The following is a 57,223-nucleotide window of genomic DNA, read 5'->3' as shown; positions in this document are numbered from 1 at the left end:
CATGTGACGGTAGCTCGCGGGGATGCCGCGGTCGCCGAACAGCCAGGTGACCTGATGCGTCGACTCCGGCGACAGGCCCCAGAAGTCCCAGACGTTGTCCGCCTCCTGGGATCCGGTGTACGGGTCGCGCTTCTGGGTGTGGATGAAGTCGGGGAACTTGATGGCGTCCTTGATGAAGAACACCGGGGTGTTGTTGCCGACGAGGTCGTAATTGCCCTCCTCGGTGTAGAACTTCAGCGCGAAGCCCCGGGGGTCGCGCACCGCGTCCGCCGCACCCAGGTTGCCGGCCACCGTGGAGAACCGCAGGAACGTCTCGGTCTGCTTGCCGACCTCGGACAGGAACTTCGCCCGGGTGTACTTCGTCACGTCCGCGGTCACCGTGAACGTGCCGTAGGCGCCGGCGCCGCGGGCGTGCACCACGCGCTCCGGAACGCGCTCGCGGTTGAAGCGGGCGAGCTTCTCCAGCAGCAGCTGGTCCTGGAGCAGGACCGGCCCTCCGAGGCCCGCGGTCTCGCTGTTCTGGTTGTCCGCGACCGGGGCGCCCGCCTCCGTCGTCAGCGGGCCGGTCTCCTGAACCGTCACGTGCCTCTCCCTGGGTTGGTGCTGTGCCTTGGCTCTCGCCGGAAGCGATCCTACGATAGACAGAGTCCAAGTCAAGAAGGGGATCAAACTCGTACCAGGTCGGAACACGGACTGTCACTGTTAAGCTGTTCTCATCCCACTGATAGGTGAAATGGCATGAGTGACCTGCTGGAGCGACTGCGCGGACGCGGCTGGCGTATGACCGCGCAGCGGCGCGTCGTGGCCGAGGTCCTCGACGGCGACCACGTCCACCTGACCGCCGACGAGGTGCACGCCCGGGCGGCGGCACGGCTGCCCGAGATCTCCCGGGCGACCGTCTACAACACCCTGGGCGAGCTGGTCTCGCTCGGCGAGGTGATAGAGGTCGCCACCGACGGCCGCGCCAAGCGGTACGACCCCAACGCCCACCGCCCGCACCAGCACCTGGTGTGCTCCGGCTGCGGCACCATCAGGGACGTCCACCCGCACGGCGATCCGCTGGCGGACCTGCCGGACGCCGAGCGCTTCGGCTTCGCCGTCTCCAACGTCGAGGTGACCTACCGGGGCCTGTGCCCCGCCTGCGCCTGACGCTGCGCCGTCCGCCGCACGCGTTCCGCGGCCTTCCGCACCCCCGGCTCCGGCCGGGTGCGGCCCACCCAGACCGTCTCCGCGGGCACCTGCCCCGCGACCTTGGCGAGCGCCTCGAAGGCCTCCCGGGCCACCCCGGGATCCGCGTCCATGGCCAGCGGCCCCAACTGCCGTACCAGCCCCTCCTGCTGGACGAGCCGGCCCGCCGCCCGCACCGCGGCGCGGCGCACGGCCGGCGGCCACGGGGCCCGTGCCTCGCGTGCCAGCCTCAGCAGCAGCGGCACGTCGGAGGCGTCCCCGCACTCCCCCAGCCCCGTCGCCAGTCCGGCGACCAGCCGCGGCGGGCTCTGCGGGCCGCAGCGCAGCAGCTGCCTGCGGTAGGCCAGCGCCGGGGGCTCCCCTCTGCTGTACAGCCGCCAGCGGGCCTGTGCCCGGACGATCCGCGCCGGGTCGGCCAGCGGGGCGGTCAGCCGCGCCGCCGGCACGTCGTCGGGCAGCGCCGCGACCGCCAGCTCCCGCACGGCCGCGGAGCGGGCCCACAGCAGCCTGCCCGCCTGGTCCGGGTCCATCTCCAGCAGCCGCTCGGCGCACAGCCTGCGGCACACCTGGTCCGGGTCGCGCAGCGCCGTCCGCACCAGGTCCCCGCGTACGAACTCGCCGAGCTCCAGGGCCAGCTCCACTCCGAACCGCCGCGTCAGCGGGTCCACGTCGGCCGCCAGCGCGCGCACCGCCCGGCGGGCCTCGGGGGCCGCCAGGACCCCGCGGTACGCCTCCGGGGTCTCCGCCGCCCTGCTCCGCCCGCGCAGCCTCAGCAGCAGCCGTACGGCCGCCGCGGCCTCGTCCGGGGCGGTACGGCGCAGCAGGGCCGCCACGGCACGGTCACGGACCTGTTCCACCCAGTCCGCGGTCCGCAGGGCCAGGGCGGAGGCCACCAGAGGACCGCCGTGCACGGCCAGCCCTTCCACGGCGGCCTGACGCGTCCGGCCGTCCCGGTCCATCGCGGCCAGCAGCAGGCGCAGCGGCTCGCTCTCCCCGGGTGCCGGGGGCGCGCCCTCCCGTACGCGGGCGGCGCGGTCCAGCAGCAGCCACAGCCGGGGCGGCGCCGCGGCCAGCGCCCTCAGCGCGGCCGCGCGGTCATAGGCGGCGTCCTCGTCCTCCGTGGCGCTCCACAGCTCGGCGAGCAGCTCCTCCACGGCGGCGGCCGTGCACAGCCGACCCCACCGGGTCACATCCCTGAGTTCCGTCGGCCGCCGCTTACGCCGCCTGCGCAGCAACACCGCCTCCTCGCGCCGCCTGAGGACCTGCCTTCAGGATCGCGCGGCGGCGGCGGTCGGCCCAGGTTCCCCGGCGCCCTTTTGCCCGAACCATGCCAGGGCTGTACCCAACGCATACGAGAAGGGCCCGGAAGCCTTGGCTTCCGGGCCCTTCTCGTTTCAGTAGCGGGGACAGGATTTGAACCTGCGACCTCTGGGTTATGAGCCCAGCGAGCTACCGAGCTGCTCCACCCCGCGTCGTTGTGTCCCTAGATTAACCTCCCGGCCCTGAGCAGCGCAAATCGCTTTCACGCGGAGAGCTCGTGCTCCAGGGCGTCGGTGAGCCGGGCGGCCCGCTCGGCCACCTCCGCGGGGCCGCACTCCACCGCGCGGGAGCACCACGCCTTGGCGTCCGCGAGCTGCCCGTGCCGCGCGGCGAGCAGCGCCAGCCGCAGCGCGGCGCGGCCGTGCCCGGCATCGGCGGCGCGGGTCCACCACAGGGCCGCCTCCGGCTCCGCACCCTCCCGGGCGAGCAGCAGCCCGAGGTTGAAGGCGCCGTTGCGGCTGCCGCCCTCGGCGGCCTCCCGGTACCAGTGGGCGGCGTCGACGACGTCCCCGCGCTTGGCGGCACACATGCCGAGCCTCACCTGGGCGCGGCGGTGCCCCTGGCCGGCGGCGCGGGCGTACCACTCCTCCGCCTCGGCGGCGGCCTCCTGCGTGCCCTGGCCGTCCAGCAGCGCGCCGAGCCGGAAGGCGCCCTCGGGGCTGCCCCCGCCCGCGGCGCAGCGCAGATGGCGTTCCGCGCCGTGCGTGTCGCCCTCCTTCTGCAGGGCGATCGCGACCTGGAGCGCGGCCTCGCCGTGCCCGCTCGACGCGGCGCGGCCGTACCAGCGCCGCGCGGTGGCGTCGTCGCCGCGGCCGGCGTACAGGATGCCGAGGTTGAAGGCGGCGTCCACGCTGCCCGCCTCGGCGGCCTTGGAGAACCACGGCTCGGCGCCCGCCGCGTCGCCGCGCTGCAGCAGCAGCACGGCCAGGGCGTTGGCCGCCTCGCGGTGCCCGGTGTAGGCGGCCTTGCGATACCACTGCTCGGCCTGGGCCGTGCGGCCCTGGCCGGCGCAGAGCAGCCCGAGGTTGAAGGCGCCGTTGACGTCCCCCGCCTCGAGCGCGGCCCGGTACCACCGCTCGGCGGTCTGGCTCTCGCCCTCCTGGGCGTGCAGGGCGCCGAGCGCGTTGGCGGCGTTGCCGTCTCCGGCGTTGGCGGCGCGGCGCCACCAGGTGGCCGCTCCGTCGACGTCACCGGCGTCGCGCAGCAGGAAGCCCAGCGCGCAGGCGGCGCGCGGCTCCCCGTCGCGGGCGGCGGTGAGGTACCAGCGCTTGGCCTCCTCGTTCTCGCCGCGCTCCTCCAGGAGCGTGCCGAGGCGCAGGGCGGCACGACGGTGCCGGCGGGCGGCGGCCTGCCGGTACCACTGCTCCGCCTCGCGCTCCTCGCCGCGCTCGGCGCAGATGCCCGCGAGCCGGTAGGCCGCCTCGCGGTGGCCGTGCTCGGCCGCGGCGTGGAACCAGCGCTCGGCGCCGACGTCGCGGCGGTGGTCGAGGAGGTCGGCCAGCGCGTAGGCGCCCAGGGTGTGCCCGGATTCGGCGGCCTGGCGCAGCCAGTACTCGGCGCCGGGCTCGTCGCCGCGCTCGCGGAAGTGCCGGCCGAGCGCGTGCGCGGCCGCGGCGGAACCGGCGACCGCGGCGATCCGCCACCATCCGGCGGCCTCGTCGGCGTAGCCGCGCTGGTGCAGCAGCAGGCCCAGGTTGTTGGCCGCGGGGCGGTCCCCTCCGGCGGCGGCGCCGCGCAGATGGGGCTCGGCGCCCTCGAGGTCGCCGCGGCGCAGCAGCATGGTGCCCAGGACGCTCATGGCGGCGATGTCGCCGTGCTCGGCGGCCCGCCGGTGGCGCGCCTCGAGTTCGGCCTCCTCGCGGGCCTCCAGGGTCTCCTCGTCCGGGAGTTCGGACTCGATGAGACGCTCCTCGTCGAGACCGCCCACCCGCGGACCGGGCAGCAGGTCGGAGACGGCCGGTACGAGTGGGGTTCGGGCCGCGGGCACGGTCGTCCGCCCCGCGGACCCGGTATCCCGGATCTGACGAGCGTTCAGCAGCCTTGCACCATCCCCCATGAGGTCCATCGTCGCATCACCTGTACCCGCAGTACACCTGGTATGCGGCATTCCTGCAGAGCTCAGCCGATCCCAGTTGGTCACTTCTTAGGTCACTACAGCGTTTTGTCGACTTCCCGACAGGATGCCACGCGAAACCTCAGCCGGACCGATTCCCCCCTACAAGTGAAAGGGCCCGGAGTCTATTGACTCCGAGCCCTCTCGAACAGTAGCGGGGACAGGATTTGAACCTGCGACCTCTGGGTTATGAGCCCAGCGAGCTACCGAGCTGCTCCACCCCGCGTCGTTGTGGACCAACCGTATCACGACGCGGGGTGGGCCTGGTCAGCCCTTTTGCTCCGCCTGCTTCTCGGCCTCCTGGGCCCGCCTGAGCGCGTCGGAGAGATCCTTCTGCGCCTGGCCGTACGCACCCCAGTCGCCGTCCTTGAGCGCCTTCTGACCCGCGTCGTACGCCTTCTGGGCGTCCTCCAGGGCCTGGGCGACCGTCGGATTGCCGGCGGCCGGCGGTTCGGTGCCGCCGCCCGTCTGCGGTGGCGTCTCCGGTTTGCCGCCGTCGGTCCCGAAGACCGCGTCGAGGGCCTCGCCGAGCGTGTCCTCGAACTCGGTCTGGCCGCCGTAGCTCACCAGGACCTTCTTCAGCAGCGGGTAGTTCGTGTCGGCGCCCCGGAGGTAGACCGGCTCCACGTAGAGCAGACCGCCGTCGAGCGGGATGGTCAGCAGGTTGCCGTACTCGACGGTCGAGCCGCCGCCACCACTGAGCAGCTTGATCTTCTCCGCCACGTCCGGTTCGGAGTTGAACTTGCTCTGCACCTGCTGCGGGCCGGACACCGTGGTGTTCGACGGCAGTTTCAGCACCCTGATCGAGCCGTACTCCGGACTCTTCGCGTCGGCGTCGACCGCCATGAAGGCGCTGAGGTTCTCGCGCTTGTTCGGCGTGAAGGTCGTGGTGAGCGAGAACGCCTGGTCGTTCTGACCGGGCATCTTCAGGCTCAGGTAGTACGGCGGCACCGACTTCCCGGTCTTGGCGGCCGGGTCGTTGGGCACCTCCCACACCTCGCTGCCGCTGTAGAACGTCGACGCCTTGGTGACGTGGTAGCGCGTGAGCAGCTCACGCTGCACCTTGAAGAGGTCCTGCGGGTACCGCAGGTGCGCCATCAGCACGTCGTTGATGGCCGACTTCGGCTGGACCGTGTTCGGGAAGGCCTTCATCCAGGTCTTCAGAACCGGGTCCTTGGTGTCCCACTGGTAGAGCGTGACCTTGCCGCTGTACGCGTCGACGGTCGCCTTCACCGAGTTGCGGATGTAGTTGACCTGGTTCTGCTGGGCCAGCACCGCGCGCTGCCCGTCGGTCAGCGAGTCCGCGGTGGTGTCGCCGAGCGTGGTGCGCGACGAGTACGGGTAGCCGTTGCTCGTCGTATAGGCGTCGACGATCCACACGATCCGGCCGTCGACGACCGCCGGGTACGAGTCGCCGTCGATCGTCAGCCAGGGCGCGATGGCCTCGACCCGCTCCTTGGGCGTGCGGTTGTACAGGATCTGCGAGTCGTCGCCGACGGCGCCGGAGTAGAAGATCTGCGGCTCGCCGAAGGACACCGCGTACGCGAGCCGGGTCACCGGGTTCTTCAGGGCGACGCCGCTCTTGGCGGTGTAGGTGTAGGACTTCTCACCGTCGTCGTCGGTGTAGTCGATCTCCGGCGTGGTCTTGTCCCCGACGATCGACCACTGCTTGGTTTGCTCGCCGTAGTAGATCCGCTGCTGGTACGTCCCCAGGTCGCCGGTGGTCGGCAGGTCGTACTCGGTGAAGGCCGGCTCACCGCTGGTGGTCGTGGTGGTGCCCTTGGCCGCCACCATGCCGTAGCCGTGCGTGTACTTGAAGTGGTCGTTGATCCAGCTGTGCTGCGGGATGCCCTCCAGGTTCAGCTCCCGCAGGCCCACCACCGTGTCCTGCTCCTTGCCGTCGATCGTGTAGCGGTCGACGTCGAGCGTGGACGGGAAGGCGTAGTAGCCGCGCACCTTCTGCAGCTGCTGGTAGGTCGGCGAGACCACGTTCGGGTCGAGCAGGCGGATCGACGCGGCCGTGTCGGCGTCCGTGCGCAGCTTCTCCTTGGAGTCGCTGCTCGTGCCCGAGTAGTCGGCCACGTCGGTGTGGTCGATGCCGTACGCCTCGCGTGTGGCGTCGATGTTCTTCTGGATGTACGGCTGCTCCTTGGCGGCCTCGTTCGGCTGCACCTGGAACTTCTGGACGATCGCCGGGTACAGGCCGCCGATCAGGATCGCCGACAGCACCATCAGGCCGAAGCCGATCAGCGGCAGCGACCAGGTGCGCCGCCACAGGGTGGCGAAGAACAGCAGCGCGCAGATGATGGCGATGGCGAACAGGATCGTCTTGGCCGGCAGATAGGCGTTGGCGTCGACATAGCGCAGGCCCGTCCAGTCGCCGGAGCGCAGGTTGCCGGACTTCACCGCCAGCGAGTAGCGGTCGAGCCAGTACGCGACCGCCTTCAGGGTGACGAACAGGCCGAGCAGCACCGACAGGTGCCCGGTGGCCGCCGCCGTGGCCCGGCCGCCCGGCGAGGTCAGCCGCAGGCCGCCGTACAGGTAGTGCACCAGCGCCGCCGCCAGCAGCGACAGCACCACCGCGGCGAACCCGAAGCTCAGCAGGAAGCGGTACCAGGGCAGGTCGAAGGCGTAGAAGGAGATGTCGACGTGGAACTGCGCGTCCTTGGTGCCGAACGGCGTGGAGTTCGTCCACAGCAGCCATGTGCGCCACTGGCTGGAGGCGGAGGCACCGGCGATCAGCCCCACGAGCGCGCAGACGGTGAGCAGCACCCACTTCTTGTAGGGGGCGATGCCCATCCGGTACCGGTCGAGGCTCTGCTGCTCCATCGACATCGCGCTCAGCGGCGGCCGGAGCCGGTGCGCGAGGTAGATGTTGACGCCGACGGCCGCGGCCATCAACAGGCCGAAGACGAGGAACAGGCCGATCTTGGTCCACAGGGTGGTGGTGAAGACCGAGGAGTAGTCGACGGAGCGATACCAGAGCCAGTCGGTCCAGAAACCTGAGAACATGACGAAGGCCATGGCCAGCACGGCCAGTGCGCCCAGGGTCATGAGCAGTGTCCGGGCTCGCCGCGACGGGCGGCCTACTCTGATCCGCGGCCCGTGCGGACCCCCGCCGCGGTCCGGCATCTGGAATACCAAGGTGCGCACCTCGAAGTGTCGGTCTCCGTCGGACGCCCCACCGACGCCCACTGATGCAACTTACTCACGGTTTTGTCAGTTCCCCAAGGTTCCCGATTGGGGATGCGGGTCACAGAACAGGCAGGATATTGAGCATGTCCAACATCACGTCCGAGGGTGCGCCGCTCGCCGCGACCCCGCTCACCCGTGCCGTTCTGGAGATCGACGACTACGCGTCCGGCCTGGGCTGGGACCAGCCCGCCCGGCTGTTCGCCCTGGTCGACACGGCGGCACTGCGCTCCCAGGAGCCCCGGCTCGCCGACGAGCTGGGCCTCGGCGAGGAGGCCACCGGCGGCCTGACCCCGATCGAACAGGACGAGCTGCCGGCGGGCACCGCCCTGGACGAGTTGCTGGCGACCATCGCCTGGCCCGACGTCGTCAGCGGCTGCGCGCTCACCGTGGAGCGGCTGATGCTGCCGCCGTCCGCAGAGGAGTCCATCCCGGAGGGGCTGGACGACGCTGCGCTGGCCCGCTGGGTCGCCGGCCACCCCGAGCGCCAAGAGGTCCGCATGACCGTGGGCGTGCTGCGGGACGGGTCCCGGGAGTCGGCGGTGCGGCTGCGCGAGAAGGACTCGCCGACCGAGGTGCTGACCGGCTCCGGGCTGGTGCCGGGGCTCGCCGAGGCCCTGGCGGCGACCTTCGAGGACTGACGCCCGCGGCCCCCGGGGTGCCCCGGGGGCCGCAGGGCCGGGCGCGTTCGGGCTCAGCCCGTCGTGCAGCGGGGCAGGGCCGAGGTCTTGCCCTCGCGGATGTCCTTGAGCGCGTCCATGGCGTCGTCGATGGTCTTCACCTTGACCAGGGTGAGGCCGCTCGGGGTGTCCGCCGCGGCCTCCGCGCAGTTGTCCGCGGGGGTCAGGAAGTACTCGGCGCCCTTCTGCCGCGCACCGATGGTCTTCATGTCTATGCCGCCGATGGGCCCGACCTTGCCCTCGTCGTCGATCGTTCCGGTGCCCGCGACGAACTTGCCGCCCGTGAGGTCCTCCGGGGTGAGCTTGTCGACGATGCCCAGCGCGAACATCAGACCGGCGCTCGGGCCGCCGACGTCCGCCAGCTTGATGTCGATCTTGAACGGGAAGGTGTGCTCGACTCCGGCCTGGATGCCCACGACCGCCCTGGCCTCGCCGTCGTCGTCGGACTTCCTGGTGGTGACGGTCACATCCTGGGTGACGTCACCCTTGATCCCCTTGGGCACGACGGTGAAGGCCACCTTCTCCCCCGGCTGGTGCTTGGTGACCAGCTCGGCGACGTCGCCCGCCGCCTCGACCGACTTGCCGTCCACGGCCTTGATCACGTCGCCGGCGTGCAGCTTGCCCTGGGCGGGCGCGTCCTTGACGACCGCGGAGACGATCACCCTGGAGCCGACGGGTATGCCCAGTTCCTTGAGCGCCGCCACCTTCGCGCTGTCCTGGGACTGCGTGAACTCCTCGGCGTTCTCCTGGTCGGCCTGCTCGGCCGTCTGCCCCTTGGGGTAGAGCGTGTCGTGCTCGACGACCTTCTGGTCGTGCGCCAGCCACCCGGTGACCGCCTCGACCAGGTTCATCGAGTAGTCCGCGCTCGTCACCCGCACCGTGGTCATGTTCAGATGACCGCTGGTCGGATAGGTCTTGCGTCCGGAGATCTGCAGCACCGGCGCACCGTCGTGCGACCCGAGGGTGTTCACCGTGGGGCCCGGCGACATCTCCGCGTACGGCACACGCCACAGGAGCGCCGCGCACAGCAGCGCTATCAGGGTCAGGGTCGATGCGAGCAGCGTCGCGGTGCGGCGTGGCATGGAACGACAGTACGGTACGGAACCGGCAGCCGCCCCGTGGGTCCTCAGGCCGGGCCGCCCGATCCGGTGCGCTGCATCGCCTCGCGGAAACGCTCGTAATCGGCGAGCGACGCGCCGTCCCCGGTGGAGCGCGTACGCGCCGCCCAGCTTCCCCAGACGGCCGCGGCGACCGCGGCGACCAGCGGGATGAGCAACCATGCGAGCGCTGCCACTTCGGCCTCCTGGACGCGCATGCCGATCAAGAACTATGAGCAGACTAATCTTCTGCTGCTACAACGTTCCGAGCGGGTCATAGGTTACGCAACCGCAGGTGGGCCACCCAGTGGGGACTTCCGCGCCGATCAGTGCTCGCAGGCGCCGACCCACTCCTCGGTGCCGTCGGCGAAAGCCTGGTGCTTCCAGATGGGGACCTCGCGCTTGAGGTCGTCGATGAGACGCCGGCAGGCGGCGAACGCCTCCGCGCGATGCGGGCAGGAGACGGCGACGACGACGGCGAGATCGCCGACCCTGAGTTCACCCACCCGGTGGACGGCGGCCAGCGCCTTGACGGGGAAATCGGCGACGATCTTCTCCGCGACCCGGCGCAGCTCCGCCTCCGCGCCCGGGTGGGCCGAGTAGCCGAGCCCGGTCACCTCGGCGCCCGAGGGGCCGTCGTGGTCGCGGACCGAGCCGACGAACAGCGCGGTGCCCCCGGCCGAGTCGTGCCCCACGGCGCGGTAGACCTCGTCCACGGACAGTTCCGTGTCACGGATCGCGATGAGCCGGACGGGTTCCTCGTGCGTCTGTGCCATGCCGCTCATGCTGCCCCATCGCCCGCCATGCGGAAAGCCCCTTCCGGAGCGAGTTCGCCCGGCGACGCTCAGACACCGCGGCGCTTGCGCGCCCGCCGCACCATCGCCGCCGTGCCGACCAGGGCGACGGTCGCACCCGCCGCGCCCAGCGTGGCCGCGTCCTTGCGGCCCAGACGCCGCCCGACGACGGAGTTGCGGCCGGAGACCTCCTCCAGCAGCACGGCCAGGACCTCCTCGTTGGTCCACTTCGGCCGCCAGCCCGACTCGTGCAGCCGGCTGCCGCTCACCACCCACGGGTGCATCGTGTACGCCAGGTCGCCCGCCGGGGAGGGCGTGAGCCCCAGCCGGTGCAGCCGGGAGGCCGCGCCGAGCGCCACCGCCGGCGGCAGTTCCATGCGGCGGATGCCCGAGAGCTCCTCGACCTCCTCCTGCTCCAGCCAGCCGTCACAGCCCACGGCCATCTCGCCGTCGACCTTCTCCAGCGCCGCGTGCTCCAGCGCCGTCACCAGGTCCTCGACGTGGCAGAACTGCCAGCAGGGACGGCTGCCGCCGACGACCAGCAGCCGCGGCGACTCGAAGTAGCGGGTGAGCGCGGTGTCGGTGCCCCCCACCAGCACCGCCGGGCGCACGACCGTCACATGGAGGCCCGGGTGGGCGCGGGGGGCGCGCTTGCCGAGCCGCTCGATCTCCAGCAGGTCGCCCACGAAGGACGCCTCCGCGGTGGCGCGCAGCGGCGCGTCCTCGGCGAGCGGGACGTCGTTGTCCACATGGGCGCCGTAGACCATGGCGGAGGTGCACAGCACCACGCGCCGCACCCCCGCGGCGGCCGCCGCGGTGAGGACCGTCTGCGTGCCGCGCACATTGAAGGCGCTGCGCGCCTTGGGGTCGGACTCCAGGTCGAGGTCGAGCGCGAGGTGGACGACGACGTCCACGCCGCGCAGCCGCTCGGCGATCGCCGGGTCCCGTACGTCGAGCACCGCCCACTGGGCACCGGGGACGTCACCGCGGCGCTCGTCGATCGCCACGACCTTCTTGACCTGGTCGGATTCGGCCAGCCGCAGGGCCAGCAGCAGGCCGACACCGGAGGCGGCGCCGGTGACGGCGACCACCGGTCCGGCAGGGGTCCTGCCGCCGCTCCGCTCTGGGCGAACGGTCGGTTCTGGGGAACTCACCGGGTGTCTCCCACGGTTGTCTCTGGTACCAGGTGCGCGGTCCGCAACCACGGTCCGTACGCAGCCATCCTGCCTGACGGGTGTCTAGGCTGGAGGTACAGCCCACAACACACAGAGCCGAGGAAACCGTGAGCGACATCCCATTCGGATTCGGAGTCCCTCCCGAGGAGCCCGAGGAAGGGGACGACAGCAAGAAGCCGGGCGGTTCCGGCGGCGGCTCCCGGGGACCGGCCAATCCCTTCGGTTTCGGCGGCGCAAACCCCTTCGGCGGCGGCGCGGGCGGTGACAACCCCTTCGCCGCGATGTTCGGTTCGCTCAACCCCAACGACCTGGGCGCGGCCTTCCAGCAGCTCGGCCAGATGCTCTCGTACGAGGGCGGTCCCGTTAACTGGGACATGGCCAAGGACATCGCCCGGCAGACGGTGGCCCAGGGCACCCCGGAGGGCTCGAAGGACGTCAGCGTGGGCCCCGCCGACCGGGCGAAGGTCCAGGAGGCGCTGCGGCTCGCGGACCTGTGGCTCGACGGGGTGACGTCGATGCCCTCCGGTGCCGGCTCGGCGGTGGCGTGGAGCCGTGCCGAATGGGTCGAGGCGACCCTGCCGGTGTGGAAGGAGCTCGTCGACCCGGTCGCCGAGCGCGTCGGCACGGCGATGGGCGACGTGCTGCCCGAGGAGATGCAGGCCATGGCGGGCCCGCTGCTCGGGATGATGCGCTCCATGGGCGGCGCCATGTTCGGCACGCAGATCGGGCAGGCGCTGGGCACGCTGGCGGGTGAGGTCGTGGGCTCGACCGACATCGGCCTGCCGCTCGGCCCGGCGGGCAAGGCCGCGCTGCTCCCGGCCAACGTGGAGATCTTCGGCAAGGGCCTGAGCGTGCCCCAGGACGAGGTCCGCCTCTACCTGGCGCTGCGCGAGGCGGCGCACCAGCGGCTGTTCGCGCACGTTCCGTGGCTGCGGGCACACCTGTTCGGCGCCGTCGAGGGGTACGCCCGCGGGATCAAGGTGGACACCTCGAAGCTGGAGGACGCGGTAGGCCAGCTCGACCCGTCGAACCCCGAGGCGCTCCAGGAGGCGCTGCAGCACGGCATGTTCCAGCCGGAGGACACCCCGGCGCAGAAGGCGGCGCTCGCCCGTCTGGAGACGGCCCTGGCCCTCGTCGAGGGCTGGGTGGACGCGGTCGTGCACGCGGCCGCCGCCCCGCACCTGCCGTCCGCGGGCGCGCTGCGCGAGACCCTGCGCCGGCGCCGCGCGAGCGGCGGCCCCGCGGAGCAGACCTTCGCCACGCTGATCGGGCTGGAGCTGCGACCGCGCCGGCTGCGGGACGCCTCCCGGCTGTGGGCCTCGCTGACGGACGCGCGCGGCGTCGACGGGCGCGACGGGCTGTGGGCCCACCCCGACATGCTGCCGACCGCAGCCGACCTGGACGACCCCGACGGCTTCGTCCACCGCGAGCAGCTGGACTTCTCCGAACTGGAGAAGATCCTCGGCGAGGCCGCGGGCGGCCATGTGGAGGACGTCCGGCGGGACGAGGACAAGCGCGACGGCACCGACGAGAACAAGGGCGACGACGAGAAGTGACCCTGCACGACGACGCCGTGCGCGTCCTGAAGGAGTGGACCGCGCCCGACACCGGGCAGGAGCGGCTCCGCGAGACCTATCTCACCCACCTCGAGGCACACCCGGACGGCATGTGGAAGGCGTGCGGCGACGGCCACATCACCGGCAGCGCCCTGGTGGTGGACCCGGAGCGCGGGCGGGTCCTGCTGACCCTGCACAAGAAGCTCGGGATGTGGCTGCAGATGGGCGGTCACTGCGAGCCGGAGGACACCTCGCTGGCCGGGGCCGCGCTGCGCGAGGGGCTCGAGGAGTCGGGCATCGCCGGGCTCACCCTGCTGCGCCCCGAGCCGGTCAACCTCGACCGGCATCAGACGCCGTGCGCCTGGCACCTCGATGTGCAGTACGCGGCGATCGCGCCGCCGGGTGCCGTGGCGGAGATCAGCGAGGAGTCGCTGGATCTGAAGTGGTTCTCGTACGACGAGGTCGCCGACGTCGCGGACGGTTCCGTCCGGACGCTGCTGGCCCGCACCCGCGCGCTGCTCTGAGGCGGCGCGCGGGGCGGGACCCGCGGCGGGCGGTGCTCAGCGGTTGCTGAAGATGTTGCCCTGGTTCATTCCGTGCGCGCCCTGCTGGCCGAAGCCGTACTGGGCGGCGGCTCCCCCGCCCAGTTGCGCGTTCTGCGGCGGCATCAGCTCACTGGGCTGGACCAGGACGTAGCCCTGACCGAGGAAGTTGAGCTCCCAGCCCTCGCCGGTGTTTCCGCGCCGCCGCCAGACACCCGAGGAACTGGTCTGCGCCTGCATCTGCACGCGGAGCGAGGACGACCAGGCGACCACTGCGTCGGAGTCGGCGGAGACGTACTTGTCCGGGGTGACCGGCATGAGCAGCGGCTTGCCCGAGGTCATCAGCGCGACCTTGCCGCGCCCCGAGATGTTGAGGTTGTAGGCGCCGCTGCCGGAGATGCCGAACTGGCTGTCGACGGAGATGACCTCCCAGTGCAGCCCCGAGTCGAGCGCCAGCACATAGGCGCCGTCCACGGTCAGGCCCTCCTGGTCCACGTCCACGACGTGGATGTGCTGGGCGAGGTTGGCGAGGTAGACGGTGCCCTGTCCGGAACAGCGCATGAGGTCCAGGCCCTCACCGGTGCGGTGACGGGCGTTGCGCTGGGCGTGGCTCTGGTACTCCCCGTCGAACTCGATCAGGCCCTGGTAGGCGACCATGGCGCCCTTGCGGGCCAGGCAGTCGGTCCTGCCGTCGAGCTTGACCCGCAGCAGGTACGGGTTCTGGAGTGCGTACTGGTCCTCGGTCTGGACCTCGGTGTAGCCGAAAAGCGGGCTCTGCATGGTGTCGCTCCCCCTCAGCCCCGGACTCGGAGGCGGTCGGTGCTGTCCTCACTGGGCTGTACGACGACGAAGCCCTGGCCGGAGAAGCCGATCTGGAACGCTTCGCCGCTGCCGCGCCCGATGAGCGCGGAGGCCTTGAAGCTGCGCTTCGCCTTCGTCTTCAACCCGCTCGACCAGGCCACCAGCGCGTCCGGGTCGACATAGGTCTCGTCCTCGCCGCGGCCGCAGTCGACGACGACCGGGGTACCGCGCGAGGTGACGGCCACCCATCCGGTGCCCGAGATCCCGACGTTGAACAGACCCTGGCCGGCGAACTTGGCCAGGCCCTTCACCCGCTCGACGCCCCACTGGAGGTGGGCGTCGAAGGCGAGCAGATTGCTGCCGTTGACCGACAACGCCTCGTTGTTGAGGTATACGCAGACCACGTCGGCGCCGTAGTCGGCGAGGTAGAGCAGTCCGTCGCCGGAGCACTTCATGATCGGAGCGCCCTCGCCGGTGAGCCACTGCGAGGCCATCTGGCGCACGGCGGGCGGGTTGGGTTCGTACTGGACGAAGCCCTCGTAGGCGACCATCGAGCCGGTGCGCGCGAAGAGGTCCTGGCCGCTCTGCATGGCGACCTTCAGCATGCTGCTGCCGTGGTTCTCCATGCGGGCGGTGACCGGTGCCGGGGCGTACCCGGAGATCAGTGACTGGTCCATGACGGGCTCCCCTCAGACCTCGTACGGCTGGACGATGATGAAGTTGCCGGGTGCGCCCCGGAACTGAAGGTTCACGGTCTCCCCGCTGTGTCCCGGATAGGCGTTCCTGCGCAGCCGCACCTGGCTGGAGAGCACCACCTGCGAGGCCGCCGACCAGGCGACGATCGCGTTGCTGTCGGCGTAGGTGGTCGGCGTGACCGGCAGCACCACCGGGGTGCCGTGGGTCTTGACCACGACCGTGCCCGTGCCCTGGAACTGCATGGTGAACAGGGCGCCGCCCGGGATGCCGTGGCCCTCGATGCGGCGCACCTCGTGCTGGAGGGACTCGTCGAAGGCGAGCACGTTCTCGGCGGAGACGCAGATGGCGTCGCCCTGGAGCTCGATGGGGTGCAGATAGGAGGCTTCCTCGGCGAAGAAGACCTGGCCGCGGCCGGTGCAGCGCATCAGCTGCATCTCCTGGCCGGTCATGTTGCCGACGACGCGACCGGTGAACCCGGCACCCTTGTAGCCGAATTCGACCTTGCCCTGGTAGAGCACCATGCTGCCCTGACGGGCGAGCACCGGCTGGCCGCCGGCCTGGGAGAGGTCGGCGCGCATCAGCTTCGGATTCTGCTGGGTCCAGCGCTGGCCGGTCGGCAGCTCCCGGTACTTCTGCATGGCGGCCGCCAGACCCGCGCCGGGGGTCTGCGGGACCTGGCCGGCGTGCGGGGCCTGCGGCGGCCCGCCGAAGGCGGGCTGGCCCGGCATCCCCTGACCTGGCATCGGCTGACCCGGCATCGGCTGGCCGTACGGAGCCGGGGCCGGGGCGGGCTGGCCGTACGGGGCCTGGCCGTAGGGCGGCTGACCCGGCATCTGACCGGGGACCTGGCCGGGCGGCGCCTGCGGCGGCGGGACCTGGCCGAACGGCGGCTGGCCGGCGGGCGGCTGGGGCGGGGCCTGGGGCGGCGGCGTGGCCATCGGCGCCACCATGGTGGGGGCGGCGTGCACGGGTGCCGGTGCGGGTGCCGGGGGCGCCCCGAAGGCCGGCGCGGGCTGCGGCGGAGCGGACGGCGCGGAGGCGGCCGGGGGCGCGAACCCGGGAGCCGGGCCGGCAGGAGGGGCGAAGCCCGGTGCCGCCGCGGCCTGCTGCTGGGGCGCGGGCTGCTGCTCCTCGGCCACCTCGCCGCCGAAGTTCTTGAGCAGGGCGTCCAGTCCGCCGTCGAAGCCCTGGCCGACGGCGGCGAAGCGCCAGACGTCCTTCAGATAGAGGTCGGCGAGCATGACCGCGCGCTCGGTGGTGAACTCGGCGCCCGTGAAGGCGTAGCGGGCGACTTCCTCACCGCCGGCGACGATCCTGATGTAGCCCGGGGCGACCTGCGACATCTGCCCGGCGCCGTCGATGGTGGCGGTGAAGCTCAGCCGGTGGATCTGCGCGGGAATCCGGTCCAGGGTCACCCGGAAGGACTCGGTGTCACCGGCCTGCGCCCCCAGCTGCTGGATCGCCTCCTCGGGCGACTTGGGCTGGTTGTAGAAGATGAAGTAGCGGTCGTCGGAGAGCTGTTCCCCGGCGTCGAGCCCGAAGCAGCTGATGTCGAAGCCGAGACCGGGGCCGCTGATCTGCACGCCGATGTACAGATCCGTTCCCGCGGTCAGGTCACTGATCTTGGCCTTGTGGCCACGCTGGAATTCCCTGGCCATTGCTAAGGACCGTCCCCCCATCCGTACGTACGCACTGGTTGCGTTGCGCCAGGCTAACCGCTGGCCGGGACAGCGGCTATTCCCCGGCTATTCCTCGCGTGCCGTGGGCGGATGCGGCAGCCGGGCCGCCGCGACCACGCCCTCCAGGTAGCCGCGCGCGCGTTCGGTGCGGGGATAGGACTCCAGCAGCTTCCAGAACCCCGGGCCGTGCCCGGGCACCAGCAGGTGGGCGAGTTCGTGGAGCAGCACGTAGTCGACGACGTACTCGGGCATGCCCTGGAGCCGGTGGGACAGGCGGATGCTGCCCTCGGCCGGCGTGCACGAACCCCACCGGGAATTCTGGTTGGTCACCCAGCGCACCGTCCGCGGGGCGGCGCGACCGCCGAGGTACTGCGCCGACAGCTGCGCGGCGCGGGCCGCCAGCTCCTCGTCTCCGAGTTGGCGGCGGCTCTCCTGGGCGGCGAGCTTGTCGAGCATCACCGTCACCCAGCGCTTCTCCTCGGCGGCGGACATCCGGGCCGGGATCAGGACCACGGTGACGTCGCCCTCGCGGTACGCCGAGACCGTCCGGCGTCGTCGGGCGCTTCGGCGCACTTCGACCGCGCTGGTCCGATGGGCGCGCGGAGGCTGGCCGGAAAGGCTGTGGGCTGGGTCGGCGGACACGCCCCGACGTTACCCGCACCGGGTCCGGGAAGTCCCGCCCCAGGTACCGCTCACCGAAAAAGGCGGGCCGGCGGATCGCGGACATCGGTCATATCGAATGATCATTTGCTGCGCCTGTGGATAACTTTCGCGGCGGTTCCGCGGATTCCGGGCATGCTGGAACGGCACGGAATCGGAACGATCTCTTGATCGGGAACTCAGCCCACGGGGGTGGCGATGCGTCCCATGCTCAAGCCGGCGATGCGCCGCAGTTGGCGCAGCCGGGAAAGCCTGCAATTCGGTGTCGACCCCACGCACGCGGTGGTCCTGGACCCGGTCGACGGCGCGGCCGCCGCCTTCCTCGACCTCCTCGACGGCACGCGGGGGCTCGGGCCGCTCGCCCGCGAGGCGGAGTCGCTGGGGCTGCGGCCCCCTCAGGCCCGGCGGCTGCTCGGGCTGCTGGCCGAGGGCGGTGTGCTGGACGACGCGACGGCGCACGCCGAGCTGTCCGAGTCGATACGGCACCACTCGGCCGCGCTGGACCGGCTCCGTCCCGACCTGGCGGCACTGTCCGTGGTGCACACCGACCCCGGCGGGGCGGCGGACCGGATGAGCGGCCGGCGGGCCGCTCGCGTGCGGGTGACCGGCGCGGGGCGGGTCGGCGCGACGGTCGCGGCGGTCCTCTCCGCGGCGGGCGTCGGCCGGGTCGACGTGCGCGACGGCGGCCGGGTCGAGCCCTGGGACACCGCGCCTGGCGGGATCCCCGCGGAGCACATCGGCGAACGCCGGGACGCGGCGGCCCGCGGGCTGGTGCGGCGGGCGGCGCCCGATCCGCGGGCGGCGGCGGTGGGCCGCCGCGGGCCGTCCGCCGTGCCGGAGCCCGCGCTCTCCCTGGTGGTGATCGCGCCGCGCGACGGCCTGGCCGCCTACGCCCCCGAGGCGCAGGAGGCCGAGCCGTTGATGGCCGCCGGGATTCCCCATCTCTACGCGGGGGTGCTGGAGGGAAGGGGAGTGGTGGGTCCCCTGGTGGTGCCGGGGAGCACGGGATGCGCGGGATGCCTGGGGCTGCGGATGTCGGACGCCGACGCGGCCTGGCCCCGGGTGCTGGCACAGCTGCGGTCCGGCCGGGGCGGTGTCCCGGCCTGCGATGTCGCGCTGGCGACCACGGTGGCCGGGCTCGCCGCGGCGCACGCCCTGGCCTTCCTCGACGGCGGCCGGCCGCCCAGCTGCGGGGGACGTGTGGAGGTGGGACTGGCCCGGCTGACGACGGAGGTGCGGCCGGTGCCGGGTGACAGCAGATGCGCGTGCGGCGCGTCCTCCGCTGACGGCGGGCCGGCGGATGACATGCCGGCGGACGCCGCCGGAGCTTTGTGACACGGCCGGTGCCATGGTCCGGGAGGGGCGGGGGACAATGACGACGTGACCGATCGGAAAGAGGGGGCGCATGTCTGATCTTCCGCGCAAAGCGGTGACCCGTACCGCCAAGTTGGCGGCGCTCCCGCTGGGGTTCGCCGGACGGGCGACGCTGGGGCTGGGAAAGCGGCTCGGCGGCCGCCCCGCGGAAGTGGTCGCCAACGAGCTGCAGGAGCGGACGGCCGAACAGCTCTTCAAGGTCCTCGGCGAGCTGAAGGGCGGTGCCATGAAGTTCGGGCAGGCCCTGTCGGTCTTCGAGGCGGCCCTGCCCGAGGAGGTCGCGGGCCCCTACCGTGCCGCCCTGACCAAGCTGCAGGACGCCGCGCCCCCGATGCCGGCCCGCACCGTGCACGCCGTGCTGGCGGAGCGACTCGGCGAGGACTGGCGCGGGTACTTCACGGAGTTCGAGGACCAGCCCGCGGCGGCCGCCTCGATCGGGCAGGTGCACCGGGCCGTGTGGCACGACGGCCGCGAGGTCGCGGTGAAGGTGCAGTACCCCGGCGCCGGGGACGCCCTGCTGTCGGACCTCAACCAACTCGGGCGGGTGGCGAGGCTGTTCGGGCCGCTCATTCCCGGCATGGACATCAAGCCGCTGATCGCGGAGCTGCGCGACCGGGTCTCGGAGGAGCTGGACTACGAGCTGGAGGCGCAGGCCCAGCACGCCCACGCGGTGGAGTTCGCCGACGACCCTGACGTGGTGGTGCCGGATGTGGTGCACCGCACGGATCAGGTGCTGGTGACCGAGTGGATGGACGGGATCCCCCTGGCGGAGGTGATCTCCCGCGGCACCGCGGAGATGCGGGACCGCGCCGGTCAGTTGCTGGCGCGCTTCCTCTTCGCCGGTCCGGCCCGGACCGGGCTGCTCCACGCCGATCCGCACCCGGGCAATTTCCGGTTGCTGGTCGACGACGGCCCGGCACAGGGCTGGCGGCTGGGCGTGCTGGACTTCGGCACGGTGGACCGGCTGCCGGGCGGCCTGCCCCTGCCGATAGGGACGGCGCTGCGCATGGCGCTGGCCGACGACGCGGAGTCGGTGCACTCCATGCTCTGCCAGGAGGGCTTCGTCAAGCCGACGATCGCACTCGACCCGGACGCCGTGCTGGACTACCTGCGGCCGATCATCGAGCCCGCGGCCGTAGAGGAGTTCACCTTCGCCCGCGGCTGGATGCGCGCGCAGGCGGCGCGGGTCGCCGACCCGCGCTCGCCCGCCCACCAATTGGGCAAGCAGCTGAACCTGCCGCCCTCGTATCTGCTCATCCACCGGGTGACGCTCAGCACCATCGGGGTGCTGTGCCAGCTGGCGGCCACCGTCCGGCTGCGGGACGAGCTGCTCGAGTGGCTGCCGGGCTTCTCCGGGGACGGGCTGTCCCCGCTGCCGGAGACCGAGGACGCCTCGGCGTAGCGGACTGGTCCCCTACCACCAGGAGGAGTCCAGCCGGCCCTCGATACTGCGGATGTTGGTGCGGGCGCAGTCGTCGCAGAAGTACACGCGGCTGCCGTTCTCGACGGAGCAGGTCCAGGTGAGGGGGAGTCCCTCGGCGACGGCCCCGCACCGGGCGCACGTCGTCGTCGTGGGAGCAGTCCCGACCCGTTCGAATTGAGTCTTCTGGTCCACTTCGTGACGATATCGCGGGGCCGGTCGATTTCGACCGGCCCCGCGGTTGTGTGTCGTTGCCCAAGTGCGAGCGCTACTGCATCACGGCCATCGCCAGCGCCCTGCGGGCACGGAGCGAGGCACGTTCGGCACGGCGCTGCAGACGCCGGGCCCTGAGCACACGGAGGGCGGTCCGTTCGTGCTCGGCCTCGTAGAGGCGCTCTTGCATATGGGCACGGGCCAGGGCTTCTGGCATGAGTTGCATTTCGAGGTTCCTGTTCTGGCGCTCAGCGGGAGCGTCGGAAGGCGGGGCGGGGCGTTCGGTGACGGACGGGCTCATCGGGGCCTGCTTCTTGGGGTCGTGCGTGAGGGGACGGTCGATCGTTCCGACGGCTGGGCGCTTCATGCCACAACCGCGTTCTTGCGCGGACGGCCACGGGGACGCTTGCGCGGCACCACGACACCCTGGACGAACAGCTCGCCACCCCAGACACCCCAGGGCTCACGGCGGTCCTTCGCGCCGGCGAGGCAGGCCTCGCGCACCGGGCAGGTCTGGCACAGCGACTTGGCGTACTCGACGTCGGCCGGGGACTCCGCGAAGAAGACCTCCGGGTCGTAGGTCCGGCACGGAACGGGGACGCCGAGGCGGTCGATCTCGTCGTCGAGCTCGGTGAGGGGCAGCAAGGGGACCTCCGGGTGAGGGTCAGGCGGGCGTACGGGGGCGGGTACGGACGGTGCGTGCGAGGTGAGATGCACGATCGCTTCGTTCCTCATCTGTTTGTCGGGGGGTGGGGAAAACAGAAGGGCCGCGGATCCCGGTCTGGGATTCCGCGGCCCTGAAGGCGCCGGCCTGATCATCGATCAGACTGGATCACTCCAGGGTTCGAGCCCGCGGAAGGCCCACTTCGGGTGCTGCTGCTTCTGGATTCCGGCACCATTGGTCGCCGCAAAGGCATAGGCCTGAGCCTCAGCCATTACTGCCACCGCCGGCGCCTGCGTCGGTCGTTCGCCGCCACGCTCCCGAATGGAGAGAACGGTGGTGGGCAGAACGCCGGCCAGGCGGCTGGACAGACCGGTGCCACGGAGCGAGGCACCAAGGGAGCAGGCGGCGACGACCGGACGATCGGTCATTTTCGTCATGAAGCTGATCATTGGTCTCGCCTCCTCTCGGCGTCTCGTCGGGCTGATCTGACAGGTGGTGCTGGGTCAGTACATCACGGATTGCACCGCTCCGGGAAGGTCCTTCACAGAGCCGCGCCGTTCGCGCTCCCGCAGGCTATGGGGACTTCCCGGGAGCGCGCAAACTATTTTCCAAGCTCTTCTTCAACAGCTTCGTCGCCGGTTTCACCGCCGGGCTCGCGGCCCGTGCACAGGGCGAGAACATCAGCGCCGAACTTGTCCAGTTTGCGGGCTCCGACCCCGGAGATGACGGACAATTCACCCTCCGTGGTGGGCCTGACCTCGGCGATCGCCAGCAGGGTCTTGTCCGTGAAGACGCAGTAGGCCGGCTGGCCCAGCGCCTTCGCCTGCTCCACCCGCCACTCGCGCAGCCGCTCGTACAGCGCCTCGTCCATGTCGGAGGGGCAGTCCTCACAGCGCATCAGCTTGATCTCGCCCGCGTCGGAGAGGGTGCGGCCGCACACGCGGCACTGCACCGGCCCGCGCCGCTTCCTGCCGCCCGAGCCGCGCTCCACGCCCCCCGTGGCGGCCGAACGGCCACCCGCCCTGCCCCGGGCCGCCGAACCCGGCCGCAGCCCGTCCAGGAAGCGCGAGGGCCGCCGGCCGCCGCGTCCGCCCGGCGAGCGGGACAGCGCCCACGACAGGGCGAGGTGGAACCGGGCGCGGGTGACACCCACGTAGAGGAGCCGCCGCTCCTCCTCCACCTGTTCGTCGGTCTTGGCGTAGGTGATCGGCATCGTGCCCTCGGTCAGGCCGACCAGGAACACCGCGTCCCACTCCAGACCCTTGGCGGCGTGCAGCGAGGCCAGGGTGACGCCCTCGACGGTCGGGGCGTGCTGGGCGCTCGCGCGCTCGTCGAGCTCGGCGACGAAGTCGGCGAGCGTGGCCTCCGTCCGGGCCCGGGAGAAGTCCTCCGCCAGCCGGACCAGCGCCGCCAGCGACTCCCAGCGGTCCCGCGCCGCGCCCGATCCCGCCGGGGGCTCCGGGGACCAGCCCCGGGTGCTGAGCACCGCCCGTACGTGCGAGGGCAGGTCCGCGTCGTCGAGGCCCGGATCCGAGGTGCCACCCGCCCGCGCGGCGCCGCGCAGCAGCATGCCGGCCTCGCGGATCTCCGGACGCTCGAAGAAGCGCTCGGCGCCGCGCAGCTGGTAGGGCACCCCGGCGTCGGCGAAGGCCTGTTCGTAGACCTCGGACTGGGCGTTCACCCGGTAGAGCACGGCGATCTCGCTGGGCCGCACGCCGTCGTCGATCAGCTCGCGGATCCGGCGGGCGGTGCCCTCGGCCTCCGCGGGCTCGTCCGCGTACTCCGTGTAGACCGGCTCGGGACCGGCCTCGCGCTGCGAGACCAGCTCCAGGCGGTGCTGGGCGGCCTGGCCCCGGGCCTGGGACAGCAGCCCGTTGGCCAGGTGCACCACCTGGGGGGTGGAGCGGTAGTCGCGGACCAGCTTCACCACCGTGGCCTCCGGATGCCGGCTGCGGAACCCGAGCAGGAACTCCGGGGTGGCGCCGGTGAAGGAGTAGATGGTCTGCGAGGCGTCGCCGACGACGCAGACGCTGTCCCGGCCGCCCAGCCACAGATCCAGCAGGCGCTGCTGCAGTGGGCTGACGTCCTGGTACTCGTCGACGACGAAATGCTGGTACTGGGAGCGGACGGCGTCGGCGACGTCCGGCCGGTCCTCCAGGACGCCGACGGTGAGCAGCAGCACGTCCTCGAAGTCGATGACCCCGCGGTCGCGCTTGAGCTGCTCGTAGGTGGTGTAGATCCGGGCGATCTCGGCCGGGTCGCGCGGGATGTCCCGGGCGGCCTTGGCGGCGGCGGCCGGATAGTCCTCCGGGGCGGTCTGGGTGACCTTGGCCCACTCGATCTCGCCGGTGACATCGCGCAGCTCGTTGCGGTCCAGCCGGATACGGGAGCGCGCCCCGGCCTCGGCGACGAGCTGGATCTTGCGCTCGGCCAGCCGCGGCATCTCGCCCCCGACGGCCCGCGGCCAGAAGTACTGCAGCTGCCGCAGCGCCGCGGAGTGGAAGGTGCGCGCCTGCACACCGCCCGCGCCGAGCTGCCGCAGCCGCCCGCGCATCTCCCCGGCCGCACGGGCGGTGAAGGTGACCGCCAGCACACTGGCCGGCTGGAGGATCCCGGCCCGCACCCCGTACGCGATCCGGTGGGTGATCGCGCGCGTCTTGCCCGTGCCGGCGCCCGCCAGCACGCACACCGGCCCGTGCAGGGCGGTGGCGACCGCGCGCTGCTCGGGGTCGAGCCCGGCGAGCACGGCGTCCGCCGAGTCCGGGACGGCGGGGAACTCCGGGAAGAGCGGGGTGTGGGTTGGTGCAGTCACCCCGCCATGCTGCCAGGTCCCGGGAGACGGCCGGGAAAGTTATCCACAGCTGAGGTGCGATGGTCGGATCGCGAACGATTGCAAGGAATGCCGAAGCCAGGGGTTAGCGTTCTCGGCATCGACGTCATCCCCAGCCTTGAAGGAGCGAACACCGATGTCCGGCACTGTGACGATGTACAGCACCACGTGGTGCGGATACTGCCGCCGCCTGAAGGGTCAGCTCGACCGTGAGGGCATCGCGTACACGGAGATCAACATCGAGCACGACCCGGCGTCGGCGAAGTTCGTCGAGAGCGTCAACGGCGGCAACCAGCTCGTCCCGACGCTCCTCGTGGCGCCGAAGAGCGGCGCGGAGGCGATCCCGCTGAGCAACCCGAGCCTGGCCCAGGTCAAGCAGGCCCTGGCGAGCTGACGGCGACCGGCCCGGCCGCGCGGCACCCCCGCGGCCGGGCCGGGCACCGTTCGGGGCGGCCGCGCTCAGCGCCGCGTCGGCAGCGGCATCCCGTACCAGCGCTCGATCAGCCGCGCCGCGATGGAGATCCCGTACGGCGGCAGCACCTCACCCGTCTCCATCGCCTTGCGGTACTCCTCGCGGGAGAACCAGCGCGCCTCGTGCAGTTCCTCGCCGTCCACGGTGATCTCCGAGGACGTGGCGCGCGCCATGAAGCCCAGCATCAGACTGGACGGGAACGGCCAGGGCTGGCTGGCGACGTACGACACCTCGCCGACCGTCACGCCCGCCTCCTCGGCGACCTCGCGCACCACCGCCTGCTCCAGGGACTCCCCCGGCTCCACGAAGCCCGCGAGCGTCGAGAAGCGCCCCTCGGGCCAGTGCACCTGGCGGCCCAGCAGCGCGCGGTCCTCGGTGTCCGTGACCAGCATGATCACCGCCGGGTCGGTGCGCGGGTAGTGCTCCGCTCCGCAGGCCGGGCAGCGGCGGATGTGGCCGGCGGCCGCCACCACCGTGCGCTCGCCGCAGCGTGAGCAGAAGCGGTGCATGCGCTGCCAGTTCTCCAGCGCGACCGCGTGCACCATGAGACCCGCGTCACGGTCCGACAGCAGGGCCCCCACCTCGCGGAGCCCCGCCGGGCGGGCCACGTCGTCCAGACGGCCGGGCAGCGAGTCCTTCTGCAGCGCGAAGTAGCGCACCCCCGCCTCGTCCACACCGAGGAAGTAGCGGTGCACCTCGCTCTCCGGCGCCTCGAAGCTCGGCATCATGACCAGCTCGGTGCCGCCGTCGGGGGTGTCCTCGACCAGGACCTGCCCCCCGGAGACCACGAACACCCGCGTCGTCGGGTGGCTCCAGGCAGCCGCGAGCCACGCCTCGTCGAGCCGGTGCTCGGCGGCGCGCTCCACACCCGACGGGCGGGCGAGGGGCGGCGGGAGGGAGGCCGCGCCGGAGGTGGTGCCGGTGCTGGTGCCGGTGTCGGACATATCGGGTGTATCGGACAAGATTGCTGTCAACTCCCCGTAGCGCGCGGATGGGTGCGGATGCTTACAGAGTCGTGAACTCGCTCCAGAGGTACGCGGACGTCTCCACGCCCTTGAGCAGAAGGTCCAGTTCCACCTTCTCGTTCACCGAGTGCCAACCGTCGGACGGCACGGAAATTCCCAGGAACAGGACGGGGACATCGAGCACGTCCTGCAGATCGGCCGCCGGGCCGGAACCGCCCTCGCGGGTGAACAGGACCTCCTTGCCGAAGGCCCGCTCCATCGCCCGGGTCACCGAGCGCAGCGCCGGGTGGTCCAGCGGCGTCAGGCACGGGCGGGTGGCCCCCCAGAAGGTGATCTCGTGCCGGATGCCGGCCGGGACGCGCGCGGCGACCCAGTCGGCGACCAGCCGCTGCACGCGGTCGGTGTCCTGTCCGGCCACCAGCCGGAAGGAGAGCTTCAGCTGGGCGGAGGAGGGCACGATCGTCTTGCCGCCGGGGCCCTGGTAGCCGCCGCCGATGCCGTTCACCTCGGCGGTCGGGCGGGCCCAGACCCGCTCGAGGGTGGAGTAGCCGGCCTCGCCGCCGGTCGCGTACGACTTGGCCGTACGCAGCCAGCGCTCCTCGTCGAAGGGCAGCCGGGCGAACAGCTCGCGCTCGCGCTCGTCCAGCTCGACCACGCCGTCGTAGAAGCCGGGGATCGCCACGCGGCCGTCCGCGTCGTGCAGCGCCGCGGCGAGCCGGGCCGCCTCGGTCGCCGGGTTGGGGACCGCGCCGCCGAAGGAGCCGGAGTGGATGTCCTGGTCGGGGCCGTGCAGGTCGATCTGGCAGTCGGCCAGGCCGCGCATGCCGGTGCACACGGTCGGGGTGTGCTCGTCCCACATGCCGGTGTCGGAGACGATCACGGTGTCGCAGGCCAGCCGATCGGCGTGGGCGCGGACGAGGTCGGTGAAGTGCGGGGAGCCGGACTCCTCCTCGCCCTCGATCAGCAGCTTCAGGTTCACGGCCGGAGCGGTGCGGCCGGTGGCCGCCAGATGCGCGCGGACGCCGAGTGTGTGGAAGAACACCTGCCCCTTGTCGTCGGCGGCGCCCCGCCCGTACATCCGGCCGTCGCGGATCTCTGGCTCGAAGGGCTCGCCGTCCCAGCCGTCCTCGCGGGCGGCGGGCTGCACGTCGTGATGGCCGTAGACCAGCACCGTCGGCGCGTCCGCGGCACCGGACGGCCACTCGGCGAAGACCGCGGGGGCGCCGGGCGTCTCCCACACCTCGGCCACCGGGAAACCGGTCTCCTTCAGCTTCGCCGCGAGCCACTCGGCACTGCGCCGTACGTCCGCGGCGCGCTCCGGATCGGCGGAGACCGAGGGGATGCGCAGCCACTCGGCGAGATCGCCGAGGAAGGTGTCGCGGTGGGTCTCGATGTACGTGCGGACGACGCTGTCCGGGGTGGTGCTCATGGCCTTGAGCCTATCGGGCGGCGGAGGGCGGCCCGGCGTCGGCGTCGTGGCCCGGGCCGGGCTCGGGCTCCGGCGCCGGTTCCGTCGGGGGCTCGGGTTCGCCCAGCAGCAGGCGCTCCAGCGCGGCCCGGTCCGGCAGGGGCCCGGGGCGGACCAGCTCCCCGCTCCGCACATGCAGGAAGGCCGCTGTGACCTGTGACAACGGCACGCCGCGCTGCTCGGCCCAGGCGAGCCGGTAGACGGCCAGCTGCAGCGCGTCGGCGGTGCCGGCCCGGCCGGTCTTCCAGTCGATGATCTCGTAGCCGTCGCCCTCCCGGTACACGGCGTCGATCCGGCCGCGGATGACCCGGCCGGCGATGCCGATCTGGAACGGCGCCTCGACGCGGAACGGGGTGCGCTCGGCGTAGGGGGTCCGCAGGAAGGCCTCCTTGAGCGCGGCGAGGTCGCGCTCGTCGGCGATCTCGTCGTCGCCCTCGATCCCGGGCAGCTCCTCGGGGGCGATCAGCGGCAGCTCCTCGAAGCGGGACTCGACCCAGGCGTGGAAACGCGTGCCGCGCCGGGCCGCGGGCCGCGGCGGGCGGGGCATCGGGCGGGCCAGCTCGCGGGCGAAGGCCTCGGGGGCCGCGACCAGGCGCAGCAGCGCGGAGGCGCTGAGCGTGGTGGGCAGCGGGACGTCGCGAACGGTCGCGCGGGAGCGGCGCAGCTCCTCGGTGAGGGCGTCGAGATCCCGGTCCCAGGACGCCACGGCACGGGCCTCCTCGGGAAGCAGCGCCTCCCCGCCGCCGTACCCGTGCCCGGGCGTGGGCGTGGGCGTGGGATGGGCGACGGGATCGGGGTCGGGGTCGGGCGCGGATCCCGTCGCGCGCCCGGCGGGCGGCGGGCCGGGCTGCCCGGGGATGACGGGCCGCTCGGCGGACCACTCCTCCCAGTCGCCGGCGTCCTCCTCGCCGTAGGGGCCGTCGTACGGGTCGCCGTCCGGGCCGTACGCGTCGTACGGCGGCGGCTCCTCCTCGTCCTCGTCTCCGGGAGGCGGCGGCCAGTCGGGGTCGGGGGCGGCGGCCACCGGATACACGGCCGGCGCCCGCAGGTGGGCCAGCACGCTGCGGGCCGCCTCGCGGCGGCGGGCCAGGGCGGCCGGATCCAGGGGCAGCGGCCACGGGGTCTCGGCGGTACGGATCAAAGCCGGGTTGCCGGCGTCGGGCTCGGGGGCCGCGGCCCAGTGCTCGACCTCGCCGTGACCCGCCTCGCAGTGCTCGCGCAGGGCCTCCAGGAAGGCGGACGGGCCGAAGGGGCGCTTCTGGCTGGGGCCCCACCAGTGGCCGGAGCCGAGCAGCAGGGAGCGCGGCCGGGTGAACGTCACATAGCCCAGCCGCAGCTCCTCGACGCGGTTGTGCTCGGCCATGGCCGTCTTGAACTCGGCCAGGCCGGCCCGGGACCACTCCTCGACGTCGGGAAGGGTCGCGGCGTCCCCGCGCAGGGTGTGCGGCAGCACCTTGGCGTTGAAGTGCCACAGCTCGCGGCCCCGCTCGCTCGGGAAGCCCTTGCGCACCAGCCCGGGGACGGCCACGACGTCCCACTCCAGCCCCTTGGACTTGTGCGCGGTGAGCACCTTCACCGTGTTCTCGCCGCCGGGCAGCGAGCTGTCCAGGCCCTTCTCGTACTGCACGGCGGTCCGCAGGAAGCCGAGGAAGGCCAGCAGCGTGGCCTCGCCGTCCAGGGACGCGAAGCCGGCCGCGGTGTCCAGGAAGGCGTGCAGGGTCTCCCGGCGGCGGGCCGCCAGCGCGTGCGGGGACGCGGAGAGCTCGACCTCCAGGCCGGTGACCGCGAGCACCCGGTGCAGGACGTCCATGAGCGGGTCGGCCAGTGCCCGGCGCAGCTCCCGTATCTCGGTGGCCAGGCGCGCGAAGCGGACCCGCGCCTCGGGCGAGAAGGGCAGGCCGTCCTCGGGCTCGCCGTCGACGAAGGTCTCCAGGGCGTCGGCGAGCGAGATCACCTCGGCCGGGTCGACGCCCTCCACCGCGGCCGCCAGCCGGTCCGCGGTGTCGCCCCGGCCCGGCACCAGCAGCCGGGCCCGCCGCCCCAGCAGCGCCAGGTCGCGCGCGCCGATCCGCCAGCGCGGCCCGGTGAGCAGCCGGACGAGGGCGGAGTTGGCCGTCGGGTCCTGCAGCACCTCGCAGACGGCGACCAGGTCGGCGACCTCGGGCAGGTGCAGCAGCCCGGACAGGCCGACCACCTCGACGGGGACGTCGCGGGCGACCAGCGCCGCGTGGATGTCGGCGAAGTGCCCGGCGGCCCGGCACAGCACCGCGATCTCCCCGGGGGCGGTGCCGGTGCGAACCAGGTGCGCGATGGAGTCGGCGATCCAGGCGATCTCCTCCTCCTGGGTGGGCAGCAGCGCGCAGCGCACGATGCCGTCCCGTTCGGCCCCCGGAGCCGGCCGCAGGGCCTCGACGCCCTCGTGACGCTCGCGCAGCTCGACGGCGAGGCCGTTGGCGAGGTCGAGCAGCCGGCCGCCGCTGCGCCGGTTCTCCGACAGGGACTGGCGGCGGGCGGGCGTCCCGTCGGCGTGCGCGAAGTGGAGCGGGAAGTCGTCGAGGTTGGCCACCGAGGCGCCGCGCCAGCCGTAGATGGCCTGGCAGGGGTCGCCGACCGCGGTCACCGGATGGCCCGTGCCGTCGCCGAACAGCGCGGAGAGCAGCAGGCCCTGGGCGACGGAGGTGTCCTGGTACTCGTCGAGCAGCACCACGGCGTACTGCTCGCGCAGGATGCGGCCGACCTCGGGGCGGGTGCGGGCCAGCGTGGCCGACAGGGCGATCTGGTCGCCGAAGTCGAGCAGGTCGCGCTGCTTCTTCTCGGCGCGGTACGCGGCGGCGAGCCCGGTCAGGTCGATACGGGCGCGTGCCGTCTCGGGGAGCCTGCGCAGGTCCGCGTTGGTGAGCCGGACGCCGTCCAGCTCGGTGAGCCACTCGCGGTCGTGGGCGAGCAGCCGCTCCGGCGGCACCAGATGCTCCGCCAGCTCGCCCTCCAGCGCCAGCAGATCGCTCACCAGGCCCGGGATGCCCTTGGTGAGCGCCGGGAAGGGACCGGGCGCGGCCCGCAGCACGCGCGCCGCCAGCTGGTAGCGCGTCGCGTCGGCGAGCAGCCGTGCCGTCGGCTCCAGCCCTATGCGCAGCCCGTGCTCCTTGAGCAGCTGCCCGGCGAAGGCGTGGTACGTGGAGATCTGCGGTTCGCCCGGCGCGTGGTCGGGGTCGGCCGGGTCGGGGTCGGTCACCCCGGCCCGGACGAGGGCCTTGCGCACCCGCTCCGACAGCTCTCCGGCCGCCTTGTTGGTGAACGTCAGCCCCAGCACCTGCTCGGGCGCGACCTGCCCGGTGCCGACCAGCCACACCACGCGGGCCGCCATGACGGTCGTCTTCCCCGACCCGGCGCCGGCCACGATCACCTGCGGGGCGAGCGGCGCGGTGATGCACGCCAGCTGCTCCGGGGTGAACGGGATGCCCAGCAGCTCCTTGAGCTGCTCGGGACCGGTGATGGGGGATGACACAAAGGGGAGGCTATCGGGCACCGCCGACACCGGCCGCGCCCGCCCGGTCCGCCTGCTGTCACCCGTACGGGCGCATTCCGCCCTACCGATGTAGAACATCGCGTTCTACGCTGAAAGCATGGAGCGCATCCCGGTACGCGAGCTGAACCAGAACACCAGTGCCGTGCTCGCGCGCGTCCAGCGCGGCGAAACCCTGGAGGTGACCGTGAGCGGCACCCCCGTGGCCCGGATCGTGCCCGTCTCGGGCAGTCAGTCCGTACTGGACCGGATGGTCGCCGAGGGACGCGCCACCCCGCCCGCGTCCTCAGGGCCGGTCCCGGTACCGCCTGTGCTCGGCGACCCGGAGGTCGACACGGCGGCCGCACTCGCCGCCATGCGCGAGGAGGAGCGCTGGTGATCTACCTGGACTCGGCGGCGATCGTGAAGATGGTCCGCCGGGAGCAGGGCACACGGGAGCTGATCGCCTGGCTGAACGACCGCCCTGACGAGCCTCTGGTGTCGTCGTCGCTCGTCGAGGTGGAGGTGCCACGTGCTCTGCGCCGATCGGCCCCGCAGGCACTCGCCGGCGTCCCCGGTGTGATCACCCGGCTCTACCGGTTCGAGATCGACGCGACCGTCCGCGCCACGGCTTCCGCATACGGCGATCCGCTGCTCCGCTCACTCGACTCGATCCACCTGGCGACGGCGCAACTCCTGGCCGGCCAGGCGGGCGCGGATCCGCTCGTGTTCGTCACGTACGACCAGCGCCTGCTGAAGGCCGCACAGGACCTCGGGCTGCGTGCCGAGGCTCCGGGCGGCTGAGAAGCCCGCCTCACTCCACCACGTGCCGGCCCTCCGGGCGGCCGCTGCAGGAGGCGCGGAAGGCGCAGTTCTCGCAGTGCTGGCCGGTGGAGGGCGTGAAGCGCTCGTCGAGGACGCGCGCGGCCGCGTCGGCCAGCAGGCCGTCGGCCCAGTCGCCGGTCAGCGCCTCCTGCTGCTGGACGGTGGGCTGGGTGTCGCCGCCGTCCCGGCGGGCGGCGCCGATGCGGAGCTGGACGAGCTCGGCGCCGCCGGGGGCGGGCCGGGTGCCGTGGAACAGCTCGTCGACGGCGCCCTCGCGGACGGCGAGCTGGTAGACGGCGAGCTGCGGGTGGTGCTCGACCTCGGCGGCGGTCGGCCTGGCCTTGCCGGTCTTGAAGTCGACGACATAGGCGTTGCCGTCCGCGTCGGTCTCGACGCGGTCCATGCTGCCGCGGATGCGGACGGCCACGTCCCCGGTCTCCAGGGTGATGTCGAAGCCGTGCTCGGAGGCGACGGCCTGGCGGCCGCGCTCCATGACGTGCCAGCGCAGGAAGCGCTCCAGGGCCGCGCGGGCGTTCTCCTTCTCCTGCTGCGACTTCCACGGCGCGTCGAAGGCGAGCGCGTTCCACACCGAGTCCAGCCGCTCCATGAGGACGTCCAGGTCGGCCGGGGTACTGCCGGAGGCGACCTCGTCGGCGAGGACGTGCAGGACGTTGCCGAAGCCCTGGGCCGCGGTGGAGGGCGGCTCCGCCTTCACCTCGCGGCCGAGGAACCACTGCAGGGCGCAGGTGTTGGCCAGTTGGTCCAGCGCGCTGCCGGAGAGGGTGACCGGCTTGTCGCGGTCGCGCAGCGGGACCTCGGACCGGGTCTCCTCGTACAGGCCCCACCAGCGTTCGGGGTGGGCGGCGGGGACCAGCGGCTGGCCGGCGTCCTCCAGCGCCGCGAGCCGTGCGAGGCGCCGGGCGGCGGCCTCGCGCAGGGCCGGGGAGGCGGCCGGGTCCACGGTGGTGGCGCGCAGCTCGGCGACGAGTGCCGCGACGGACAGCGGCCTGCGGGCGCGGTGGGTGACGTCGACGGGCTCGACGCCCAGTTCGGCGAGGAAGCGGGAGGGCTGGTCGCCGTCGTCCGCGGCGGCCTTGACGGCGGTCACCACCAGCCGCTCGCGCGCCCGGGTGGCCGCGACGTAGAACAGCCGGCGCTCCTCGGCGAGCAGCGCGCCCGGGGTCAGCGGCTCCGCGAGGCCGTCGCGGCCGATGCGGTCCGCCTCCAGCAGCGAGCCGCGGCGGCGCAGGTCGGGCCAGAGCCCCTCCTGGACGCCCGCGACGACGACGAGCGGCCACTCCAGGCCCTTGGAGCGGTGGGCGGTCATCAGCCGTACGGCGTCCGGACGGACGGCGCGGCGGGTCAGCACGTCGGCGGCGATGTCCTGGGCGGCGAGCTCCTCCAGGAAGTTGAGCGCGCCGCGGCCGCCGGTGCGCTCCTCGGCGCGGGCGGCGGCGTCGAAGAGCACGCACACCGCGTCCAGGTCGCGGTCGGCGTTGCGCCCGGCCGCGCCGCCGCGCGCCGCGGCCCGCTCCAGCCGCCCGGGCCAGGGGGTGCCGTCCCACAGCTCCCACAGCGCCTCTTCGGCCGTGCCGCCGCCGGCCAGCAGCTCGCGCCCCTTGCGCAGCAGCCCGCCGAGCCGCTGGGCGCCGCGGGCGTACGACGGATCGTGCGCCACGAGCCGTTCGGGCTCCGCGAGCGCCTCGGCGATGAGCTCGTCCGACGGCCGCGGTACGGCGGCCCCGGCGGCCCTCTCCTCCTCGCGCAGGGCGCGGCCCAGACGACGCAGATCGGAGGCGTCCATGCCGCCGAGCGGGGAGGCCAGCAGGGTGAGCGCGTCCTCGACGCCGAGCCCGGGGGCCGGGGCCTCGGGCAGGGCGGCGCGGGCGCAGACCCGCAGGGCGAGCAGGAGCGGGGAGACCGCGGGTTCGTCGCGCAGCGGCAGGTCGTCGCCGTCGATGTCGACGGGGACGCCCGCGGAACCGAGGGCCCGCCGCAGGACGGGCAGCGAGCGGGAGCCGGCGCGGACCAGGACGGCCATGCCGGACCACGGGACGCCGTCCTCGAGGTGGGCGCGGCGCAGGATGTCGGCGATGCCGTCGAGTTCGGCGCCGGGGGTGGGGTAGGTGCGGACGGCGACCGAGCCGCCGTCGCGGACCGGCGCGAGGTCGCGGTGGGCGCGGACGGCGGCGGCCGGGAGCCGGGTCAGCGGCATGCGCCGGGTCACGAGCCGGGTCGCGGCGAGCAGGGCGGCGCCGGAGCGGCGGGCCGTGGTGAGGACGCGGACGTCGGCGGGGCGGCCGTCGCGGTGCCGGAACGCCTCCGGGAAGCCGAGGATGCCGTTCACGTCGGCACCGCGGAAGGCGTAGATGGACTGGTCGGGGTCACCGAAGGCCACCAGTGTCCGGCCGGCCCCGGCGAGTGCCTGCAGCAGCCGGACCTGGGCGGGGTCGGTGTCCTGGTACTCGTCGACGTAGACGGCCTCGTACGCCCCGGCCAGGACGCGGGCGACCTCGGGGCGCCCGGCCAGCAGCACCGCGCGGTGCACCAGCTCGGCGTAGTCGATCACACCCTGCAGATCGAGGACGTCCAGGTACTCGGCGAGGAAGCCGGCCGCCGCCGACCAGTCGGGGCGCCCGGTGCGGCCCGCGAACGCGGCCAGGGCGCGCGGGCCGAGGCCCAGTTCGCGGGTGCGGGCCAGCACGGCCCGCACCTCGTCGGCGAAGCCGCGCGTGGTCAGCGCCGCACGCAGCTCGTCGGGCCAGCGCACACGTGCCCGGCCCCGCCGTTCCAGTTCGGCCTCGCCCGCCAGGAGCTCGCGCACCGCCAGGTCCTGCTCGGGTCCTGAGAGCAGCCGCAGCGGGTCGGCGAACAGCTCGGGCTCCTGGTGGGCGCGGACCAGGGCGTAGCAGAAGGAGTGGAAGGTGGTCGCCGACGGCGCGGCCGCGCCTCCCATCCGGGCGGCCATCCGGTCCCGCAGCTCGCCCGCCGCCTTGCGGCTGAAGGTGAGGACGAGGATCCGCTCCGGGTCGCCGCCGCGCCGCACCCGCTCGGCGACGGACTCGACCAGGGTGGTGGTCTTGCCGGTGCCCGGCCCGGCGAGGACGAGAAGCGGGCCGCCGGAGTGCTCAACCACCGCGCGCTGTGAGGCGTCCAGTTCAGGGGGCGTCACCGGTTCCGGCGCGGTCCGTAGCAGCCGGTAGCCGCCGGAAGGCCCGACCGTCCCCCCGGAGCGCCGTGCGGCGGCGTCCGTCTGGCGGGTGGAGGAGGAGGTCACGTGGTTCGCCGGTTCCGTGTGCGTGCGGTTGCTGGTGCGGGTGCGGGTGCTGCCGGTGGCCGGGGGCGGCCGGGTGCCGACGGTACGCCACCGGTGGGCGGCGCCGCCGCGCGTCCCGTCCTTCCCGTACCGATGCGGGAGCGGCCGGACGCGGGGCGCCGTACTCCTTCCGGACGGCGGATCGCATCAACCGGCCCCGAATGGCGGAAGCTGGATGGTGTGAGCGTCCGGTCGTCAGTCGTCCCCGCCGGGAGCGGGCACGGGGTCCGTGCCGTCCCAGCGGGCCGCGCGCATGTCCAGGCGGGGTATGTGGCCCTTCGCGGCCCGCGGGGCCGGACGCAGCGGGGTGCCCTCCGCCCGGTAGTGCTCCAGGGCGCGCAGCTCGTGGCCCGGCAGCAGCCCGCCGTCGGCGCGGACCACGCGCCACCACGGCACGGCTCCGCCGTACAGGGCCATGACGTGGCCCACCTGCCGGGGGCCGCCCTCCCCCAGCCACTCGGCGACGTCCCCGTAGGTCATCACCCGCCCGGGCGGGATCCGCTCGGCGACGTCCAGCACCCGCTCCGCGTACGCGGGCAGCTCCTGGGCGTCGTCCGGATCGTGCGCGGTGTCCTTGCTCATCCGTCACATGGTGCCCCAGGGCACCGACAATCGCGGCCGGCGGGAGCGCGCCCGGGGGCGCTCGGAACGTCGAATTGCCCCCTCCTGCGCCCATGCGCGGGCTGCTCGTGCCACCATCATCCGGGCGGTGACTGGTGATACGAGATCAAAAAGAGACAGCCGGCGAACACGACGTGAGCGGGAACGGAGCCGCTCGCGCGGTCCCCGCTGCCTCCGGAGGCCCCCGGGACGGCTCTGCGGCCGGGGGTCCCACCACCGTGCCCCCGGCGCCTCCGGCGCATGACGACGTGGAGGACGTGGCCTTGACCGCGCCCGGTGACGCCCTCGGCGGTGAGACTCGCGCCACATCGACGCCCGCGCCGGCCGCGGCGGCCTCGGGGCTGCCGGACGAACCCGGTCCCGGCGGCACCTCCGGCACTCCCGGGGCCGGCACGGACGATCCGGCCGACGGCCCGGCGGACGGGCCGGAAGGCCCCGGCACCGCGGACGGGCCGCCTGCGCCGACAGGACCGGAGGCGGCCCAAGGACCGGAAGAACCCGAAAGCCCCGGCGCCACGGACGGACCGCGGCCCACCGCCGCCGGTCACAACGGCGGTGGTCACGACGCCGCCGGGCACGACGGCCCCGGGCACGACGAGGAATCCCGCACCGGCACCACCGCGCACACCGACCCCGTGGCACGGGACGAGCCGCTGCTGCCCGCCCGCGTGCACCGGCCCGTCGACCTCATGCGCCTGCTGTTCGGGCTCCTCGGCATCGCGATCGTGCTGATGATCGCGGGCTTCGCGCACGCGACCACCTCGGGGGTGGAGCAGGACATCGCCGAGGGCGCGACGCACGCGCCCGAGCCGCTGATCACGATCGCCGGGCTGCTGGCGACCGTGGCGGTGCTGATCGTGCCCGTGGCGTTCGCCGTGGAGCGGCTGATCAAGCGGGACGGGCTGCGCATCGCGGACGGCGTGCTGGCGGCGGTGCTGGCCCACGGTGTGTCGCTGGCGACCGACCTGTGGGTGTCGGACGCGGCGCCGGTGGCGATCCGGGACGCGCTGACCCGGGACGCGCCCGGCGGCGGGATCACCGACCCCGTCCACGGCTACCTCGCCCCGGTCATCGCCTACATGACCGCGGTCGGGATGGCCCGGCGCCCGCGCTGGCGGGTGGCGCTGTGGTTCGTCCTGGTCGTGGACTCCTTCGCGGTGCTGGTGGGCGGCTACACCACACCGTTCTCGATCATCGTGACCGTGCTCATCGGCTGGACGGTGGCGTACGGCACGCTCTACGCCGTCGGCTCGCCGAACGTCCGCCCCACCGGCCAGAACCTGCTCGCCGGTCTGCGCCGGGTGGGCTTCGCGCCGCTGACGGCGGTCCGCGCCGAGGACGAGTTCCCCGACGCGCCCGACTCGGACCGGGGCCGCCGGTACCTGGTGACCCTGGAGGACGGCCCGCTGCTCGACGTCACGGTCGTGGACCGCGAGCAGCAGGCGCACGGCTTCTTCTACCGCCTGTGGCGCCGTCTCCAGCTGCGCGGGATCACCCAGCGGCGCAATCTGCAGTCGCTGCGCCAGGCGCTGGAGCAGGAGGCGCTGCTCGCCTACGCGGCCATCGCCGCCGGCGCCAACGCCCCGCGGCTGATCGCCACCTCCGAGCTGGGCCCGGACGCCGTGATGCTGGTGTACGAGCACATGGGCGGCCGCTCGCTGGACGCGCTGTCGGACGAGGAGATCACCGACGAGGTGCTGCACGGCACCTGGGAGCAGGTGAAGGCGCTGCAGTCGCGCCGGATCGCGCACCGCAGGCTGGTCGGCGAGTCGCTCCAGATGGATCGTTCCGGCAAGGTCTTCCTGACGGATCTGCGCGGCGGTGAGATCGCCGCGGGCGACGTCGTCCTGCGCATGGACGTGGCGCAACTGCTCACCACCCTCGCACTGCGCGTCGGACCCGAGCGGTCGGTGGCCTCGGCGGTGGCCGTGCTGGGCCCGGACGCGGTCGCCGACTCCCTGCCGCTGCTGCAGCCCATCGCGCTGAGCCGCACCACCCGGGCGACGCTCAAGCAGCTCGCCAGGGAGCGGGCGCAGCGTGAGCGCGACGCCGTGCTGGCCGCCTCCCGGGCCGGCCGCGCGGACGGTGAGTCCGGCGGCAAGGAGACCAAGGCCGAGCGCCGGGCCGAGAAGAAGGCGCTCGAGGACGCCCTGGACGAGGCCCGCGAGGAGGATCTGCTCACCCGGATCCGCCACCAGGTGCTGCTCATCCGTCCTCAGGCCCCGGTGGAGCCGGTCCGGCTGGAGCGGGTACGCCCGCGCACGCTGATCAGCATCATCGCGGGCGCCTTCGCCGCGTACTACCTCCTCTCCCAGATCAGCAGCATCGACCCGGCGACTCTGCTGGCCGAGGCGAACTGGGCGTGGGTCGTCGTCGCCGTGCTGGCCTCCGCGCTCAGCTACATCGCGGCGGCGATGGCGCTGTCGGGCTTCGTGCCCGAGAAGCTCTCCTTCGTCCGCACGACGCTGGCGCAGATCGCCGGCTCGTTCGTGAAGCTGGTCGCCCCCGCGGCCATCGGCGGTGTGGCGCTCAACACGCGCTATCTGCAGAAGTCGGGCGTGCGCCCCGGTCTCGCGGTGGCCAGCGTGGGCGCCTCCCAGCTGGTCGGCCTCGGCTCGCACATCAGCCTGCTGCTGGTCTTCGGCTACATCACCGGCACCGAGAAGACGCCGTCCCTGTCGCCGTCCCGGACGGTGATGGCGGGCCTGCTGACGGCCGGAGTGCTCTTCCTGGTCGTCACCGCGGTCCCGCCGCTGCGGCGCTTCGTCTCCTCCCGGGTGCGGGCGCTGTTCGCCGGGGTGGTCCCGCGCATGCTGGACGTGCTCCAGCAGCCGGTGAAGGTGACCACGGGCATCGGCGGCACGCTGCTGCTGACCCTCGCCTTCGTGCTCTGCCTGGACGCGAGCATCCGCACCTTCCACGGCGAGGTCAACTTCGCGGCGATCGCCGTGGTCTTCCTCGCGGGCAACGCGCTGGGATCCGCCGCGCCCACCCCGGGCGGCCTGGGGGCGGTCGAGGGCGCGCTGATCGCCGGTCTGACCACCATCGGCCACCTCGACTCGGCGACGGCCACCTCCGCGGTGCTGCTGTTCCGGGTGCTGACCTTCTGGCTGCCGGTACTGCCCGGCTGGCTGGCGTTCACCCAGCTCACCCGGCGGCAGGCATTGTGACGCGGGCCCACTGACAGCGGATGTCAGTGGGCCGCCCGTACCGTCACCGGCCATGGACACCACGCACATCGTCGAGCTGCGGCAGTACACCGTGCGCCCCGGCGCCCGGGACACCCTGATCGAACTGTTCGAGCGCGAGTTCGTCACCGGCCAGGAGGCCGCCGGGATCCGGGTCGGCGGCCGCTTCCGCGACCTGGACGACCCGGACCGCTTCGTGTGGATGCGCGCCTTCCCGGACATGGCCGCCAGGACCCGCGCGCTGCACGCCTTCTACGACGGCCCCGTGTGGCGGGCGCACCGGGACGCGGCCAACGCCACCATGACCGACTCCGACGACGTCCTGCTGCTGCGCGGCCCCGGCTACCGCGTGCCGGACGACGCCGGACTGGTCGTCGCGACCGTCTGCCACCCCGCCGATCCGCCCGGTTTCACGCCCCCGGCCGCCGCCCGCGCCGTGCACCGCACCGAGCACGCGGCCAACGGCTTCCCGGCGCTGCCCGTCCGCACCGGCGAGGACGTCGTGGTCTGGTTCGCCGACCGCGCGGAGGCCGACGCATGCCCCGGGGAGCCCGCCCCGCCCGCCGGCTCGGAGCGGCGGCTGCTGCGGCCGCCGCAGCGGCTGAGGCTGGCCCCGGTGCGCGTCCGGGGCCCTCAGCGCAGGATGTCGCCGAGGTCGTAACCGACCGGCTCCTCCAGTTGCGCGTACGTGCAGTCGGCCGGGTCGCGGTCGGGACGCCAGCGCCGGAACTGCGCCGTGTGCCGGAAGCGGTCGCCCTGCATGTGGTCGTAGGCGACCTCCAGGACGCGCTCGGGCCGCAGCGGGATCCAGGACAGGTCCTTCCCGGCGCTCCAGCGGCTCTGGGCCCCGGGCATGCGGCCGCCCGGCTCGGCCTCGGCCCAGTCGGCCCAGGGGTGGCCCTCGGCGGACGCCATGCGCAGCGGCTCCAGTTCGGCGACGAGCTCCTCGCGGCGGCGCATGGCGAAGGAGGCGCAGACGCCGACGTGCTGGAGGCGGCCGGCGGCGTCGTGCAGGCCGAGCAGGAGGGAGCCGACGACGGGACCGGACTTGTGCCGGCGGTAACCGGCCAGCACGCAGTCGGCGGTGCGCTCGTGCTTGACCTTCACCATGACGCGTTCGTCGGGGCGGTAGCCGACGTCGGTGGGCTTGGCGACGACGCCGTCCAGTCCCGCGCCCTCGTACTGCTCGAACCACCGCCGGGCGAGCTCGATGTCGGTGGTGGCGGGGGCGACGTGGACCGGGGCCCGTGCCGTGCCGAGCGCGTCGACCAGGGCCTGTCGGCGCCAGGTCTGCGGATCCGCCATCAGGGAGCGGTCGCCGAGCGCGAGCAGGTCGAAGGCGACGAGGGAGGCGGGGGTGCGCTCGGCGAGTTGCCGGACGCGGGAGTCGGCGGGGTGGATGCGTTCCAGCAGCGCGTCGAAGTCCAGCCGGCCTTCGCGGGCGATGACGATCTCCCCGTCGATGACGCAGCGCGGCGGCAGTTCGGCCCGGACCGCCTCGACGACCTCCGGGAAGTAGCGGGTCAGGGACTTGCCGGTGCGGCTGCCGATCTCCACCTCGGCGCCGTCGCGGAAGACGATGGCGCGGAAGCCGTCCCACTTGCCCTCGTACAGCATGCCGGGCGGGATCGCGGCGGCCGACTTGGCGAGCATCGGCTTCACGGGCGGCATCACCGGCAGGTCCATGCCGCGATTGTCCGCCCGACAGGCGCCGTCCGCCCGTCGGGCCTACCGTGTCGGGGACGGGAGAGGCGGTGACGGGATGGCGGAGGCGGTCGAGCTGACCGTCGGCGAGCGGACGGTCCGGCTCTCCAACCCGGGCAAGGTGTACTTCCCGGAACGGGGCTTCACCAAGCTGGACGTGGCCCGCTACTACCTGGCGGTCGGCGACGGCGTCCTGCGGGCGCTGCGCGACCGGCCGACGACGATGGAGCGCTACCCGGACGGAGTGGACGGCGAGTCGTTCTTCCAGAAGCGCGCGCCCAAGAACACCCCGGACTGGATCCCCACCGGCCGGATCCGCTTCCCCTCCGGCCGCCACGCCGACGAGATCTGCCCGACCGAGACCGCCGCCGTCGTCTGGGGCGCCACCCTCGGCTGCCTCACCTTCCACCCCTGGCCGGTCCGGCGCGGCGACCTCGACCACCCCGACGAGCTGCGCATCGACCTCGACCCGCAGCCCGGCACCGACTTCGCCGACGCCGTGCGCGTCGCCGGGGAACTGCGCGGACTCCTGGAGGAACTGGGCCTGCGCGGCTGGCCCAAGACCTCCGGCGGGCGCGGTCTGCACGTGTTCGTCCCCATCGAGCCGGAGTGGACCTTCACGGAGGTGCGCCGGGCCGCCATCGCTCTCGCGCGCGAGATGGAACGGCGGATGCCCGGGCAGGTCACCAGCGCGTGGTGGAAGGAGGAGCGCGGCGAGAAGATCTTCGTCGACTACAACCAGACCGCGCGCGACCGCACCATCGCCTCCGCCTACTCCGTGCGGCCCAAGCCGAACGCCCCGGTCTCCGCGCCGCTGCGCTGGGAGGAGGTGCCGGAAGTCCACCCGCGCGACTTCGACCTGGCCACCATGCCCGGGCGGTACGCGGAACTGGGGGACGTGCACGCCGGCATGGAGGAGCACCCCTTCCGACTGGACGCCGTCCTGGAGCTGGCCGAGCGCGACGAACGCGACCGCGGGCTCGGGGACATGCCGTACCCGCCGGACCACCCCAAGATGCCCGGGGAGCCGCCGCGGGTGCAGCCGAGCCGGGCCAGGAACAAGCCGGGGCACGCGGGGAACGAGGACTGACGCGGGCGGCACGACCCCTTCCCACCGCGACCACGCTGACGCATCATCAGGCGCATGCCCGCGCCCCGACCCGTGCCCCTGGACGAGTACCCGGTCCACCAGATCGCCCGTTCCATGCGCCACGTCGCGACCGGTGACCGCAACGCCTACGACCGTTCGATCTTCCACTTCTTCGACCACGAGGGCCGGGCCCTGCTCGTCACCGGCCTCGGCGTCTACCCCAACCTCGGTGTGACCGACGCCTACGCGACCCTGACCCGCGGCACCTCGATGCTCGCGGTGCGCGCCTCCGACGCGCTCGGCGAGGACCGCATGCGGCAGCACGTCGGGCCGCTGCGCGTCGACGTCCTGGAGCCGCTGAAGCGGCTCCGGCTGACCTGCGACGACGAGTTCCTCTCGTACGACCTGGAATGGGAGGCCGCCTTCCCGGCCGTCGAGGAGCCGCACCACGCCCAGTACCGGGGCGGCCGACTCTTCCTGGAGGCCAGCCGCTTCGTCCAGGCCGGCACCTGCCACGGTGTCGTCCGCACCGGCGCCGGCGAGGAGATCCGCGTCGAGCGCGGCCGCTGGACGGCGACCCGCGACCGCAGCTGGGGGGTGCGTCCGGTGCCCGGCGAGAGCCCGGGACGCGCCGAGGAGGAGCACCGCCCGGCGGGTTTCCACTGGCTGTGGATACCGATCCGGTTCGACGACCGCTTCGTGATGGTCATCGCCCAGGAGGACGCCGACGGCTACCGCTCCCTGGACGAGGCGCTGCAGGTCACCGAGCACGGCCCTGACCGGCAACTGGGCCGCGCCCAGGTCGACATCGCCTACCGGGAGGGCACCCGCACGCCGGTCTCGGCCGTCGTCCACCTCGACGGCGGGAAGATCGAGGCCGAGGTGCTGGTCTCCAGCCCGCTCGCCGTCGGCGCCGGCTACCCGCCCGCCCGCGACTGGCAGCACGGCGAGTGGAAGGGCCGCGGCTGGCTCGACCGCCGTGCGTATGACCTGACGGATCCGGCGGTCATGGCGCCCGCCGCGTACGGAGTCACCGACCACGCCGCGCGTTTCGCCTGGGACGGCCGGGTCGGCTACGGCATCTTTGAGCACGGCAGCTTCGGCCGCCACACCCCCAGCGGCTTCACCGGTCAGGAGGCCATGTGACCACGGTGCGCACCACCACCCGCGACCCCCAGCTGCTGCGCAGCCGCCTCGACGAGTGGCTGGCCGCGAAGCACCCCGGCGCCCACAGCCGCGGCGTGCACCTCCCCTCCGCGAACGGGCTGTCGAGCGAGACCGTCCTGTTCGACCTCGCCGTCCCCCACCCCTCGGGCACCGCGCGCCAGCGCATCCGGCCCTGCGTGCTGCGACTGGCCGGCGACCCCGACGCCTACACCGTCTTCCCGACGTACGACATGGCCGCGCAGTACCGCGTCATGCAGACGGTCGCCGTCCGCACCCGTGTCCCCGTGCCGGAGCTGCTGTGGCTGGAGCCCGACCCGGGACCGCTCGGCGCGCCCTTCTTCGTCATGGAGCGCGTCCCCGGGCGCGTCCCGCCGGACGTCATGCCCTACACCTACGGCGGCAACTGGCTCTTCGACGCCTCCGAGGAGGACCAGGGGCGGCTGGAGCGTTCGACGGTGCGCGTCCTCGCCGAGCTCCACACCGTCCCCGGCGAGGGGACGCTGCGCGCGCACGTCGACGCCCAACGCGCCTACTACGAGTGGGTCGTCGGCGCGGTGGCCCGCTCCCCCCTCATCGAGCGCGGCTTCGCCTGGCTGGAGAAGCACTGGCCCGTCGATCCCGGCCCGTCCGTGCTCAGCTGGGGCGACGCGCGGGTCGGCAACATCGTCTACGACGCCGACTTCGCCCCCGCGGCCGTCCTCGACTGGGAGATGGCCTCCTCCGGTCCCCGCGAACTCGACCTCGCCTGGCTGGTGTACCTGCACCGCTTCTTCCAGGACCTCACCGTCACCGCCGGATTCCCCGGCATGCCGGACTTCCTGGACCGCGACCGGGTCGCCGCGACCTATGCCGAGCTCACCGGGCACACCCCGCGCGACCTGGACTTCCACCTCCTGTACGCCGCCCTGCGGCATGCCGTCGTGATGCTGCGCGTCGGCCACCGCCAGGTGCACTTCGGGGAGCGCGAGATGCCCGCCGACCCGGACGCGCTGATCCTGCACCGGGACACGCTGGAGGCGATGATGGACGGCCGCCACCGCTGAGCCTCCCGGAGGCCGGGCGCGGGCCGGACACAGACGGCCCCGCGCCCGGCACCGCGGCACTCCGCACGGCGGGCGGCGCCCCTGGGCACCCCGGGGCGCCCACGGCGTACGACACGCGCGGCAGCGGCCGGGGGCCCGCCGGCGGGACCGTACGACCTGCGGCCGGACGTCATCCATGCCACCCTGACGGAGGAACGGGATGACGATATTCACCCGTTTGTCATGTCGTGCACCGCCGTGTCCGGGTCCCGGCTGCCACCCTCGATCGGGAGGGGACCCGCGCCGTCGTGAGGAGTACGCATGCACCACAGCCTCGCTCGCACCGTCACGGCGGCCGCACTGCTGGGAGTCTCCGGGTTCGTCACCATGCCGGCCCACGCGGCGCCCGAGGCTCTCCCCTCCCCCACGGTCTTCGCCCACCGCGGCGCCTCCACCGAGGCCCCCGAGAACACCCTGGCGGCCGTGCGCCGGGCCCATGAGCAGCACATCACATGGATCGAGAACGACGTCCAGCGCACCAAGGACGGAGCCCTGGTCGTCATCCACGACACGACGCTCGCCCGAACGACCGACGTCGAGCAGGTCTTCCCGGACCGCTCCCCCTGGCGCGTCGCCGACTTCACCCTCGCCGAGATCCAGCGGCTCGACGCCGGGGGCTGGTTCGCCCCTCGCTACCGCGGCGAACACATCCCCACCCTTCTGGACTACCTGACCCTCCTCGACCGCAACCGGCAGGGCCTGCTGCTGGAGCTCAAACAGCCCGACCTCTACCCCGGCATCGAGAAGCAGACCATCGCCACCCTCGCCCGGGCCGGCTGGCTCGACGCGGACCACCTCACCGGACGCCTGGTCATCCAGAGCTTCAGCGCCCCCGCCCTGCGCCGCACCCACGAACTGCGCCCGGCCGTCGAGACCGGCTTCCTGGGCAGTCCCCCGGTGTCGCGCCTGAAGGAGTACGCGGCCTTCGCCGACCAGATCAACCCCGACGAGAAGAACGTCACCTTCGCCTACGTGACGGCCGTCCACGGCCTCAGGGGCCCCGACGGCAAGCCGCTGCGCGTGAACGCCTGGACGGTCGACGACCTCACCACGGCCATCCGCATGGCGGCCCTCGGCGCCGACGGCATCATCACCAACCGCCCCGACGTGATCCGCAACGGCGTGCAGTGACCCCACCGGGGGCAGAGGAGGCCCGTTGAACCGCCCGGCCGGCCGCGACGTACCAGTCACCATGGGTGACACCGCGTCGCCGACACCGGAAGAAGGGCCGAACGATCCCCGTGGACTCGAGCCGTCTGGTCAGCAGCGCTCCCGCATCGCCCGCATCGCCCGCGCCGACGGCGCGCGGGGACGGGGCGCGCGAAGCGCACGGCCGGCGGGAAGTGCCGGGCCTCGAAGGTCTCCGCGGCCTGGCCGCGCTGTATGTGCTCCTGTTCCACTGCTGGCTCTACACGTTCCCGGGGTATCCCGACAGTTCGGCACCGTGGTGGCTGGACGGGCTCATGTACGGCCGGCTCGCCGTCGTCTTCTTCCTGATCCTGTCCGGCTTCTCCCTGGCCGTCTCCCCGGCGCGCGCGGGCTGGCGACTGGGCGGCGTCGGCCCCTTCCTGCGGCGCCGGGCCTGGCGCATCCTCCCGCCGTACTGGGCGGCGCTCGCCATGAGCCTGGTCATCGCCTGGTTCGTGGTGCCGGCCTCGCATTTCGGGCCGCCCACCGGTGCGACGGTCCTGGTGTACGGCCTCGTGGCCCAGGACGTGTTCACCGCGCCGACGCCGAACGGCACGTTCTGGTCGATCGGCGTGGAGGCGGAGCTCTACCTCCTCTTCCCGTTCCTCCTGCTGCTCCGGCGGCGGCTGGGCGCCGTGGTGCTGGTCGCGGGCGTGACGCTGCCGGTCGTCGCCCGCGGCCTGATGGCGGCGAACGCGTCACCGGTGGAGGGGAGCAACTGGCTCACTCCGCATCTCGCCCCGGTGTTCGCGGCCGGTCTGGTGGGCGCGGGGATCGTCGTCGCCTCGGACCGGGTCCGGCGGCTGCCCTGGCACGGCTTCGCCGTGCTGGCCGCCGTGCCGGTCGCGGCTCTCGTCGCCGTCAAAGGCGCGGTCTGGACGGTGGACCACTACTTCTGGGTGGATCTCGCCGTCGCGCCCGCCATGACGATGCTGATCGCCGCGGTGGCCACCGGCAAACCCGCCTTCCTGCTACGACTGCTGACGGCGCGTCCCGTTCGCGGCCTCGGCGACATCTCGTACAGCCTCTACCTCGTCCATCTGCCCATCGTCATGACCGTCATCAGGCGCGTCGCACCGCACTTCGTGGCACCCGGGCTGCCCACGTTCTGGTTCACCCTGGTCCTGGCGCTGCCCGCCTCGGTGCTGGGGGCGTGGCTGTTCGCCCGGATCTTCGAGCTGCCCTTCAAGCGGAACCGCTCCTGGAAGTCCCTGCTCGCGCAGGTCCGTTCGCGGGCCGCAGCCACGGGGCCGCGCGGGCCCGCCGAGGCCACGCCCGCGGGTCCGTGAGGTCCGTGAGGTCCGGCCGGGGCGACGGCGAAGGCCCACGGCTCCGAGGGTTCGGAAGCCGTGGGCCTCTGCGATACCGCCGGGCGGCGGAAGGACGGCCTAGTACACCGGCTTGTCCGGCTCGATCGTGTTGACCCAGCCGATCACGCCGCCGCCGACGTGGACCGCGTCGGCGAAGCCCGCGGACTTCAGGACGGCGAGGACCTCGGCGGAGCGGACACCGGTCTTGCAGTGCAGGACGATCTTCTTGTCCTGCGGGAGGTCCTGGAGGGCGTTGCCCATCAGGAACTCGTTCTTGGGGACCAGGCGGGCGCCCGGGATGGAGACGATCTCGTACTCGTTGGGCTCGCGAACGTCGATGATGTCGATGTTCTCGCCGTCGTCGATCCACTCCTTGAGCTGCTTGGGAGTGATCGTCGACCCCATCGCCGCCTCCTGCGCCTCCTCGGAGACGACACCGCAGAAGGCCTCGTAGTCGATGAGCTCGGTGACGGTCGGGTTCTCGCCGCACACCGCGCAGTCCGGGTCCTTGCGGACCTTGACCTGGCGGTACTGCATCTCCAGGGCGTCGTAGATCATCAGCCGGCCGACCAGCGGCTCGCCGGTGCCGGTGAGGACCTTGATGGCCTCGGTGACCTGGATGGAGCCGATGGACGCGCACAGCACGCCCAGGACGCCGCCCTCGGCGCAGGACGGGACCATGCCCGGCGGCGGGGGCTCGGGGTAGAGGCAGCGGTAGCAGGGGCCGTGCTCGGACCAGAAGACCGACGCCTGGCCGTCGAAGCGGTAGATGGAGCCCCAGACATACGGCTTGTTCAGCAGCACGCACGCGTCGTTGACCAGGTAGCGGGTCGCGAAGTTGTCCGTGCCGTCGACGATCAGGTCGTACTGGCTGAAGATGTCCATCACGTTGTCGGCCTCGAGCCGCTCTTCGTGAAGGACCACGTTGACGTACGGGTTGATGCCCTTGACGCTGTCGCGGGCGGACTCCGCCTTGGAGCGGCCGATGTCCGCCTGGCTGTGGATGATCTGGCGCTGCAGGTTGGACTCGTCGACCTCGTCGAACTCCACGATGCCGAGCGTGCCGACACCGGCGGCGGCCAGGTACATCAGGGCGGGCGAACCGAGACCGCCGGCGCCCACACAGAGCACCTTGGCGTTCTTCAGCCGCTTCTGCCCGTCCATCCCCACATCGGGGATGATCAGGTGGCGGGAGTACCTGCGGACCTCGTCGACGGTGAGCTCGGCGGCCGGCTCGACCAGGGGTGGCAGCGACACGGGGACTCCGTTTGTCGATCGATCACTATGGTGGTTCTCCCCGTAACACTGCCACGCCCCTCTTCATTCCGAGACCGCCGTCCCGAAAGACGAGACGGATTCTGGTCACATGCTGGGCGGCGGCTGGCGGCGCAGCATGCGCGAGGCCTCGTCCCAGTAACCCGGCAGGCCGTCCCAGGCCGCGTGGTCGGTGCGGTCGGTGAAGTAGACCGTCGCCGCGCCCTGCCAGCGGGCGATCCGCATGGCGTTCTCCAGGTGCGGGGCCGGAACGCCGTGCACCAGGTGGCAGAAGCGCTCCGGCGGGTGGGCGGCGGTCCACTCCGGGGCCTCCGACCAGCGGTACTGCGTCCACGGCCCGGCGAAGGTCACCAGCTGGTCGGCGGCCTCGGCGTAGCCCTCGTACGGATGGCAGCCGTGGCCCAGCACGATGTGCCCCGTGCTGCCGCCCTCCACGCTCAGCAGCGCGCGCAGGGTGGTGATCACCCGCCGGCAGTCCGGCAGCTCCGTGCTGGTCGTCGGGGCGCGGTCGAGATAGAAGCCGTCGACGCGGTACCAGTCGAGGAAGCGGTGCGCGTCCGCGACCAGCTGGCCGAAGGGGCGCGCCCCGTGACGCGTGTCCAGGTAGCCCAGCACGGGCACCGCCGCGTCGCGCAGCCGGGCGCACGCTTCGATGTAGAGGGGGTCGACCCGCGCGCCGGGGCCGCGCGCCGCGTTGAGGACCACCCAGTGCATCGGGGCCCCGGGCCGGGCGAGTTCGGCCCATTCGGCCGGGGCGACCAGCGGGTGGGCGTAGGCGGGGACCCCGAAGCCCAGTCCGTCACAGCGGTCGATCGGCCTGCGCAGGCCGCTCGGTGTCACACGCGGCATGCCGCCTCCATCCAGACGTCGGCCAGGGATTCCTCGAGGGCGATGCGCGGACGCCATCCGAGGCGGTCGCGGGCGGTGCGGACGTCGGCCTGCTGCCAGGCGCCGCAGCCGTCCGGGTAGTGGGGGTGGCTGCCGCCGTTCGCCATGAGGTGCGGATCCTCGACCTCGTGAAGGGCGCCCGCGTAGCCGGCGGCGTTGGCCAGGGCTGCGGCCACCTCACGGAGCGGTACGGCGCGGCCCGTGCCGATGTTGACCAGGCCCTGGGCGGCGGAGAGCGAGGCCGCGTGCACGGCGCGCGCCACGTCGCGTACGTCCACGAAGTCCCGCTGCACACCGAGGCCGGTCAGCTTGAGCTCGCCGTCGCCCGTCTGCATGGCCCGGCGCATCGCCTCCGCGAGCCGCCCGATCGGCGAGGCGGTGGGCGTGCCGGGGCCGACCGGGGTGAAGACGCGCAGCACGACCGCGTCGAGCCCCGAGCCGAGCACCAGTTCCGTCGCGGCGAGCTTGCTCACCCCGTAGGGGCCGCCCGGCCGGGGCACGGCGTCCTCGGCCGTCGAGGAACCGGTGGGCGAGGGCCCGTACTCCGCCGCGCAGCCCACCTGCACCAGCCGGGCGGAGGTGGCGCTGCGGCGCATCGCCTCGCACACGGTCGCGACCGCGATCGTGTTGTGCCGGGTCAGGTCGCGGGCGCCGCCGCGGGTGGCACCCGAGCAGTTGATCACCACCCCGGGGTGGACCGCGTCCATGAAGCGCGCCAGCGCGCCGGGGCTTCCGGAGGCCAGGTCGAAGCGCACGTCGGCGTCGTCGCTGCGGCCGAGCGCGGTCAGCTGGACCGCGGGGTCGGCCAGCAGCCGTTCCGCCACATGGCGGCCGACGAATCCGTTGGCGCCGAGCAGGAGGACTCTCATAGCGAGCGCCTCCGCTGCGCGTGCCGCGGCCGGGGGTGCGGGTGGTTCATCGTGGTTCGCTCCTTGGCTACTTCTTCGGAACTGCGGGGTGTGCCGGACCGCTCCGGCCGCCGCTGCCCGCTCATCGCGGCGCCGCCGCGGTCGTGTGCGCCGAGGCGCGCGAGAGCGTGGTCAGGGCGTGGGCCGCCAGCGCCAGGGCGGCGGCCGTGCAGGCCAGGGCGGGTATGGCCGCCGGGGCGAGGGGGAACCGGTGCAGCAGGTCGGCGGTGAGGGCCACGGCCTCGACGGCACAGGCCAGCCCGGTGCCGATGGCGGCCGGGTCGGGGTGGCCGTGCACCGCGAGCAGACGGGCGGTGAACAGCAGCAGCGCCAGCGCGGCCGGCCCGGCCAGCGCGGCGGGTGCGAGGGGGGCGCCCACCACGGCCCGCGCGGCGCACAGCAACGTGAGCACGGCGGCGAGGAAGAGCGCGAGCGTGCCCGCCAGCAGCGGCCGGACGGCCCCACCGAACTCCTCCAGGGTGCGGCTGCGCAGCAGATGCCCGCGGGCCGCCGTGGCGAAGCGGTGGGCGCACCAGGCCGCCGGGGCCAGGGACAGCGCGAGCGCGGTGAGCTCCGCGGCGTCGGCGGCGGGCAGCACGCCCCCGGCGAAGCCGTCGGCGGCGCGCGGCCCGTACAGCCAGAAGACCACCAGCCAGCACGTCCACAGCGCCCCGCCGGGACCGGTGCCGTAGGGGACGCTCAGCGGGCCGCGACGCAGGGCCGCCGGCAGCGCGAGCAGCAGCAGCGGCACGGCCACGGCCGCGACCACCAGCGGCGGCAGCACCCCCAGGGCCCAGGCGGCGGCCGCGCAGACGGCCGGCGGGAGGAGGGTGGGCAGCAGGGACGGGCGGTGCGCGGACGGGCCGGCGGGGGCCGGCGCGACGGCACGGGGCACCCGCGCGTAGAGCTCCTCGGCGAGGGAGAAGACGTCGCGGTGCCGGAAGCCGGCCGCGACCCGGTCGGTGACGCCCTGCGCCTCCAGTCCCGCCACGATCTCCAGAGGGTCCACGGCCTCGGCGCACAGCTCCCGGTGACGGTGCATCAGCCCGCGTACGGGGTCGGCGGGGCCGCGCTTGCGGGAGCCGTTCCTGCGGGGACCGGTTTCGGCCTCCTGTGCCTGGCTCATGCGCGGTCCTGCCTCTCGGCTCCGGCGTACGCCGGCTCGCGGGCGGCGACCGCCCAGGCGGGTACGGCCGTCCACCGGCCGGGGACGCGGGACTCGGCGGGCGTGCCGAAGGGGACGGGCGTGCCGTCCTGGTCGCGCAGCGGGGTGCGGCGGCCGGGCGCGTGGGCCACGAGGTCGAGGTAGATCTCACCGAAGGCGGCCAGGTTCCGCTCGACGGTGAAGAGTTCCAGAGCGCGTTCGCGGGCGGCGGCGCCGAGCCGCCGGCGCCGCTCGGGGTCGCGCAGCAGGGCGACGCACGCCTCGGCGAGCGCCTTCGGGTTGCGCGGCGGCACGACGAGGCCGGTGCCGCCGATCACCTCCCGTACGGCGCCGGCGTCCGTCGAGACGGTGGACCGGCCGCAGAACATGGCCTCGACCAGGGTGACCGGGAATCCCTCGACGACGCTGGAGAGCACCACCACATCCCCGGCCGCGTACGCGTCGGGCAGTTCCGGGGCGCCCGGCGAGCCCAGATCCTCGAAGGCGACCGGGCTCTCCCCCGCGCTGACGGCGTCGGCCGCCTCGTCCGGGAACAGCTGCGCCGCCAGGGCCCGGCACTGCGCCAGGTACGCGGGGTCGCCCTCGCCGGAGCGGATGACGCGCAGCCGTGCTCCGGGCTCCTCCCTGCGCACCTCCCCGAAGGCGTGCAGCAGCCCGATCAGGTCCTTGCCGGGGTCGACTCGGCCGACCCAGACCAGCGTGGGATCGCCGCCCTCCGCCTCGGCGGCGGGCTCGGGGACCGGCCCCTGGTATCCCGGGTAGACCGTGCGCACGCGGTCCCGTTCGGCGCCGCAGTGCTCCTGCCAGCGGCGCGCGTGGGCGTTGCCGGGGGTGACGAGGGCGGCCCGGCGGTACGCCTCGCCCGCCAGGTGTTGGTGGAAGGCGGCGAGCAGGGCGCGTACGGGGGCGGGCAGGCCGGCCGCGCGGTGCAGCAGCAGGGTCTCGCGCAGCCGTACGCCGTACTCGGTGACCAGCAGCGGCGTACCGAAGAACCGTTTGGCCAGGAGCCCGGGCAGCAGCGCGGTGCCGCCCGTCACGGCGTGGCAGAGGTCGGCGGTGGCGAGCGCGTCGCCGAAGTCGTCGTACCAGGGGGCGGAGAGCGGCCGCAGCACGCGCTCCAACTGGTCGGCGGCGAGCAGGAGATCGCCGACCCCCGCCTCGGCGACGAGGGGGCGCGCGCCGGGCGCCCGGCAGACCTCCTGCAGCACCCGCATCGCGTGCTCGGAACGGAGCAGCGAGGGGAAGCCGCCGTCCTCGCGGGCGAGTTCGGCGAGACCGTAGAGCGCGGAGGCGAAACGGTCCGCCACACCGTTGGTCCCGGCGTCCCCCGCCAGCACCCCGGCCAGGTCGCGGTACAGCTCCAGCGCCTGCGCCCGCCGGCGGCGCGCCTTCCCGGGCACGACCCCCCCGGCCCCCGGCGCCGGCCCCCACAGCGGCAGCGCGCGCACGTCCCGCACCTGGGACGGCAGCGCCACCAGGCCTGCGGCCTCGGCCCGTTCGCTCCTGCCGAGCGCGTACACCGCGAACTCGTGGCCGGCGAGCCCGCGCACGAGCCGGTCGACCCAGCCGCCCCCCTCGCCACGGGCGTACGGATAACCACCCTCCGCGAGTAATGCGATACGCACGTCTGCCCCCTCTCGGCACCGGTCTGTTCGGGCGCGATGACCGTATTCCGGCGAAGTGGGCCCACGGCGGACGGTTGTCCGCCGTGCCACCGAAAGGGGTGAAGAGGAGTGACTTTCCCCGGCGTTGCGCGTTGTGACCGGGTAGACGTTCGCCGGGGAACCTCCGGGGGAACGGGGCGCCTCCGGCGCGACCCGACCCGGACCACCCGGCCCACCCGGCCCGCGCCCGTGCATGGCCGCCGCCGCGCGCCGCGCCCCTTTCACCCCCGCACGTTCCGTCGGCCCCTGTTATCGTGGCCGGCATGAAGCGCGCCGCCATGACGACGACGCCGGAGAGTGTCCCGGCGCGCTGACCCATGTCATGACAAGCCCCGGGGCGAGTGCCCCGGGGCTTTCGTCTGCGGTCACTCGCCCGCTGTCCGCGAGGAGACCGCCATGCACGACCACCGCAGACTCGGCCGCGAGCTCGGACTGTTCGACACCGACCCGCTGATCGGCGCGGGGCTCCCCTACTGGCTGCCCGACGGCGCCGCCGTCCGGCACGCGCTGGAGGAGTACATCCGCGACGCCGAGCGCCGGGCCGGCTACCGGCACGTGTACTCGCCCGTGCTCGGCAAACGCGAGCTGTACGAGATCTCCGGGCACTGGGCGCACTACAGCGACGACATGTTCCCCCCGATGGAGCTCGGCGGCGAGCAGGTCGTCCTGCGGCCCAGCCTCTGTCCCCACCACGCGCTGATCTACCGCTCGCGCTCCCGCAGCCACCGCGAACTGCCGCTGCGCATGGCCGAACTCGGCGGGATGTACCGCTCCGAGCTGTCCGGCGTGCTCGGCGGGCTCACCCGGGTACGGGCCATCCAGCTGAACGACGCCCACATCTTCTGCACCCTCGACCAGGTCGCCGAGGAGGCGCGGGGCGCCTTGGAGATGATCGGCCGGGCGTACCGCGCCCTGGGCATCACCCCGGTGCGCCACCGGCTCTCCCTCCCCGGGCCCGGCGGCAAGTACGTCGCCGCTCCCGAGCTGTGGGAGCGGTCCACCGCCCTGCTGACCGAGGTCCTGGACGGCTCCGGACTGCCGTACGAGGCGGCCGAGGGCGAGGCCGCGTTCTACGGGCCCAAGATCGACGTGCAGGTGGCCGACGGCGTGGGCCGCGAGGCCACCCTGTCCACCGTGCAGGTCGACTTCCACCAGCCCCGGCAGTTCGATCTGCACTACATCGGCGCCGACGGCGCGAAGCACCGGCCGGTCATGGTGCACCGCAGCATCATCGGCAGCGTCGAGCGGGCCGTGGCGCACCTGCTCGAGCGGCACGGCGGGGCGTTCCCCGCCTGGCTCGCCCCCACCCAGGTGGCGGTCCTCCCGGTCGCGGAGGCGCAACTGCCCGTGGCCGAGGCAGTGGTGCGCCGCTGTCTCGACCTGGGCCTGCGCGCGGACCTCGCCGCCCCGGACCGCGGCACCCTCGGGGCGCGCGTCCGGGAGGCCCGGCTCGTGCCCTACCAGGCCGTCATCGGCCCGCGGGAGGCCGCGGACGACCGGATCGCCCTCCGCCTCCGCGACGGCCGCCGTCTTCCGCCGCAGCCCGCCGGCGCCGTCCTCGACCGTGTCCGCGCGCTGGTGGACGCCCACGGCACCGAGCTGTGGGACGGCCCGGCCGATGCGGCCTGACCGCACCCGGCGGGGCCCGACCCGGCGCGACCGGGCCCCGCCGGGGTGGGACCTCGCGGCCGGGCACGGCCCGGTGGGCGCGGGTGCGCCCCGCCGTCCCGCGCCGCGGGAGGCCGTACCCGGCCGCCCCGGCCGCCCCCGGCGTTCGCCCGCGCCCCCGCGGGGCGCGCCGCTCAGACGGTCGCGAGCGCGCCCCGCCGGGCGGCGCGCCGTGCGGCGGACTCGGCCGGATCGAGCACGGGGACCGCCGCCAGCAGCCCCCGGGTGTAGGGGTGCTCCGGCGCGTCGTAGACCCGCGCGGCCGGTCCGTGCTCGACGACCCGGCCCGCCCGCATCACCGCGACCTCGTCGCTGACCTGGCGCACCACGGCCAGATCGTGGGCGATGAACACCAGCGCCAGGCCCAGCTCCCGCTGCAGCTCGCCGAGGAGCCCGATGACCTGCGCCTGCGTCGTGACGTCGAGTGCCGACACCGGCTCGTCGCAGACGATCAGCCGCGGCTGGGGCGCCAGCGCCCGCGCGATCCCGACCCGCTGCCGCTGCCCGCCGCTGAACTCGTGCGGATAGCGGTCGTACCAGGCGGGGTCGAGCCCGACCCGCTCCAGCAGCTCCCGTACCCGCCGGCCGATCGCGGCGTCGTCGAGGACGCCGGCCGTCCGCAACGGGTCCGCGACCGACTCGCCGATGCTGCGCCGGGGGTTGAGCGAGGAGACCGGGTCCTGGAAGACCATCTGCAGGCCGGACGGGCCCGCGGGCCGGCGGATCTCGCCCGCGGTGGGCTCCAGCAGCCCGACGAGCATGCGCCCGAGGGTGGTCTTGCCGCTGCCGGACTCCCCGACGACGCCGAGGGTCTCCCCAGCGCGCACCGTCAGCGAGACGTCGTCGACGGCCGCGAAGCGGGCGCCGCGCCGTCCGTACTCCCGGCGCAGTCCGACGGCCTCCAGCAGGACCTCACCGGTCCCGCCGGACGCGCCGGACCCGGCAGGCGCGGCGGACCCGGTGGGCGCGGCAGCCGCAGGCGCCGCCTCCACGCGGGGCACGGCCGCCAGCAGATCGCGGGTGTACGTCTGCCGCGGCGCGCCCAGCACCTCGGCGACCGGGCCGTGCTCGACCGCGCGGCCGTCCTTCATGACCAGCACCCGGTCCACGCTGCCGGCCACCACGCCCAGGTCGTGGGTGACCAGCAGCAGTCCCATGCCGGTCTCCTGGCGCAGTTCGTGGAGCAGGTCGAGGATCTGCGCCTGGACGGTCACGTCGAGCGCGGTCGTCGGCTCGTCGGCGACGAGCAGCCGCGGCTCGCACGCGAGGGCCATGGCGATGAGCGCGCGCTGCCGCATGCCGCCGCTGAACTCGTGCGGACGGGACCGCGCGCGGCGCCGCGCGTCGGGGATGCCCACCCGGTCCAGCACCTCCACCGCGCGGTCCCGGCCGGCGCGGCGCGAGGCCCCGGCGTGGTGGACCCGGTACACCTCGGCGATCTGGTCGCCGACGGCGTAGTAGGGGTCCAGCGAGGACAGCGGGTCCTGGAAGACCATGGCGGCCACCCCGCCGCGCAGCCGCCGCAGTTCGCGCTCCCCCGCGGAGCCGACGTCGACCCCGGCGACCCGCACCGAGCCGCCGATCGCCGCCCCGGTCCCGTGGTGCAGGCCCAGCAGGGCGTAGGCGGTGGCGCTCTTGCCGCTGCCGGACTCGCCGACGACGCCGAGCGCGCCGCCCGGCTCCAGGGAGAAGGAGAGCCCGTCCACGGCGCGGACGGTGCCCGCGCCGGTGGGGAAGTCGATCGTGAGGTCCTCGACCTCGATCAGCGGTGACGTCATGCCAGCACCACCCGTCGGTCGGCCATCGCGTACAGGACATCCGCGACGGCGTTGGCGAGCACCACGAAGAATCCGGTGACCAGCACGAGCCCGACGACGACCGGCAGGTCCTCGGTCTTCACCGCGTCCACGAGGCTCTTCCCGAGCCCCGGGATGCCGAAGAGGGACTCGGTGAGCACCGCGCCGCCGAACATCGTCCCCAGGTCCAGCGCGGTCAGCGCGATGACCGGCGGCAGGGCCCCGCGCAGCGCGTGCCGCGTGATGACGGAGCGCTCGCGGACGCCGTAGGCGCGGAAGGTGCGCACATGGTCCTCGGCCAGCGTCTCCAGCATGGAACTGCGGGTCAGGCGGGCGTACTTGGCGCTCTCCAGGATGGCCAGGGCGAGCCAGGGCAGCACCAGGTTCCACGCCCACTGCTCGGGGTCCTCGGTCAGCGGGACATACGACGGGAAGGGCAGCCAGCCCAGCACCGAGACGAACAGCAGCATCAGCAGGATGCCGATGACGAAGACGGGCACCGCGTTGCCGGCGAGGGTGAGCCCGGTGAGCAGCCGTTCGGTGAGCCCGCCGTGGCGCAGCGCCGAGAGCACCCCGGTGCCGACCCCGATGACCAGCCAGAGCACCATGGCGCCCAGCGAGAGCGAGGCGGTGGCCGGCAGCCGCTGGGCGAGCAGGGAGGTGACCTGCTCGCCGCTCTGGTACGAGAAGCCCAGGCACGGGGCGCCGCAGTGCTCGGTGCCGACGCCGGTGCTGATGTCGGTGCCGGCGAACAGGCCGTGCAGGAAGTGGGCGTACTGCGCGTAGGCCGGGTCGTCCAGGCCGAGCTGGGTACGCACCTGGGCGACCTGGTCGGCGGTGCACTTGGGCCCGCAGGCCAGCCGCGCCGGGTCGCCGGGCAGGACGTAGAAGAGGGCGTAGACCGCGATGCTCAGCACGAGCAGCACCAGCAGGGCCGCCAGCAGCCGGCGCAACGCGAAACGGGTGAGGAGGATCATGACCGCGCCTCCTTGCGCCTGCGGGCCGGCGACCGCAGGCGGCTGCCGGCGCGCGGGTCCAGGGCGGTGCGCACACCGTCGCCGAGCGCGGTGAAGGCGAGGACGGTGACGAAGATCAGGCCGGCGGGCAGCAGCACGTACGTCGGATCGGCCTGGTACCAGGTGGTCGCGGAGGAGAGCATCTGTCCCCAGGAGGGCGTGGGCGGCTTGACGCCGATGCCGAGGAAGGACAGTCCGGCCTCCGACGCGATGTTGGAGGGGACCAGCAGCGCGCTGTAGGTCACCACGGGCGCGGCCAGCGACGGCAGCAGTTCGCGGCGCGCGATCCGCCACCGGCCGGCGCCGCCGAGCCGGGCGGCGGCCACGTAGTCGAGGGACTTCAGGCTCAGGGTCTGCGCCCGGACGATGCGGGAGGTGCCGCCCCAGCCGAGCAGGCCGAGGACGAGGACCAGCAGCACCGGACGCGGGAAGCCGGCGGGGACGATCGCCAGCAGGGCGATGGAGAAGACCAGGGTGGGCAGCGCCAGCATGACGTCGGTGGTCCGGCTGAGCAGGTTGTCCAGGAAGCGGTTGCCGAGGCCGGCGGCGAGGCCGACCGCGACGCCGATGGTCACCTGCACGACGGTGGCGGCGAGGCCGATGCCCAGGGAGATCCGCGCGCCGTACACGAGACGGGCGAACAGGTCGCGCCCGGTGCCGGGTTCGACGCCGAGCCAGTGGTCGGCGCTCACGCCGCCGAAGGAGCCGATCGGAACGCCGCCGAGGGCGGAGTCGACGGCCGAGGCGTGGTAGGCGTCCGGGTCCTGGCCCTCCAGGGCGGCCAGCAGCGGGGCGGTGAGGGCCACCAGGACGAGCAGGGCGATCACGGCGACGCCGGCGAGGGCCGCGCGCTGGGCGCGCAGCCGCCGCCAGACCTGCCGGGCGGCGGCGCCCCGCGCGCGGGTGTGGGGGGGCGCCGCGGCGCGGGGCGGCGGCGTGTCGGAGGGGGGA

Annotated in this window: 48 protein-coding genes and 2 tRNA genes (1 of these 50 running past the window's edge); 17 read left to right on the top strand and 33 right to left on the bottom strand. The window is 73.5% G+C overall.

Going from position 1 to position 57,223, the window contains the following annotated elements; all coding sequences use genetic code 11:
- Window positions 1-582 carry the start of a catalase gene (locus AB0F62_RS16020; protein WP_361798104.1) on the bottom strand. Its footprint begins 879 nt before the window's first position, so only the first 582 of its 1,461 coding nucleotides appear in the window; it begins with the start codon at window positions 580-582; its stop codon lies off the left edge, out of view.
- Between the two features lie 156 nt (window positions 583-738).
- Here AB0F62_RS16020 and AB0F62_RS16015 point away from each other — a divergent pair, with 156 nt between their 5' ends.
- On the top strand, window positions 739-1,149 hold the full coding sequence (locus AB0F62_RS16015; RefSeq protein WP_361798101.1) for a Fur family transcriptional regulator: 411 nt from the start codon (window positions 739-741) through the stop codon (window positions 1,147-1,149).
- Here AB0F62_RS16015 and AB0F62_RS16010 read toward each other — a convergent pair.
- The 5 genes from AB0F62_RS16010 to AB0F62_RS15990 form a co-directional block, all read right to left on the bottom strand.
- A complete protein-coding gene (locus AB0F62_RS16010) occupies window positions 1,119-2,378 on the bottom strand; it encodes a hypothetical protein (protein WP_361798098.1) in 1,260 nt (419 codons plus the stop codon). The two genes, AB0F62_RS16015 and AB0F62_RS16010, sit on opposite strands and share 31 nt — an antisense overlap.
- 208 nt (window positions 2,379-2,586) lie before the next feature.
- Window positions 2,587-2,660, bottom strand: a tRNA-Met gene (locus tag AB0F62_RS16005).
- 50 nt (window positions 2,661-2,710) lie between these two features.
- Window positions 2,711-4,378, bottom strand: a complete 1,668-nt coding sequence (locus AB0F62_RS16000; RefSeq protein WP_361798244.1) for a tetratricopeptide repeat protein — start codon at window positions 4,376-4,378, stop codon at window positions 2,711-2,713.
- A 395-nt stretch (window positions 4,379-4,773) separates the two neighbouring features.
- Window positions 4,774-4,847 (bottom strand) — tRNA-Met (locus AB0F62_RS15995).
- A gap of 41 nt (window positions 4,848-4,888) precedes the next feature.
- Window positions 4,889-7,753 carry a UPF0182 family protein gene (locus AB0F62_RS15990; RefSeq protein ID WP_361798241.1) on the bottom strand — a complete coding sequence of 955 codons (2,865 nt, stop codon included), beginning with the start codon at window positions 7,751-7,753 and terminating at the stop codon, window positions 4,889-4,891.
- 146 nt (window positions 7,754-7,899) lie between these two features.
- Between AB0F62_RS15990 and AB0F62_RS15985 the strand changes: the two genes are divergently transcribed.
- Window positions 7,900-8,454, top strand: coding sequence for a PPA1309 family protein (locus AB0F62_RS15985; RefSeq protein WP_361798095.1), 555 nt, complete (start codon window positions 7,900-7,902; stop codon window positions 8,452-8,454).
- 53 nt (window positions 8,455-8,507) lie between these two features.
- Here the strand turns inward: AB0F62_RS15985 and AB0F62_RS15980 are convergent, their stop codons facing one another.
- The 4 genes from AB0F62_RS15980 to AB0F62_RS15965 all read right to left on the bottom strand — a co-directional run bounded on the left by AB0F62_RS15980 (window position 8,508) and on the right by AB0F62_RS15965 (window position 11,538).
- A complete protein-coding gene (locus tag AB0F62_RS15980) occupies window positions 8,508-9,575 on the bottom strand; it encodes a PDZ domain-containing protein (protein WP_361798092.1) in 1,068 nt (355 codons plus the stop codon).
- A 44-nt stretch (window positions 9,576-9,619) separates the two neighbouring features.
- A complete protein-coding gene (locus tag AB0F62_RS15975; protein ID WP_018561540.1) occupies window positions 9,620-9,787 on the bottom strand; it encodes a hypothetical protein in 168 nt (55 codons plus the stop codon).
- Between the two features lie 129 nt (window positions 9,788-9,916).
- On the bottom strand, window positions 9,917-10,375 hold the full coding sequence (locus tag AB0F62_RS15970; RefSeq protein WP_361798089.1) for a molybdenum cofactor biosynthesis protein MoaE: 459 nt from the start codon (window positions 10,373-10,375) through the stop codon (window positions 9,917-9,919).
- Between the two features lie 59 nt (window positions 10,376-10,434).
- On the bottom strand, window positions 10,435-11,538 hold the full coding sequence (locus tag AB0F62_RS15965; protein WP_361798087.1) for an SDR family oxidoreductase: 1,104 nt from the start codon (window positions 11,536-11,538) through the stop codon (window positions 10,435-10,437).
- Between the two features lie 128 nt (window positions 11,539-11,666).
- On the opposite strand from AB0F62_RS15965, the gene AB0F62_RS15960 reads away from it, so the two are divergent.
- The gene (locus AB0F62_RS15960; protein ID WP_361798084.1) at window positions 11,667-13,115 is read left to right on the top strand and encodes a zinc-dependent metalloprotease; all 1,449 of its coding nucleotides are present in this window, start codon (window positions 11,667-11,669) and stop codon (window positions 13,113-13,115) included.
- Window positions 13,112-13,639: an NUDIX hydrolase gene (locus tag AB0F62_RS15955; RefSeq protein ID WP_361798081.1), complete on the top strand. Its 528-nt coding sequence runs from the start codon at window positions 13,112-13,114 to the stop codon at window positions 13,637-13,639. Before AB0F62_RS15960 ends, AB0F62_RS15955 begins: the two co-directional genes overlap by 4 nt.
- A 36-nt stretch (window positions 13,640-13,675) precedes the next feature.
- Here AB0F62_RS15955 and AB0F62_RS15950 read toward each other — a convergent pair whose 3' ends face one another.
- The 4 genes from AB0F62_RS15950 to AB0F62_RS15935 all read right to left on the bottom strand — a co-directional run bounded on the left by AB0F62_RS15950 (window position 13,676) and on the right by AB0F62_RS15935 (window position 17,475).
- Window positions 13,676-14,437, bottom strand: coding sequence for an AIM24 family protein (locus AB0F62_RS15950; RefSeq protein ID WP_361798078.1), 762 nt, complete (start codon window positions 14,435-14,437; stop codon window positions 13,676-13,678).
- 14 nt (window positions 14,438-14,451) lie between these two features.
- Entirely contained in the window at window positions 14,452-15,135 is a 684-nt protein-coding gene (locus AB0F62_RS15945) for an AIM24 family protein (protein WP_361798075.1), read from the bottom strand.
- 12 nt (window positions 15,136-15,147) lie between these two features.
- Window positions 15,148-16,812 carry a TerD family protein gene (locus AB0F62_RS15940; RefSeq protein WP_361798072.1) on the bottom strand — a complete coding sequence of 555 codons (1,665 nt, stop codon included), beginning with the start codon at window positions 16,810-16,812 and terminating at the stop codon, window positions 15,148-15,150.
- A gap of 87 nt (window positions 16,813-16,899) precedes the next feature.
- Entirely contained in the window at window positions 16,900-17,475 is a 576-nt protein-coding gene (locus AB0F62_RS15935; protein ID WP_361798069.1) for a M48 family metallopeptidase, read from the bottom strand.
- Window positions 17,476-17,691: 216 nt separating this feature from the next.
- On the opposite strand from AB0F62_RS15935, the gene AB0F62_RS15930 reads away from it, so the two are divergent.
- Both AB0F62_RS15930 and AB0F62_RS15925 read left to right on the top strand, forming a co-directional pair.
- On the top strand, window positions 17,692-18,828 hold the full coding sequence (locus AB0F62_RS15930; RefSeq protein WP_361798238.1) for a TOMM precursor leader peptide-binding protein: 1,137 nt from the start codon (window positions 17,692-17,694) through the stop codon (window positions 18,826-18,828).
- Window positions 18,829-18,898: 70 nt separating this feature from the next.
- Window positions 18,899-20,269: an AarF/ABC1/UbiB kinase family protein gene (locus AB0F62_RS15925; protein WP_361798066.1), complete on the top strand. Its 1,371-nt coding sequence runs from the start codon at window positions 18,899-18,901 to the stop codon at window positions 20,267-20,269.
- A 12-nt stretch (window positions 20,270-20,281) separates the two neighbouring features.
- On the opposite strand, the gene AB0F62_RS15920 is transcribed toward AB0F62_RS15925, so the two are convergent.
- The 5 genes from AB0F62_RS15920 to AB0F62_RS15900 form a co-directional block, all read right to left on the bottom strand.
- Complete coding sequence (locus AB0F62_RS15920) at window positions 20,282-20,482, bottom strand: hypothetical protein (RefSeq protein WP_326572546.1); 201 nt, start codon at window positions 20,480-20,482, stop codon at window positions 20,282-20,284.
- A gap of 73 nt (window positions 20,483-20,555) precedes the next feature.
- Window positions 20,556-20,867 carry a hypothetical protein gene (locus AB0F62_RS15915; protein WP_361798063.1) on the bottom strand — a complete coding sequence of 104 codons (312 nt, stop codon included), beginning with the start codon at window positions 20,865-20,867 and terminating at the stop codon, window positions 20,556-20,558.
- On the bottom strand, window positions 20,864-21,217 hold the full coding sequence (locus AB0F62_RS15910) for a WhiB family transcriptional regulator (protein WP_361798060.1): 354 nt from the start codon (window positions 21,215-21,217) through the stop codon (window positions 20,864-20,866). The genes AB0F62_RS15915 and AB0F62_RS15910 overlap by 4 nt, the downstream gene beginning before the upstream one ends.
- Window positions 21,218-21,322: 105 nt before the next feature.
- A complete protein-coding gene (locus AB0F62_RS15905) occupies window positions 21,323-21,613 on the bottom strand; it encodes a hypothetical protein (RefSeq protein WP_361798058.1) in 291 nt (96 codons plus the stop codon).
- Between the two features lie 152 nt (window positions 21,614-21,765).
- The gene (locus tag AB0F62_RS15900; protein WP_361798055.1) at window positions 21,766-23,976 is read right to left on the bottom strand and encodes an ATP-dependent DNA helicase UvrD2; all 2,211 of its coding nucleotides are present in this window, start codon (window positions 23,974-23,976) and stop codon (window positions 21,766-21,768) included.
- A 154-nt stretch (window positions 23,977-24,130) separates the two neighbouring features.
- On the opposite strand from AB0F62_RS15900, the gene AB0F62_RS15895 reads away from it, so the two are divergent.
- Window positions 24,131-24,388, top strand: a complete 258-nt coding sequence (locus AB0F62_RS15895) for a mycoredoxin (protein ID WP_361798052.1) — start codon at window positions 24,131-24,133, stop codon at window positions 24,386-24,388.
- Between the two features lie 65 nt (window positions 24,389-24,453).
- On the opposite strand, the gene nudC is transcribed toward AB0F62_RS15895, so the two are convergent.
- From nudC to AB0F62_RS15880, 3 genes are all read right to left on the bottom strand, one after another.
- Window positions 24,454-25,410: an NAD(+) diphosphatase gene (gene nudC / locus AB0F62_RS15890; RefSeq protein WP_361798049.1), complete on the bottom strand. Its 957-nt coding sequence runs from the start codon at window positions 25,408-25,410 to the stop codon at window positions 24,454-24,456.
- A 61-nt stretch (window positions 25,411-25,471) separates the two neighbouring features.
- Window positions 25,472-26,860, bottom strand: coding sequence for a dipeptidase (locus AB0F62_RS15885; protein ID WP_361798046.1), 1,389 nt, complete (start codon window positions 26,858-26,860; stop codon window positions 25,472-25,474).
- Window positions 26,861-26,870: 10 nt separating this feature from the next.
- Entirely contained in the window at window positions 26,871-30,404 is a 3,534-nt protein-coding gene (locus AB0F62_RS15880; protein ID WP_361798043.1) for an ATP-dependent DNA helicase, read from the bottom strand.
- Between the two features lie 118 nt (window positions 30,405-30,522).
- Between AB0F62_RS15880 and AB0F62_RS15875 the strand changes: the two genes are divergently transcribed.
- On the top strand, window positions 30,523-30,801 hold the full coding sequence (locus AB0F62_RS15875) for a type II toxin-antitoxin system prevent-host-death family antitoxin (RefSeq protein WP_361798040.1): 279 nt from the start codon (window positions 30,523-30,525) through the stop codon (window positions 30,799-30,801).
- Window positions 30,798-31,205, top strand: a complete 408-nt coding sequence (locus AB0F62_RS15870; protein WP_361798037.1) for a type II toxin-antitoxin system VapC family toxin — start codon at window positions 30,798-30,800, stop codon at window positions 31,203-31,205. The genes AB0F62_RS15875 and AB0F62_RS15870 overlap by 4 nt, the downstream gene beginning before the upstream one ends.
- Before the next feature lie 10 nt (window positions 31,206-31,215).
- On the opposite strand, the gene AB0F62_RS15865 is transcribed toward AB0F62_RS15870, so the two are convergent.
- A complete protein-coding gene (locus AB0F62_RS15865) occupies window positions 31,216-34,503 on the bottom strand; it encodes an ATP-dependent DNA helicase (RefSeq protein ID WP_361798034.1) in 3,288 nt (1,095 codons plus the stop codon).
- 234 nt (window positions 34,504-34,737) lie between these two features.
- A complete protein-coding gene (locus tag AB0F62_RS15860) occupies window positions 34,738-35,124 on the bottom strand; it encodes an MGMT family protein (RefSeq protein ID WP_361798031.1) in 387 nt (128 codons plus the stop codon).
- A 302-nt stretch (window positions 35,125-35,426) separates the two neighbouring features.
- On the opposite strand from AB0F62_RS15860, the gene AB0F62_RS15855 reads away from it, so the two are divergent.
- Window positions 35,427-38,333 (top strand): lysylphosphatidylglycerol synthase domain-containing protein, encoded by a 2,907-nt coding sequence (locus AB0F62_RS15855; protein ID WP_361798028.1) that lies wholly within the window; start codon window positions 35,427-35,429, stop codon window positions 38,331-38,333.
- Window positions 38,334-38,385: 52 nt separating this feature from the next.
- Complete coding sequence (locus AB0F62_RS15850; protein ID WP_361798025.1) at window positions 38,386-39,012, top strand: NIPSNAP family protein; 627 nt, start codon at window positions 38,386-38,388, stop codon at window positions 39,010-39,012.
- On the opposite strand, the gene AB0F62_RS15845 is transcribed toward AB0F62_RS15850, so the two are convergent.
- Window positions 38,985-40,037 (bottom strand): ATP-dependent DNA ligase, encoded by a 1,053-nt coding sequence (locus AB0F62_RS15845; RefSeq protein ID WP_361798022.1) that lies wholly within the window; start codon window positions 40,035-40,037, stop codon window positions 38,985-38,987. The genes AB0F62_RS15850 and AB0F62_RS15845 overlap by 28 nt on opposite strands.
- Window positions 40,038-40,113: 76 nt before the next feature.
- Between AB0F62_RS15845 and ligD the strand changes: the two genes are divergently transcribed.
- The 5 genes from ligD (at window position 40,114) to AB0F62_RS15820 (ending at window position 45,871) form a co-directional block, all read left to right on the top strand.
- Complete coding sequence (gene ligD, locus AB0F62_RS15840; RefSeq protein WP_361798019.1) at window positions 40,114-41,145, top strand: non-homologous end-joining DNA ligase; 1,032 nt, start codon at window positions 40,114-40,116, stop codon at window positions 41,143-41,145.
- Window positions 41,146-41,199: 54 nt separating this feature from the next.
- Window positions 41,200-42,291, top strand: a complete 1,092-nt coding sequence (locus AB0F62_RS15835; RefSeq protein ID WP_361798016.1) for a hypothetical protein — start codon at window positions 41,200-41,202, stop codon at window positions 42,289-42,291.
- Window positions 42,288-43,355 (top strand): phosphotransferase family protein, encoded by a 1,068-nt coding sequence (locus AB0F62_RS15830; protein ID WP_361798013.1) that lies wholly within the window; start codon window positions 42,288-42,290, stop codon window positions 43,353-43,355. Before AB0F62_RS15835 ends, AB0F62_RS15830 begins: the two co-directional genes overlap by 4 nt.
- A gap of 300 nt (window positions 43,356-43,655) precedes the next feature.
- Window positions 43,656-44,525, top strand: a complete 870-nt coding sequence (locus tag AB0F62_RS15825) for a glycerophosphodiester phosphodiesterase family protein (protein WP_361798011.1) — start codon at window positions 43,656-43,658, stop codon at window positions 44,523-44,525.
- Between the two features lie 110 nt (window positions 44,526-44,635).
- Window positions 44,636-45,871, top strand: coding sequence for an acyltransferase (locus AB0F62_RS15820; protein ID WP_361798008.1), 1,236 nt, complete (start codon window positions 44,636-44,638; stop codon window positions 45,869-45,871).
- Window positions 45,872-45,970: 99 nt separating this feature from the next.
- Here the strand turns inward: AB0F62_RS15820 and moeZ are convergent, their stop codons facing one another.
- From moeZ to AB0F62_RS15795, 5 genes are all read right to left on the bottom strand, one after another.
- Entirely contained in the window at window positions 45,971-47,149 is a 1,179-nt protein-coding gene (moeZ, locus tag AB0F62_RS15815) for an adenylyltransferase/sulfurtransferase MoeZ (RefSeq protein ID WP_361798005.1), read from the bottom strand.
- 105 nt (window positions 47,150-47,254) lie between these two features.
- The gene (locus AB0F62_RS15810) at window positions 47,255-48,016 is read right to left on the bottom strand and encodes a spherulation-specific family 4 protein (protein ID WP_361798003.1); all 762 of its coding nucleotides are present in this window, start codon (window positions 48,014-48,016) and stop codon (window positions 47,255-47,257) included.
- Window positions 48,004-48,924, bottom strand: coding sequence for an NAD-dependent epimerase/dehydratase family protein (locus AB0F62_RS15805; RefSeq protein ID WP_361798000.1), 921 nt, complete (start codon window positions 48,922-48,924; stop codon window positions 48,004-48,006). Before AB0F62_RS15805 ends, AB0F62_RS15810 begins: the two co-directional genes overlap by 13 nt.
- 121 nt (window positions 48,925-49,045) lie before the next feature.
- The gene (locus AB0F62_RS15800; RefSeq protein ID WP_361797997.1) at window positions 49,046-50,089 is read right to left on the bottom strand and encodes a hypothetical protein; all 1,044 of its coding nucleotides are present in this window, start codon (window positions 50,087-50,089) and stop codon (window positions 49,046-49,048) included.
- Window positions 50,086-51,753 (bottom strand): DUF3492 domain-containing protein, encoded by a 1,668-nt coding sequence (locus AB0F62_RS15795; RefSeq protein ID WP_361797994.1) that lies wholly within the window; start codon window positions 51,751-51,753, stop codon window positions 50,086-50,088. Before AB0F62_RS15795 ends, AB0F62_RS15800 begins: the two co-directional genes overlap by 4 nt.
- Window positions 51,754-52,089: 336 nt before the next feature.
- Here AB0F62_RS15795 and thrS point away from each other — a divergent pair, with 336 nt between their 5' ends.
- Window positions 52,090-53,421, top strand: coding sequence for a threonine--tRNA ligase (gene thrS, locus AB0F62_RS15790; RefSeq protein ID WP_361797991.1), 1,332 nt, complete (start codon window positions 52,090-52,092; stop codon window positions 53,419-53,421).
- A 173-nt stretch (window positions 53,422-53,594) separates the two neighbouring features.
- Here the strand turns inward: thrS and AB0F62_RS15785 are convergent, their stop codons facing one another.
- From AB0F62_RS15785 to AB0F62_RS15775, 3 genes are all read right to left on the bottom strand, one after another.
- Entirely contained in the window at window positions 53,595-55,238 is a 1,644-nt protein-coding gene (locus tag AB0F62_RS15785) for an ABC transporter ATP-binding protein (protein ID WP_361797988.1), read from the bottom strand.
- Window positions 55,235-56,233, bottom strand: a complete 999-nt coding sequence (locus tag AB0F62_RS15780; RefSeq protein WP_361797985.1) for an ABC transporter permease — start codon at window positions 56,231-56,233, stop codon at window positions 55,235-55,237. The genes AB0F62_RS15785 and AB0F62_RS15780 overlap by 4 nt, the downstream gene beginning before the upstream one ends.
- On the bottom strand, window positions 56,230-57,223 hold a 994-nt coding region (locus tag AB0F62_RS15775), incomplete at its 5' end, for an ABC transporter permease (protein ID WP_361797982.1). The genes AB0F62_RS15780 and AB0F62_RS15775, both read right to left, overlap by 4 nt.

The organism is Streptomyces sp. NPDC026673, from assembly GCF_040638135.1.
In the GTDB taxonomy this organism is placed as follows: Bacteria; Actinomycetota; Actinomycetes; order Streptomycetales; family Streptomycetaceae; genus Actinacidiphila.
The sequence above is the reverse complement of the archived record's forward strand: the minus strand, read 5'-3'. Positions and strand labels throughout refer to the sequence as shown.

What these genes read in the sequence shown, in the direction of transcription:
- AB0F62_RS16015 (WP_361798101.1), top strand. Translation starts at nt 739, where the DNA reads ATGAGTGACCTGCTGGAGCGACTGCGCGGACGCGGCTGGCGTATGACC.
- AB0F62_RS15990 (WP_361798241.1), bottom strand. Translation starts at nt 7,753, where the DNA reads ATGCCGGACCGCGGCGGGGGTCCGCACGGGCCGCGGATCAGAGTAGGC.
- AB0F62_RS15985 (WP_361798095.1), top strand. Translation starts at nt 7,900, where the DNA reads ATGTCCAACATCACGTCCGAGGGTGCGCCGCTCGCCGCGACCCCGCTC.
- AB0F62_RS15980 (WP_361798092.1), bottom strand. Translation starts at nt 9,575, where the DNA reads ATGCCACGCCGCACCGCGACGCTGCTCGCATCGACCCTGACCCTGATA.
- AB0F62_RS15970 (WP_361798089.1), bottom strand. Translation starts at nt 10,375, where the DNA reads ATGAGCGGCATGGCACAGACGCACGAGGAACCCGTCCGGCTCATCGCG.
- AB0F62_RS15950 (WP_361798078.1), bottom strand. Translation starts at nt 14,437, where the DNA reads ATGCAGAGCCCGCTTTTCGGCTACACCGAGGTCCAGACCGAGGACCAG.
- AB0F62_RS15945 (WP_361798075.1), bottom strand. Translation starts at nt 15,135, where the DNA reads ATGGACCAGTCACTGATCTCCGGGTACGCCCCGGCACCGGTCACCGCC.
- AB0F62_RS15940 (WP_361798072.1), bottom strand. Translation starts at nt 16,812, where the DNA reads ATGGCCAGGGAATTCCAGCGTGGCCACAAGGCCAAGATCAGTGACCTG.
- AB0F62_RS15930 (WP_361798238.1), top strand. Translation starts at nt 17,692, where the DNA reads ATGCGTCCCATGCTCAAGCCGGCGATGCGCCGCAGTTGGCGCAGCCGG.
- AB0F62_RS15925 (WP_361798066.1), top strand. Translation starts at nt 18,899, where the DNA reads ATGTCTGATCTTCCGCGCAAAGCGGTGACCCGTACCGCCAAGTTGGCG.
- AB0F62_RS15915 (WP_361798063.1), bottom strand. Translation starts at nt 20,867, where the DNA reads ATGAAGCGCCCAGCCGTCGGAACGATCGACCGTCCCCTCACGCACGAC.
- AB0F62_RS15905 (WP_361798058.1), bottom strand. Translation starts at nt 21,613, where the DNA reads ATGATCAGCTTCATGACGAAAATGACCGATCGTCCGGTCGTCGCCGCC.
- AB0F62_RS15895 (WP_361798052.1), top strand. Translation starts at nt 24,131, where the DNA reads ATGTCCGGCACTGTGACGATGTACAGCACCACGTGGTGCGGATACTGC.
- nudC (WP_361798049.1), bottom strand. Translation starts at nt 25,410, where the DNA reads ATGTCCGACACCGGCACCAGCACCGGCACCACCTCCGGCGCGGCCTCC.
- AB0F62_RS15885 (WP_361798046.1), bottom strand. Translation starts at nt 26,860, where the DNA reads ATGAGCACCACCCCGGACAGCGTCGTCCGCACGTACATCGAGACCCAC.
- AB0F62_RS15875 (WP_361798040.1), top strand. Translation starts at nt 30,523, where the DNA reads ATGGAGCGCATCCCGGTACGCGAGCTGAACCAGAACACCAGTGCCGTG.
- AB0F62_RS15860 (WP_361798031.1), bottom strand. Translation starts at nt 35,124, where the DNA reads ATGAGCAAGGACACCGCGCACGATCCGGACGACGCCCAGGAGCTGCCC.
- AB0F62_RS15850 (WP_361798025.1), top strand. Translation starts at nt 38,386, where the DNA reads ATGGACACCACGCACATCGTCGAGCTGCGGCAGTACACCGTGCGCCCC.
- AB0F62_RS15845 (WP_361798022.1), bottom strand. Translation starts at nt 40,037, where the DNA reads ATGGACCTGCCGGTGATGCCGCCCGTGAAGCCGATGCTCGCCAAGTCG.
- ligD (WP_361798019.1), top strand. Translation starts at nt 40,114, where the DNA reads ATGGCGGAGGCGGTCGAGCTGACCGTCGGCGAGCGGACGGTCCGGCTC.
- AB0F62_RS15835 (WP_361798016.1), top strand. Translation starts at nt 41,200, where the DNA reads ATGCCCGCGCCCCGACCCGTGCCCCTGGACGAGTACCCGGTCCACCAG.
- AB0F62_RS15825 (WP_361798011.1), top strand. Translation starts at nt 43,656, where the DNA reads ATGCACCACAGCCTCGCTCGCACCGTCACGGCGGCCGCACTGCTGGGA.
- AB0F62_RS15810 (WP_361798003.1), bottom strand. Translation starts at nt 48,016, where the DNA reads ATGCCGCGTGTGACACCGAGCGGCCTGCGCAGGCCGATCGACCGCTGT.
- AB0F62_RS15805 (WP_361798000.1), bottom strand. Translation starts at nt 48,924, where the DNA reads ATGAGAGTCCTCCTGCTCGGCGCCAACGGATTCGTCGGCCGCCATGTG.
- AB0F62_RS15800 (WP_361797997.1), bottom strand. Translation starts at nt 50,089, where the DNA reads ATGAGCCAGGCACAGGAGGCCGAAACCGGTCCCCGCAGGAACGGCTCC.
- AB0F62_RS15785 (WP_361797988.1), bottom strand. Translation starts at nt 55,238, where the DNA reads ATGACGTCACCGCTGATCGAGGTCGAGGACCTCACGATCGACTTCCCC.
- AB0F62_RS15780 (WP_361797985.1), bottom strand. Translation starts at nt 56,233, where the DNA reads ATGATCCTCCTCACCCGTTTCGCGTTGCGCCGGCTGCTGGCGGCCCTG.